64 protein-coding genes (2 of these 64 only partly in view) are annotated in these 52,234 nt (G+C 66.5%); 47 read left to right on the top strand and 17 right to left on the bottom strand.

All coding sequences use genetic code 11. The features are described from left to right. The 7 genes from ACWV14_RS29695 to ACWV14_RS29665 form a co-directional block, all read left to right on the top strand. Positions 1-796 carry the 3' portion of a branched-chain amino acid ABC transporter permease gene (locus ACWV14_RS29695; RefSeq protein ID WP_081270406.1) on the top strand. The gene continues 80 nt to the left of window position 1, outside the view, so the window shows 796 of its 876 coding nt (coding positions 81-876); the start codon falls outside the window, past its left edge; its stop codon occupies positions 794-796. Between the two features lie 95 nt (positions 797-891). After that, on the top strand, positions 892-1,968 hold the full coding sequence (locus tag ACWV14_RS29690; protein WP_454905315.1) for a branched-chain amino acid ABC transporter permease: 1,077 nt from the start codon (positions 892-894) through the stop codon (positions 1,966-1,968). Further along, complete coding sequence (locus ACWV14_RS29685) at positions 1,965-2,786, top strand: ABC transporter ATP-binding protein (RefSeq protein ID WP_454905313.1); 822 nt, start codon at positions 1,965-1,967, stop codon at positions 2,784-2,786. Before ACWV14_RS29690 ends, ACWV14_RS29685 begins: the two co-directional genes overlap by 4 nt. A gap of 340 nt (positions 2,787-3,126) precedes the next feature. Next, positions 3,127-3,900: an ABC transporter ATP-binding protein gene (locus ACWV14_RS29680; protein WP_081270403.1), complete on the top strand. Its 774-nt coding sequence runs from the start codon at positions 3,127-3,129 to the stop codon at positions 3,898-3,900. A 5-nt stretch (positions 3,901-3,905) separates the two neighbouring features. Next, entirely contained in the window at positions 3,906-5,762 is a 1,857-nt protein-coding gene (locus ACWV14_RS29675; RefSeq protein WP_454905311.1) for an AMP-dependent synthetase/ligase, read from the top strand. 34 nt (positions 5,763-5,796) lie between these two features. Further along, entirely contained in the window at positions 5,797-6,963 is a 1,167-nt protein-coding gene (locus tag ACWV14_RS29670) for an ABC transporter substrate-binding protein (protein ID WP_454905309.1), read from the top strand. A gap of 167 nt (positions 6,964-7,130) precedes the next feature. Beyond that, positions 7,131-7,592: an EVE domain-containing protein gene (locus tag ACWV14_RS29665; RefSeq protein ID WP_454905307.1), complete on the top strand. Its 462-nt coding sequence runs from the start codon at positions 7,131-7,133 to the stop codon at positions 7,590-7,592. A 4-nt stretch (positions 7,593-7,596) separates the two neighbouring features. Here the strand turns inward: ACWV14_RS29665 and ACWV14_RS29660 are convergent, their stop codons facing one another. Further along, positions 7,597-8,250, bottom strand: coding sequence for a MarC family protein (locus ACWV14_RS29660; protein ID WP_454905306.1), 654 nt, complete (start codon positions 8,248-8,250; stop codon positions 7,597-7,599). Between the two features lie 3 nt (positions 8,251-8,253). Further along, positions 8,254-9,000 (bottom strand): SDR family oxidoreductase, encoded by a 747-nt coding sequence (locus ACWV14_RS29655; protein ID WP_454905304.1) that lies wholly within the window; start codon positions 8,998-9,000, stop codon positions 8,254-8,256. 71 nt (positions 9,001-9,071) lie between these two features. Here ACWV14_RS29655 and ACWV14_RS29650 point away from each other — a divergent pair, with 71 nt between their 5' ends. Both ACWV14_RS29650 and ACWV14_RS29645 read left to right on the top strand, forming a co-directional pair. Further along, the gene (locus tag ACWV14_RS29650; protein WP_454905302.1) at positions 9,072-9,677 is read left to right on the top strand and encodes a DsbA family protein; all 606 of its coding nucleotides are present in this window, start codon (positions 9,072-9,074) and stop codon (positions 9,675-9,677) included. Positions 9,678-9,725: 48 nt separating this feature from the next. Next, the gene (locus ACWV14_RS29645) at positions 9,726-10,409 is read left to right on the top strand and encodes a dienelactone hydrolase family protein (RefSeq protein ID WP_422084687.1); all 684 of its coding nucleotides are present in this window, start codon (positions 9,726-9,728) and stop codon (positions 10,407-10,409) included. A 48-nt stretch (positions 10,410-10,457) separates the two neighbouring features. Here ACWV14_RS29645 and ACWV14_RS29640 read toward each other — a convergent pair whose 3' ends face one another. Then, a complete protein-coding gene (locus ACWV14_RS29640; RefSeq protein WP_422084688.1) occupies positions 10,458-11,372 on the bottom strand; it encodes a LysR family transcriptional regulator in 915 nt (304 codons plus the stop codon). 117 nt (positions 11,373-11,489) lie between these two features. On the opposite strand from ACWV14_RS29640, the gene ACWV14_RS29635 reads away from it, so the two are divergent. Continuing rightward, positions 11,490-11,816, top strand: a complete 327-nt coding sequence (locus ACWV14_RS29635) for an alpha/beta hydrolase (RefSeq protein ID WP_454905299.1) — start codon at positions 11,490-11,492, stop codon at positions 11,814-11,816. A gap of 220 nt (positions 11,817-12,036) precedes the next feature. Then, positions 12,037-12,405, top strand: coding sequence for a DUF4148 domain-containing protein (locus tag ACWV14_RS29630; RefSeq protein ID WP_422084690.1), 369 nt, complete (start codon positions 12,037-12,039; stop codon positions 12,403-12,405). A gap of 87 nt (positions 12,406-12,492) precedes the next feature. Here ACWV14_RS29630 and ACWV14_RS29625 read toward each other — a convergent pair whose 3' ends face one another. Beyond that, positions 12,493-13,623 carry a magnesium transporter CorA family protein gene (locus ACWV14_RS29625; protein ID WP_454905297.1) on the bottom strand — a complete coding sequence of 377 codons (1,131 nt, stop codon included), beginning with the start codon at positions 13,621-13,623 and terminating at the stop codon, positions 12,493-12,495. Between the two features lie 19 nt (positions 13,624-13,642). After that, positions 13,643-14,629 carry a porphobilinogen synthase gene (gene hemB, locus ACWV14_RS29620; protein WP_454906126.1) on the bottom strand — a complete coding sequence of 329 codons (987 nt, stop codon included), beginning with the start codon at positions 14,627-14,629 and terminating at the stop codon, positions 13,643-13,645. Between the two features lie 364 nt (positions 14,630-14,993). On the opposite strand from hemB, the gene ACWV14_RS29615 reads away from it, so the two are divergent. From ACWV14_RS29615 to ACWV14_RS29505, 23 genes are all read left to right on the top strand, one after another. Next, on the top strand, positions 14,994-15,422 hold the full coding sequence (locus tag ACWV14_RS29615; protein WP_106936575.1) for a CopD family protein: 429 nt from the start codon (positions 14,994-14,996) through the stop codon (positions 15,420-15,422). Between the two features lie 20 nt (positions 15,423-15,442). Next, positions 15,443-16,591 (top strand): VanZ family protein, encoded by a 1,149-nt coding sequence (locus ACWV14_RS29610; protein ID WP_454905295.1) that lies wholly within the window; start codon positions 15,443-15,445, stop codon positions 16,589-16,591. Between the two features lie 9 nt (positions 16,592-16,600). Next, the gene (locus ACWV14_RS29605) at positions 16,601-16,954 is read left to right on the top strand and encodes a (2Fe-2S) ferredoxin domain-containing protein (protein WP_422084694.1); all 354 of its coding nucleotides are present in this window, start codon (positions 16,601-16,603) and stop codon (positions 16,952-16,954) included. 36 nt (positions 16,955-16,990) lie between these two features. After that, positions 16,991-17,623, top strand: coding sequence for an alpha/beta hydrolase (locus ACWV14_RS29600; RefSeq protein WP_454905293.1), 633 nt, complete (start codon positions 16,991-16,993; stop codon positions 17,621-17,623). 40 nt (positions 17,624-17,663) lie between these two features. Then, the gene (locus ACWV14_RS29595; protein WP_454905291.1) at positions 17,664-18,833 is read left to right on the top strand and encodes a D-alanyl-D-alanine carboxypeptidase family protein; all 1,170 of its coding nucleotides are present in this window, start codon (positions 17,664-17,666) and stop codon (positions 18,831-18,833) included. Between the two features lie 211 nt (positions 18,834-19,044). After that, on the top strand, positions 19,045-19,422 hold the full coding sequence (rpsL, locus tag ACWV14_RS29590) for a 30S ribosomal protein S12 (RefSeq protein ID WP_013543948.1): 378 nt from the start codon (positions 19,045-19,047) through the stop codon (positions 19,420-19,422). Between the two features lie 149 nt (positions 19,423-19,571). Next, complete coding sequence (gene rpsG, locus ACWV14_RS29585) at positions 19,572-20,045, top strand: 30S ribosomal protein S7 (protein WP_101491328.1); 474 nt, start codon at positions 19,572-19,574, stop codon at positions 20,043-20,045. 96 nt (positions 20,046-20,141) lie between these two features. After that, positions 20,142-22,241 carry an elongation factor G gene (gene fusA, locus ACWV14_RS29580; RefSeq protein WP_422084697.1) on the top strand — a complete coding sequence of 700 codons (2,100 nt, stop codon included), beginning with the start codon at positions 20,142-20,144 and terminating at the stop codon, positions 22,239-22,241. 142 nt (positions 22,242-22,383) lie between these two features. Next, entirely contained in the window at positions 22,384-23,577 is a 1,194-nt protein-coding gene (tuf, locus tag ACWV14_RS29575; protein ID WP_093060175.1) for an elongation factor Tu, read from the top strand. Positions 23,578-23,598: 21 nt separating this feature from the next. Next, positions 23,599-23,913 carry a 30S ribosomal protein S10 gene (gene rpsJ, locus ACWV14_RS29570; protein ID WP_007838118.1) on the top strand — a complete coding sequence of 105 codons (315 nt, stop codon included), beginning with the start codon at positions 23,599-23,601 and terminating at the stop codon, positions 23,911-23,913. Between the two features lie 147 nt (positions 23,914-24,060). Then, complete coding sequence (locus ACWV14_RS29565; RefSeq protein ID WP_454905289.1) at positions 24,061-25,671, top strand: hypothetical protein; 1,611 nt, start codon at positions 24,061-24,063, stop codon at positions 25,669-25,671. 11 nt (positions 25,672-25,682) lie between these two features. Next, positions 25,683-26,207 (top strand): hypothetical protein, encoded by a 525-nt coding sequence (locus ACWV14_RS29560; RefSeq protein WP_454905287.1) that lies wholly within the window; start codon positions 25,683-25,685, stop codon positions 26,205-26,207. 225 nt (positions 26,208-26,432) lie between these two features. Continuing rightward, positions 26,433-27,113, top strand: a complete 681-nt coding sequence (gene rplC / locus ACWV14_RS29555; protein ID WP_422089115.1) for a 50S ribosomal protein L3 — start codon at positions 26,433-26,435, stop codon at positions 27,111-27,113. Further along, positions 27,113-27,733 (top strand): 50S ribosomal protein L4, encoded by a 621-nt coding sequence (rplD, locus tag ACWV14_RS29550; RefSeq protein WP_081266125.1) that lies wholly within the window; start codon positions 27,113-27,115, stop codon positions 27,731-27,733. The genes rplC and rplD overlap by 1 nt, the downstream gene beginning before the upstream one ends. Next, positions 27,730-28,065, top strand: coding sequence for a 50S ribosomal protein L23 (gene rplW, locus ACWV14_RS29545; RefSeq protein WP_007838129.1), 336 nt, complete (start codon positions 27,730-27,732; stop codon positions 28,063-28,065). The genes rplD and rplW overlap by 4 nt, the downstream gene beginning before the upstream one ends. A gap of 2 nt (positions 28,066-28,067) precedes the next feature. After that, positions 28,068-28,892 carry a 50S ribosomal protein L2 gene (gene rplB, locus ACWV14_RS29540; protein WP_015867666.1) on the top strand — a complete coding sequence of 275 codons (825 nt, stop codon included), beginning with the start codon at positions 28,068-28,070 and terminating at the stop codon, positions 28,890-28,892. A gap of 10 nt (positions 28,893-28,902) precedes the next feature. Further along, positions 28,903-29,181 carry a 30S ribosomal protein S19 gene (rpsS, locus tag ACWV14_RS29535; protein ID WP_007838132.1) on the top strand — a complete coding sequence of 93 codons (279 nt, stop codon included), beginning with the start codon at positions 28,903-28,905 and terminating at the stop codon, positions 29,179-29,181. 9 nt (positions 29,182-29,190) lie between these two features. Continuing rightward, a complete protein-coding gene (rplV, locus tag ACWV14_RS29530; RefSeq protein WP_007838134.1) occupies positions 29,191-29,523 on the top strand; it encodes a 50S ribosomal protein L22 in 333 nt (110 codons plus the stop codon). Between the two features lie 17 nt (positions 29,524-29,540). Then, positions 29,541-30,452 (top strand): 30S ribosomal protein S3, encoded by a 912-nt coding sequence (rpsC, locus tag ACWV14_RS29525; protein ID WP_454905283.1) that lies wholly within the window; start codon positions 29,541-29,543, stop codon positions 30,450-30,452. Positions 30,453-30,504: 52 nt separating this feature from the next. After that, the gene (gene rplP, locus ACWV14_RS29520) at positions 30,505-30,921 is read left to right on the top strand and encodes a 50S ribosomal protein L16 (protein ID WP_093136308.1); all 417 of its coding nucleotides are present in this window, start codon (positions 30,505-30,507) and stop codon (positions 30,919-30,921) included. 55 nt (positions 30,922-30,976) lie between these two features. After that, a complete protein-coding gene (gene rpmC, locus ACWV14_RS29515) occupies positions 30,977-31,186 on the top strand; it encodes a 50S ribosomal protein L29 (RefSeq protein WP_026284221.1) in 210 nt (69 codons plus the stop codon). A gap of 9 nt (positions 31,187-31,195) precedes the next feature. Next, a complete protein-coding gene (gene rpsQ, locus ACWV14_RS29510; protein ID WP_015867662.1) occupies positions 31,196-31,465 on the top strand; it encodes a 30S ribosomal protein S17 in 270 nt (89 codons plus the stop codon). Positions 31,466-31,547: 82 nt separating this feature from the next. Further along, entirely contained in the window at positions 31,548-32,054 is a 507-nt protein-coding gene (locus ACWV14_RS29505; protein ID WP_081266127.1) for a peroxiredoxin, read from the top strand. 5 nt (positions 32,055-32,059) lie between these two features. On the opposite strand, the gene ACWV14_RS29500 is transcribed toward ACWV14_RS29505, so the two are convergent. Continuing rightward, positions 32,060-32,647: a GNAT family N-acetyltransferase gene (locus tag ACWV14_RS29500; RefSeq protein ID WP_422084700.1), complete on the bottom strand. Its 588-nt coding sequence runs from the start codon at positions 32,645-32,647 to the stop codon at positions 32,060-32,062. Next, a complete protein-coding gene (locus ACWV14_RS29495) occupies positions 32,644-33,357 on the bottom strand; it encodes a cytochrome b/b6 domain-containing protein (protein ID WP_454905280.1) in 714 nt (237 codons plus the stop codon). The genes ACWV14_RS29500 and ACWV14_RS29495 overlap by 4 nt, the downstream gene beginning before the upstream one ends. Before the next feature lie 155 nt (positions 33,358-33,512). On the opposite strand from ACWV14_RS29495, the gene ACWV14_RS29490 reads away from it, so the two are divergent. Continuing rightward, positions 33,513-33,959 carry a c-type cytochrome gene (locus ACWV14_RS29490; RefSeq protein ID WP_454905278.1) on the top strand — a complete coding sequence of 149 codons (447 nt, stop codon included), beginning with the start codon at positions 33,513-33,515 and terminating at the stop codon, positions 33,957-33,959. Positions 33,960-34,029: 70 nt separating this feature from the next. On the opposite strand, the gene ACWV14_RS29485 is transcribed toward ACWV14_RS29490, so the two are convergent. Beyond that, on the bottom strand, positions 34,030-34,527 hold the full coding sequence (locus tag ACWV14_RS29485; protein WP_198087966.1) for a TlpA disulfide reductase family protein: 498 nt from the start codon (positions 34,525-34,527) through the stop codon (positions 34,030-34,032). Between the two features lie 98 nt (positions 34,528-34,625). Here ACWV14_RS29485 and ACWV14_RS29480 point away from each other — a divergent pair, with 98 nt between their 5' ends. The 12 genes from ACWV14_RS29480 (at position 34,626) to ACWV14_RS29425 (ending at position 43,952) form a co-directional block, all read left to right on the top strand. Further along, on the top strand, positions 34,626-35,159 hold the full coding sequence (locus ACWV14_RS29480; RefSeq protein ID WP_454905275.1) for a hypothetical protein: 534 nt from the start codon (positions 34,626-34,628) through the stop codon (positions 35,157-35,159). A 143-nt stretch (positions 35,160-35,302) separates the two neighbouring features. Then, positions 35,303-35,758: a PTS sugar transporter subunit IIA gene (locus ACWV14_RS29475; protein ID WP_237676424.1), complete on the top strand. Its 456-nt coding sequence runs from the start codon at positions 35,303-35,305 to the stop codon at positions 35,756-35,758. Next, positions 35,727-35,996 carry an HPr family phosphocarrier protein gene (locus ACWV14_RS29470; protein WP_081266134.1) on the top strand — a complete coding sequence of 90 codons (270 nt, stop codon included), beginning with the start codon at positions 35,727-35,729 and terminating at the stop codon, positions 35,994-35,996. Before ACWV14_RS29475 ends, ACWV14_RS29470 begins: the two co-directional genes overlap by 32 nt. A 109-nt stretch (positions 35,997-36,105) precedes the next feature. Beyond that, entirely contained in the window at positions 36,106-37,917 is a 1,812-nt protein-coding gene (ptsP, locus tag ACWV14_RS29465; protein WP_454905273.1) for a phosphoenolpyruvate--protein phosphotransferase, read from the top strand. Between the two features lie 49 nt (positions 37,918-37,966). Next, a complete protein-coding gene (locus tag ACWV14_RS29460) occupies positions 37,967-38,683 on the top strand; it encodes a YoaK family protein (protein ID WP_454905271.1) in 717 nt (238 codons plus the stop codon). Positions 38,684-38,789: 106 nt separating this feature from the next. Continuing rightward, complete coding sequence (locus ACWV14_RS29455) at positions 38,790-39,167, top strand: DUF4148 domain-containing protein (protein ID WP_454905269.1); 378 nt, start codon at positions 38,790-38,792, stop codon at positions 39,165-39,167. A gap of 132 nt (positions 39,168-39,299) precedes the next feature. Further along, positions 39,300-39,755 carry a Spy/CpxP family protein refolding chaperone gene (locus ACWV14_RS29450; protein WP_454905267.1) on the top strand — a complete coding sequence of 152 codons (456 nt, stop codon included), beginning with the start codon at positions 39,300-39,302 and terminating at the stop codon, positions 39,753-39,755. 2 nt (positions 39,756-39,757) lie between these two features. Next, positions 39,758-40,249 carry a DUF4260 domain-containing protein gene (locus ACWV14_RS29445; RefSeq protein ID WP_454905265.1) on the top strand — a complete coding sequence of 164 codons (492 nt, stop codon included), beginning with the start codon at positions 39,758-39,760 and terminating at the stop codon, positions 40,247-40,249. Next, positions 40,243-40,638 carry a hypothetical protein gene (locus tag ACWV14_RS29440; RefSeq protein ID WP_454905263.1) on the top strand — a complete coding sequence of 132 codons (396 nt, stop codon included), beginning with the start codon at positions 40,243-40,245 and terminating at the stop codon, positions 40,636-40,638. The genes ACWV14_RS29445 and ACWV14_RS29440 overlap by 7 nt, the downstream gene beginning before the upstream one ends. A gap of 50 nt (positions 40,639-40,688) precedes the next feature. After that, positions 40,689-41,381, top strand: a complete 693-nt coding sequence (locus ACWV14_RS29435; RefSeq protein ID WP_454905262.1) for a response regulator transcription factor — start codon at positions 40,689-40,691, stop codon at positions 41,379-41,381. Positions 41,382-41,407: 26 nt separating this feature from the next. Further along, positions 41,408-42,787 carry an ATP-binding protein gene (locus tag ACWV14_RS29430; protein WP_454906123.1) on the top strand — a complete coding sequence of 460 codons (1,380 nt, stop codon included), beginning with the start codon at positions 41,408-41,410 and terminating at the stop codon, positions 42,785-42,787. 121 nt (positions 42,788-42,908) lie between these two features. Further along, positions 42,909-43,952: an NADP-dependent oxidoreductase gene (locus ACWV14_RS29425; RefSeq protein WP_454905261.1), complete on the top strand. Its 1,044-nt coding sequence runs from the start codon at positions 42,909-42,911 to the stop codon at positions 43,950-43,952. A gap of 16 nt (positions 43,953-43,968) precedes the next feature. On the opposite strand, the gene ACWV14_RS29420 is transcribed toward ACWV14_RS29425, so the two are convergent. The 9 genes from ACWV14_RS29420 to ACWV14_RS29380 form a co-directional block, all read right to left on the bottom strand. After that, positions 43,969-44,286, bottom strand: coding sequence for a hypothetical protein (locus ACWV14_RS29420; RefSeq protein WP_422084711.1), 318 nt, complete (start codon positions 44,284-44,286; stop codon positions 43,969-43,971). A 73-nt stretch (positions 44,287-44,359) separates the two neighbouring features. Continuing rightward, on the bottom strand, positions 44,360-45,205 hold the full coding sequence (locus ACWV14_RS29415; RefSeq protein ID WP_454905260.1) for a DMT family transporter: 846 nt from the start codon (positions 45,203-45,205) through the stop codon (positions 44,360-44,362). 74 nt (positions 45,206-45,279) lie between these two features. Continuing rightward, positions 45,280-45,987, bottom strand: a complete 708-nt coding sequence (locus ACWV14_RS29410) for a helix-turn-helix domain-containing protein (protein ID WP_454905258.1) — start codon at positions 45,985-45,987, stop codon at positions 45,280-45,282. Positions 45,988-46,039: 52 nt separating this feature from the next. Continuing rightward, on the bottom strand, positions 46,040-46,594 hold the full coding sequence (locus tag ACWV14_RS29405) for a hypothetical protein (protein ID WP_454905256.1): 555 nt from the start codon (positions 46,592-46,594) through the stop codon (positions 46,040-46,042). A 42-nt stretch (positions 46,595-46,636) separates the two neighbouring features. Then, a complete protein-coding gene (locus tag ACWV14_RS29400; RefSeq protein ID WP_454905254.1) occupies positions 46,637-47,800 on the bottom strand; it encodes an SLC13 family permease in 1,164 nt (387 codons plus the stop codon). Beyond that, positions 47,797-49,065 (bottom strand): MFS transporter, encoded by a 1,269-nt coding sequence (locus ACWV14_RS29395; protein WP_454905252.1) that lies wholly within the window; start codon positions 49,063-49,065, stop codon positions 47,797-47,799. Before ACWV14_RS29395 ends, ACWV14_RS29400 begins: the two co-directional genes overlap by 4 nt. 19 nt (positions 49,066-49,084) lie before the next feature. Beyond that, positions 49,085-49,882: a hypothetical protein gene (locus ACWV14_RS29390; protein ID WP_454905250.1), complete on the bottom strand. Its 798-nt coding sequence runs from the start codon at positions 49,880-49,882 to the stop codon at positions 49,085-49,087. 150 nt (positions 49,883-50,032) lie between these two features. Then, positions 50,033-51,394, bottom strand: a complete 1,362-nt coding sequence (locus ACWV14_RS29385; protein ID WP_454905249.1) for a sigma-54-dependent transcriptional regulator — start codon at positions 51,392-51,394, stop codon at positions 50,033-50,035. Further along, positions 51,379-52,234: the 3' portion of a sensor histidine kinase gene (locus ACWV14_RS29380; protein ID WP_454905247.1), read on the bottom strand. Its footprint extends 605 nt past the window's final position; the window shows 856 of its 1,461 coding nt (coding positions 606-1,461); its start codon lies off the right edge, out of view; the stop codon is at positions 51,379-51,381. Before ACWV14_RS29380 ends, ACWV14_RS29385 begins: the two co-directional genes overlap by 16 nt.

Raw genomic sequence — 52,234 nt, 5'->3', positions numbered from 1 at the left:
CTACAAGGCAACGGAGACGGTGAGCTTCGCGCAGGGCGACCTGATGATGCTCGGCGCCTTCGGTGCGTTCGCGGGCATGTCGCTGTTCGGCATGCCGTTCTGGCTCGCGGCCATCCTCGCGGTTGTGGCGATGGCGGCCTTCGGCGTGCTGCTGGAGCTGGTGGTGATCCGGCCCATCCTGGGGCAGCCGCAGTTCTCCATCGTCATGCTGACCATCGGCATCGCCTACGTGGCGCGCGGCGTCATCACCATGGTGCCGGGCATCGGCACCGAGACACACACGCTGGCCGTGCCCTACAAGGATCAGATCTGGAAGCTGGGCGAACTGGTGGTCAACCTGGAGCAGCTGGCGATCATCATCGCCACCGCCGTGCTGTGCGGGCTGCTGTTCGCGATGTTCCGCTACAGCAAGCTCGGCATCGCGATGCAGGCCTCGTCGCAGAACCAGCTGGCGGCCTACTACATGGGCATTCCGGTGAAGCGGCTCAACGGACTGGTGTGGGGGCTTGCGGCGGCGGTCGCGGCCATCGCGGGCATGCTGCTCGCGCCCATCACCTTCGTGCACGCCAACATGGGCTTCATCGGGCTCAAGGCCTTTCCGGCGGCGGTGGTGGGCGGCTTCGGCAGCCTGCCGGGAGCGATCGTCGGCGGGCTGGTCATCGGCATCGTCGAGTCGTTCGCGGGCTTCTACCTGCCCGACGGTTTCAAGGACACGGCGCCGTACATCGTGGTGCTGCTGATGCTGATGATCAAGCCCAACGGCCTGTTCGGCGAAAAGCTCCGCAAGAAGGTCTAAAAGAAATGCGCCCCCACGCTCGTCACTTCGTGTACTCGCTGCCCCCCGAGGGGGGGCAGGTCCGCCTTGGGGCGGCCCGGCGGCGGACCTGAACCATGCGCTTCATCTTCAAAACGAGTTACGACCAGGACATCCGCCTTGCGCGGCACGGCGGCCATGTGTTCTGGTACGGCCTGCTCGTTGCGTTCCTCATCGCCGCGCCGTGGGTCATCGACGAGTACTGGCTCGCGCAGCTGACCTTCGTGCTGATCTACGGCATCGTCGGCCTGGGGCTGATGCTGCTGGCCGGGTTCACGGGGCAGTTCTCCATCGGGCATGCGGCGTTCCTGGGCGCTGGGGCCTACACGCAGGGCGTGCTGACGAACCTGGGCGTACCGTTTCCGCTGGCGCTGGTGGCTGCCGCAGGGCTGTCGGCGGCCGTGGGCGTCGTGGTCGCGTTGCCGGCGTTGCGCGTGAAGGGCATCTACCTGGGCATCGCGACGCTGTCCTTCGGCTTCATCGTGGAAGAAGTGTTCGCGCGGTGGGAGAGCGTGACGGGCGGCAACGCGGGGCTGCACGTGAAGTCGCCGCAGCTCTTCGGCTGGTCGCTGGGCTCGGGCGACGGTTTCTACTTTCTGTGCCTGGTGGTGGCGGTGCTGGCCACGCTCGGCATCCTGAACCTGCTGCGCTCGCCGACGGGCCGTGCCTTCGTCGCCATCCGCGATTCGGAAATTTCGGCGCAGAGCATGGGCATTCACCTGGCGCGCTACAAGACGATGTCGTTCGCGATCTCGGCCGCGCTCGCGGGGCTGGGCGGCGCGCTGTATGCGCACAAGCTGAGCTTCATTTCGCCCGACCAGTTCAGCATCCTGCAGTCGATCGACCTGCTGTTGATGGTGGTGATCGGCGGGCTCGGCTCGGTGCACGGCGCGTTCCTGGGCGCGATCTTCCTGATAGCGATGCCTCAGCTGATTTCGATCGGCAAGGACTGGCTGCCCGAAGCCATCGGGCAGGCGCCTGGCTTGCAGGGACTGGTTTACGGCGTGGTGCTGATCGCCTTCGTGCTGTTCGAGCCGCTGGGGCTGTACGGGCGCTGGCTCAAGGTGCGCACATGGCTGCAGCTCTTTCCGTTCTACCGCAAGGGGTTGTTCAAGCGGCAGAAGTCGTTCACCAAGTCGGACCGATTGAGATGAGCAGCGGCGACATTCTTCTTTCCGCAAAGGACCTGAGCGTGCGCTTCGGCGGCGTGCTGGCGGTCAACAAGGTGAGCTTCGACGTGCGGCGCGGCGAGGTGTTCACGCTGATCGGCCCGAACGGTGCGGGCAAGACGACGGTGTTCAACCTGATCAGCCGCATCTACACGCCGACCACGGGCGAGATCACGTGGCATGGCGAGGCGGGCGGCTCGTTGGCGCTGACGCAGCAGGCGCCGCATGCGATTGCGGCGCTGGGCATTGCGCGTACCTTCCAGAACATCGAGCTGTTCGAGCATGCGACGGTGTTGCACAACCTGCTGATCGGCCGTCACACGCACCGGCAGACGGGGTTCTGGAGCGAGGTGTTCTTCACGCCCGCGACGCGGCGTGCGGAGATTGCCGCGCGCGAGAAGGCAGAGCAGGTGATCGAGCTGCTGGACCTGCAGCACCATCGCGATTCGATGGTGGCGGGGTTGCCCTATGGCGTTCGCAAGGTCGTCGAGCTTGCGCGTGCCTTGTGCACGGAGCCCAAGCTGCTGCTGCTCGACGAGCCGTCGTCGGGTCTCAATGTGGAAGAGACGGCGGACATGGCGTTCTGGATCCAGGACATCCAGCATGAGCTGGGTGTGTCGGTGCTGATGGTCGAGCACGACATGTCGCTTGTTTCCAAAGTGTCCGACCGGGTGCTTGCGATGAACCAAGGGGAGGTGCTGGCTACAGGAACTCCCGGTGAGGTGCAGGCGGATCCGCGTGTTGTCGAGGCTTACCTTGGGACTGTGGATGACGTGAGCAGCTTGAGGAGGGTGGCGGCGTGAATGCTTCGTTCGTTGCCTCTTTGGGGACGCCCGGTATGCGGTGCGGGGCGGGCGCCCCCACTATGCCGGCCCTTCGGGCTCCCTTCCGGTGCTCGCTTTCCGCGGGGTCCCGCCCAAACTCGCTTCGCTCAAACAAGGGCGGGTCCTTATCCGCGGAAAGCTGCGCTCCTCAGCGGCACAGAGGGGGCGCCCGCCCCGCACCGCACACCGGGCTTGGCCGGGGTTGGAAACTACTCGAGCGTGTGCACGGCGTTGGGGCCCCAGTCCCGCGCGGGCCGGTGACGTCGGCCCGCGCGGGACAGGGGCTCCAACGCCGCTCCCCGAACGAAAGCGCAAAAAAATGAGCGACGCCGTCCTCCAGCTCCTCAATGTAGAGAGCGCCTACGGCCCCATCAAGGCCATCCGGGGCGTGAGCCTGAAAGTAAGGCAGGGAGAAATCGCGACGGTCCTGGGCTCGAACGGCGCAGGCAAGACAACCATCCTGAAGACCATCTCCGGAATCATCGACCCGAGAAAAGGCAGCATCGAGTTCCAGGGCAAGGACATCACAGCCAAGGACCCGGCCTACATCGTCCAGCAGGGCCTGAGCCACGTGCCCGAAGGCCGCGAAGTGTTCCCGCTGCTGTCGGTGAAGGACAACCTGCTGATGGGCGCCTACACCCGCAAGGACCGCGACGGCGTGGCGCGTGACATGGAGACCGTCTACGCCTACTTCCCCATCCTGCGCGAACGCGCGACACAGGACGCTGGCCTTCTTTCAGGCGGGCAGCAGCAGATGCTGGCCATCTCGCGCGCCATCATGGCCGCGCCGCATCTCATTCTTCTGGATGAACCCAGCCTCGGCCTGAGCCCCAAGCTGACGAAGGAAATTTTCGAGATCGTGGTGCGCATCAACCGCGAGCGCGGCACCACCATCTTGCTGGTCGAGCAGAACGCCAACATGGCGCTCAATGCGGCTGACCATGGCTACGTGCTCGAGAACGGCCGCATCGTGATGGAAGACTCCTGCGAACGCCTGAGGGAAAAGGAAGACATCAAGGAGTTCTACCTCGGCGTGAAAGACGACGGCGTGCGCGGCGAGCGGCGCTGGAAAAAGAAGAAGACCTGGAGATAGCCACCATGAAAGGACTCTGGGAACTCGACACCTTCGAACCCCGCCTCGACGTCGTCGTGCCCGGCGACACCATTCCCGCGATGTTCTGGAATGCCGTGAAGCAGCGCGGCGACACCGTGTGGATGCGGCAGAAGGAGCTGGGCATCTGGCGCAGCTGGAGCTGGCACCAGACCGCAGACGCGGTGCGCGAGATCGCGGCCGGGCTCATGGCCATCGGCTTCGCGCCCGGCGAGTGCGCGTCCATCCTGTCCAACACCGTCATCGAATGGGTGCTGGCAGACCTGGCCGTGCTCAGTTGCGGCGGCGTGTCCAACGGCATCTACCCGACCGACGCCGCCTCGCAGGTGCACTACCTGTGCGAAGACTCGCGCACCACCGTGCTCTTCGTGGAAGACGACGAGCAGCTCGACAAGGCGCTGGAAGTGCGCGCCGGGCTGCCTGGCCTGCGCCGCGTGATCGTGTTCGACATGGAAGGCTTGCGCGACCTCGACGATCCCGGCGTCATGAGCCTGGAGGCACTGCGCGAGCTCGGCCGCACGCATCTTGCGGGCGATCCGCAGGCCGTCGAGCGCCGCGTGGCCGCCTGCCGGCCCGAAGACCTCGCCATCCTCGTCTATACGTCGGGCACCACCGGCAAGCCCAAGGGCGCGATGCACAGCCACGCGGGGCTGGTTTACACCGCGCGCGGCTACAACACGCTCATCGCGCAGGACGAGAAAGACGAGCGCATGTGCTTCCTGCCGCTGTGCCACATCGCCGAGCGCATGGGCGGCGAGTACTTCGCGATGTACACCGGCTCCATCCTCAACTTCGTCGAGAACCCGGAGACCGTGCCGGAGAACGTGCGCGAGATCGCACCCACCGTGTTCACCGCCGTGCCGCGCGTGTGGGAGAAGTTCTATTCGGGCGTGATGATCGCGCTGAAGGAAGCGAGCCCGCTGCAGCAGGCCGCCTACAAGTGGAGCATCGGCGTGGGCGAAGCCATCGCGGCGAAAGTGCTGGCCGGCGAGCCCGTCGGCGCGGGGCTCAAGCTCAAGTTCAGGCTCGCGCGGCTGCTGGCGCTGGACAACGCGCGCAAGCTCATCGGCATCCATCGCTCGCGCTTTCTCGTGACGGGCGCGGCGCCCATTTCGCCCGAGCTGGTCAAGTGGTACCTGGCGCTCGGTGTGCCGATGCTCGAGGTGTGGGGCATGACGGAGTCGTGCGGCGCCTCCACCGCGGTGCCGGCCACGCGCATCAAGCCAGGCTCCATCGGGCCGGCCACGGGCTACAACGAAGTGCGCATCGACCCCGCCACCGGCGAGATCCTGGTGCGCGGCCCCAATGTCTTCATGGGTTATCTCAACCTGCCCGACAAGACCGCCGAGACCATCGACGCCGAAGGCTGGCTGCACACCGGCGACGTCGGCGTGATGGACGAGGACGGGTATTTCCGCATCACCGACCGGATGAAAGACATCATCATCACGGCAGGTGGCAAGAACGTCACGCCGAGCGAGCTGGAGAACGAACTCAAGTTCAGCCTCTACATCACCGATGCCGTGGTGATCGGCGACAAGAAGCCCTACCTCACGGTGATCGTCATGATCGACCAGGAGAACGTCGAGAAGTTTGCGCAGGACAACGACGTGCCGTTCAGCAACTACGAAAGCCTGACGCGCACGAAGGAAGTGCTGGACCTGATCCAGGGCGAGATCGACCGTGTCAACGCCAAGTTCGCGCGCGTGGAGCAGATCAAGAAATTCTTCCTGCTCGAGACGCAGCTCAGCGCCGAGGACGAGGAGCTCACGCCCACGATGAAGCTCAAGCGCAAGCTGGTGCAGACCAAGTACGCGGCGCGCATCGAGGCCATGTACAGCTGATCCGTGTTTTTCGTTAACCCGAGGAGACAACCGCATGAAGCTCAAGACACTGACGACGCTGGCCGTGCTGGGCCTGACCGCGACGCTTGCGTCCGCGCAACAGCAGCAGGGCGTGAGCAAGGACGAGATCCGCATCGGCACCATCCAGGACCTGTCGGGCCCGCTGGCGGGCTTCGGCAAGCAGGCGCGCAACGGCATGCAGCTGCGCGTGGACGAACTCAACGAGCAGGGCAACGTCAACGGACGCAAGCTCAAGCTGTTCGTGGAAGATTCGGGCTACGACCCGAAGAAGGCCGTGCTGGCCGCGCAGAAGCTGGTGAACCAGGAAAAGATCTTCATCATGGCCGGCCACATCGGCACGGCGCAGAACATGGCGGCGATGCCGGTGCAGTTCGACAAGAACATCATCAACTACATGCCCATCACCGCGGCGCGCGAAATGTACGAGCCGCTGAACCGGCTGAAGTATTCGTTCGCCGCCACCTACTACGACCAGATCCGCCTGGCCCTGCCGAAGATGATCAAGGACAAGGGTGCCAAGAAGGTCTGCACCATCTACCAGGACGACGAGTTCGGGCTCGAGGTGCAGCGCGGCGCCGAGGCGGGCCTGAAGGCCGCGGGCATGGAGCTGGCCGAGAAAACATCGTTCAAGCGCGGCGCCACCGACTTCAGCTCGCAGGTCGCGAAGATGAAAGCCGCCAACTGCGACCTCGTGGTGCTCGGCACCATCATCCGCGAGACCATCGGCACCGTGGGCGAGGCGCGCAAGACCGGCTTCAACCCGACCTTCCTGGGCTCCAGCGCGGCCTACACCGACCTGATCCACAAGCTCGGCGGCAAGGCGATGGACGGCGTCTACGCCACCATGACGGTGCAGAACCCCTACACCGACGAGCAGTCGCAGCCGCTGCGCTTCTGGGCCAACAAGTACAAGACCAAGTTCAACGAAGACCCGACCGTGTTCTCGGTGTACGGCTACGTGATCATCGATTCGTTCATCAAGGCCGCGACCAAGGCCGGCCCGAACCTCACGACCGACAGCTTCATCAAGGCGATGGACAGCATCACCTTCGAGCCCGACATGTTCGGCAGCCCCAAGAGCACCTACACCGCCACCAAGCGCCTGGGCAACGACCAGTCGCGGCTGTCGCAGATCAAGGACGGCAAGTGGGTCGTGGTGTCGGACTATGTGACACCGTAATACGGCACTCCCCCATGCTTCGCGCACTTCGTGTCGCGGCGCACACCCCCTCGCCGGGGGCAACACCTGCGGCCCGGCAAAGCCGGTTCCGCGGTGTTCCACGACAAAGACGCACAGGCTGAGGCGGGTTTATATTCGCGGCGAACTCCGCTGGTGAAGAGACCGCAATGCCACAGTACTGGTTGATGAAATCCGAGCCCGACGAGGTCTCTATCGACGATGCGCTCGCCGCGCCCCACGCCACCGTGGCGTGGACCGGCGTGCGCAACTATCAGGCACGCAACTTCATGCGCGACGGCATGAAGGTCGGCGACGGCGTGCTCTTCTATCACTCGAGCTGCCCGGAGCCGGGCATTGCCGGCATCGCGCGGGTGGCCTCGGGCATCAAGCCCGACCCGACGCAGTTCGACCCGAAATCGCCCTACTACGACGCGGGCGCCAAGCCGGAAGATCCGCGCTGGCTGCTGGTGGACGTGCAGGCGCTGCGCAAGACACGGCTGCTGGCCCTGCCCGAGCTGCGCGCCAGGCCCGAGCTGGCCGACCTGGTGGTGCTGCGCAAGGGAAACCGGCTGTCGATCACGCCGGTGGAGCCGGCGCACTGGAAGATCATCGAGAAGATGCTGGCCTGATGGCTCAGCCGATCTTGTTCAGGATCGGGAACAGCTTGCCGAGGCCATCCGCCATCACCTCGACCGCGAGCGCCGCGAGGATCAACCCCATCAGCCGCGTCATGATGTTGATGCCGGTCTTGCCGAGCACCCGCGCGATCGGCTGCGCGAGCGAAAAAGCCAGGGCGGTTGCCAGCGCCACCACCACGCCGTAGCCCACCAGGATGGCAAGTTCCCACAGGTGCTGCGCCTTGTCGGCGTAGATCACCACGGTGGAAATGGTGGCCGGCCCGGTGAGCAGCGGAATGGTGAGCGGCACCACCGCGATCGACGCGCCCATCGACGCCTTGACCTCGGTGGCGCGCAGCTCTTCCATGTTGGTCTTGCTCTCGGCCGGCTTGGCGTTGAGCATCGACAGCGAACTCATGAGCAGCAGCAGCCCGCCGCCGACCTGGAAGCTCGCGATCGATATGCCGAAGAACGACAGCAGCTGCAGCCCGAGCAGCGCACTCACGGCGATCACCACGAAGGCGCTGAAGGCCGACATGCGCACGGTGTGGCGGCGCTGCGCGTCGCTGTAGCCCTGCGTGTAGTGGATGAAGAAGGGCACGATGGCCAGCGGGTTGACGATGGCCACCAGCGTGACCAGCGGCTTGATCAGGTCCATCGATGTGCTCATGGCTCAGCGGCCTCCGGTGACGTCGAGCAATGCCATGGTGGTGTAGCTGGCCTCTGCCGAGAGCAGCCAGAGGATGGCGCCGGCAATCTCCTCGGCGGTGCCGGCGCGTTTCATCGGGATCTGCGGGCCGAGCGCGGCGGCGCGGTCGGGCAGGCCGCCGGAGGCGTGGATCTCGGTGTCGATCACGCCGGGGCGCACCGCGTTCACGCGGATGCCTTCGTCCGCCACTTCCTTGGCCAGGCCGACGGTGAAGGTGTCGATGGCGCCCTTGCTGGCGGCGTAGTCGACGTACTGGCCCGGCGAGCCCAGCCGCGAGGCGCCACTGGAAACGTTGACGATGGCCCCGCCCGTGCCGCCGTGCTTCGTGCTCATGCGGCGCACGGCCTCGCGCGCGCACAGGAAGCTGCCGATCACGTTGATGCGGAACATGCGCTCGAGCCGCGCCACGCTCATTTCGTCGACGCGCGCCGTCACGTCGACGATGCCCGCGTTGTTCACCAGCGCGGTGAGGCGGCCCAGCCTGGCGTCGACCTGCTCGAACATGGCGAGCACCTGGGCCTCGTCGCCCACGTCGGCCCGCACCGCCATGGCCGTGCCGCCGCCCGCGCGGATGGTGCGCACCAATTCGTCGGCGGCCAGCGAATTGCTGGCGTAGTTGACGGCGACCGCATAGCCGCGCTGCGCGGCGAGCAGCGCGGTGGCAGCGCCGATGCCGCGTCCGCCGCCCGTGATCAAGAGCACCTGGTCCAAAACCTACCTCCTGCAGAGAAACTGCGCGTCAGTTAAAACCGTCGGCTGATTACATCACCGGGGGCATGCGAATGAGCACGAGCAAGACGATCGACTATTACTTTCCTCCGCAGAGCCCGTGGACGTATCTGGGACATTCCCGCTTCGTGGCGATTGCCAAGGCCGCAGGCGCCACGGTGCGGGTGCGGCCGATCGACATGGGCAGCGTGTTCCCGGTGTCGGGCGGGCTGCCGCTGGGCAAGCGCGCACCGCAGCGGCAGGCCTACCGGCTGGTCGAACTCGCGCGCTTCTCGCGCCACCTCGGGCTGCCGCTGAACCCGAAGCCGAAGTTCTTCCCGGTCGCGGGGGACGACGCAGCCCGGCTGATCATCGCGGTCGACCTGCACGACGGCACCGATGTCGCCATGCGCATGTGCGCGGCGGTGTTCGAGGCGGTGTGGGTGCAGGAGCGGAACATCGGCGACCCGAACGTGCTCGAAGCGCTGGTCGCCGAGTGCGGCCTGCCGGCCAAGCGCGCCGAACAGTCGCAGAGCCAGGCGGTGCAGGAGCGCTACGAGGCCTACACGCAGGAGGCCATCGACATCCAGGTGTTCGGCGCGCCGAGCTACGTGATCGATGGCGAAATATTCTGGGGGCAAGATCGCCTCGACTTCGTCGAACGGGCGCTGCGCGCCTAGCCCGGCATTCATTCATCTATTCGATTCACCATCTAGGAGTACCAGGACATGGGTCAATTCATCGATCTCACCGCCAAGGACGGCTTCACTTTTCCCGCCTACGTGGCCGAGCCCGCGGGCAAGCCGCGCGGCGCGGTGGTCGTGGTGCAGGAAATCTTCGGCGTGAACTCGCACATCCGCTCGGTGGCCGACGGCTATGCGGCCGAAGGCTATCTGGCCGTGGCGCCGGCCACCTTCCACCGCGTCAAGCCGGGCGTGGAGCTGGGCTATTCGGACGACGACATGAAGAACGGCTTCGGCCTGAAGACGGCGGTCGAGGCGCTGCCGGCGCCCGGCGTGCTGCAGGACATCGAGGCATCCATCGCCTATGCGTCGAAGGCCGGCAAGGTCGGCATCGTCGGCTACTGCTGGGGCGGCCTGCTGGTGTGGCGCTCGGCCGCGCTCCTGCCGGGCCTGTCGGCGGCAGCGCCGTATTACGGCGGCGGCATGACCACGCCGGAAGAAACCGCCCGCCAGCCCAAGGTGCCGGTGCTCGCGCACTTCGGCAACCAGGACCACTGGATCCCGCTGGACACCATCGAGACCTTCAAGAAGGCGCACCCCGAAGTGGAAGTGCATGTGTACCCGGTCGGCCACGGCTTCAACTGCGACCAGCGCGGCTCGTACGACGCGGACGCTGCCAAGCTGGCGCGCGAGCGCACGCTGGCGTTCTTCGCCAAGCATCTCGGCTGAGCCTGACGTCCGTTCTCCAATAAAAAAACCCGGCAGCGCCGGGTTTTTTCATGAGTGGCTCGGCTTGCGCGTCGTGCTGCCGGGACCCACGCGGGTCTGCAGGAAATCGAGCAGCGCGCGCAGCGCGGCGCTGTTGTGGCGCCGCTGCAGGTAGGCGGCCGAAAGCCACATGTCCTTGCGGGCGTAGTCCTGCAGCACCGGCACCAGTTCGCCGTGGTCCAGGTGCGACTGCACCAGGATCGACGGCAGGTAGATCACGCCGAAGCCGTGCATGGCCACGCGGATGAGCGGCGCGCCTTCGGTGCAGTCCATGCGGCTCTTCACCGGCACGTCGATCGGCGTGCCGTTGTCGTCGAAGCGCCAGACCGGCTGCTGGCCCTGCAGAGAGAAGGTGAGCGCCTCGTGGCTGGAGAGGTCGCGCGGGTGCTCGGGCTTGCCGTGCTTCTTCCAGTAGACCGGCGAGGCGCAAACCACCATGTTCATGAGCCGCAGCTTGCGCACGATGAGGTTGGCGTCTTCGACCGGACCGCTGCGCAGCTCGACGTCGATGCCTTCCTCGGCCAGGTCGACGGTGCGGTTGGTCAGCTGCAGGCTGATCGTCACGTCGGGGTAGTAGCGCATGAAGTCGGCCAGCAGGTTCGGAAATTCGCCGCTGCCCATGCCGTGCGGCGCCGAAATGCGCAGCCGCCCGCCGGGCTGGCTGGCGCGGTCCTGCAGCTCCGACTGGGTGAGCTCGACCATCTCGAGCATCGGGGTGCTGCGCTCCAGCAGCAGCTGGCCGGCGTCGGTGAGGCTCACGGAGCGCGTGGAGCGGTTGAGAAGGCGCACGCCGAAGCGGGTTTCCAGCTCGGCCACATACTTGCTGACGGTGGCCTTCGACATGTCCAGCCTCTTGGCTGCCTGGGAAAAGCTGCCGTGGGAGGCGACTTCCCGGAAGGTTCTGATCAGATCGAGACTGTCCATGTGAGTGAGCCCATTGTTTCCGTTTTGGGAACGCGATGGTTCGATTCTCCCGGGTTTTTCCTAACCAGATTGGGCGACACTTCGGTTACACGCCGCCGCTTGCCGGAAGGAACTGACATGAAGACCTCGAACATCATTGCCGCAGCAGCCCTGTCGATGCTGGCCGCCGCCGGTGTGCAGGCCCAGGGCTATGCGCCGGTGCAGCCGCTTCAGGCCACGACCAGCCGGGCCGACGTGGTGGCGGGGGCGGATGCCGCGGCGCGCGCCGGCAACATATATGGCGACGTGGTGCCGGAGCCCCTGACCTCGCGGCCCAGCGTGCGGGACCGGGCGTCGGTTCGTGCCGAAGCCGTGGCCACCGCCCATGCGCCGAACCAGAACCTGGACCGCCGCGCCTTCTTCAACAGCGAAGTGCCGCCGCAGCTCGGCACCGGGCGTCAGTAGCCCCTGGCGACGCGCCATTTGCGAGAGGCCGGCCCGGTGCGAACCGGGCCGGCTTTTTTACTTGCATGCCTTCATGTCGCCATTGTTTCAATAGAGGAAACACGGTGTCTCTGATCGGCGTGTTTCGGCCATGTGATTCGCCCCGAAACTCGCTGCACAGGCAAGCGACCATGCAAGCCTGGTGGACAACCGGTCCAACGAACATCCAGGAGAAATGAATATGAAGACCTCGCAAATCCTCGCAGTTGCCGCCCTGACCCTGTTCGCCGCCGCTGGCGCGCAAGCAGAAACCTACGAAGGCGTGAACACCGCCGTCTCGACCAAGAGCCGTGCAGACGTGAACGCCGAAGCCGTGCGCACCGCATCGGCTCCGAACCAGAACGTGACCCGCGGTTCGCGCGGCCCGGAAACGGTCGCTGTGTCGAAGGACCGCGCAATCGTCGAAGCCGAAGCCGTTCGCACCGCCTACGCTCCCGACCAGAACGTGACCTCGGGTTCGCGCGTGAACAGCAAGGTCATCTCGACCATGCAACACCCGATGGACGTTCGCGTTCAAGCCCAGCAAGGTGCTGGCGCAACCGCCAAGTAAGCCAGACAAGACGGCCGCCATTCGGGGCCGCCGGATTGAAAAAGGGGCCACGCGAGCAGCGTGGCCCCTTTTTTCATGGGCCGGCGATCAGCGCGTGCGGGCGAGGTAGCGCTTGCGCCAGAAAATCAGCACCAGCAGCACGGCGATGACCAGCATCGACGTCATCGCGATCCAGAAGCCGTCCGCCTTGTGTACCAGCGGGATGAACTCGAAGTTCATGCCGAAGATGCCCGCGATCAGGTTCAGCGGCAGGAACACGGCGGTCAGCACCGTCAGCACCCGCATGATGTCGTTGGCGCGGTGGCCCTGGACGCTGAAATGCATCTGCACCGCCGTCTCGGCGTTCTGCTCGAGCCGGTGCACGTGGTGCACCACCCGTTCGATGTGCTCGAGCACGTCGCGGCTGCGGATCATGATGAGTTCGCGCTCGCGCTGCTCGGCTTCGCCCTTGGGCAAGGGAAGGGTCTCGAGCGAGTCGATCCAGTCCTGCATGGCGGCGCGCTGGTCTTCGCAGATCTCGTCCAGGTGGTGCAGCGACTGGCGTGCCTCCATCAGCGCGCTCCAGTTGGTGAAGCGGCTGCGCGGGTCGATCAGCTCGGTCTGCCAGTGGTCCAGCTGTTTGGTGAGTTCGCGCCGCAAATCCAGGTAGCCGTCGACGATCTGGTTGATGACGCGCAGCATCAGGTCCGAGGGGCTCGTCGGCAGCCGGGCCGAGGTGGCGCGCACGTCGAGCGCGGGGGCGCCCTGGCCGTCGGGCGAGGCGGCGGCCAGCAGCCGGGCGGCGAAGGCGTCGCGCACCGCGCCGTCTTCCGGGTGTACCGACAGCAGCACGCGGTCGAACACCGCAAAGCCGACCGGGCGGGTGTCGACCCGGCGCAGCACGGGCGGGCCGCTGCGGGGCGCAGGCGGCGCCTCGGTCCCCTTGCCGTTGCCGTTGCCGTTGGCCAGGCGTCGGAACACCAGCACGTCGTACTTCGAGGTGTAGTCGTAGTGCGAGGGCAACTGCTCGTTGAGCAGGTCGGCCACGTGCAGGTCGACCAGCTGCGTCAGGCAGAGGGTCTGAAGGATCTGCTGCACTTCGGCCAGCGAGGCCTTGAATTCCTCGCGTGTGAGCGAGATCCAGAGATAGCCGCCGGCGCCGCACGTGCCCGGCACGGCCAGCGGCGCCAGCGCCGCGTGTTCACTGACCCGCGAACGGTCGATTTCGAAAATACGCATGCCCGATGCCGGCGGGCCGTTACTTCTTCAGGAGGCGCGCGGCGTCGAGCGCGAAGTACGTGAGCACGCCGTCGGCGCCGGCGCGCTTGAAGGCCAGCAGGCTTTCGAGCACCACGGCGTCGTGGTCGAGCCAGCCGTTCTGGGCAGCGGCCTTGAGCATGGCGTATTCGCCGCTCACCTGGTAGGCGAAGGTCGGCACGCGGAACTCGTCTTTCACGCGGCGCACGATGTCGAGGTACGGCATGCCGGGCTTCACCATCACCATGTCGGCGCCTTCGGCGATGTCGAGCGCCACTTCGCGCAGAGCTTCGTCGCTGTTGCCGGGGTCCATCTGGTAGACCTTCTTGTTGCTCTTGCCGAGCGTCGAGGCCGAGCCGACGGCGTCGCGGAAGGGGCCGTAGAAGGCGCTGGCGTACTTGGCGCTGTAGGCCATGATGCGCGTGTGAATGTCGCCCCGGGCTTCGAGCGCCTGGCGGACGGCGCCGATGCGGCCGTCCATCATGTCGCTGGGAGCAACGATGTCCACGCCGGCTTGCGATTGTGTGAGTGCCTGCTTCACCAGGATTTCAACGGTTTCCTCGTTGAGGATGTAGCCGGTGTCGTCGAGCACGCCGTCCTGGCCGTGGCTGGTGTAGGGGTCGAGGGCGACGTCGGTCATCACGCCCAGTTCCGGGAAGCGCGCCTTGAGGGCGGCGACAACGCGGGGAATGAGCCCGTCGGGGTTGAAAGCCTCGCTGCCGTCGGGCGTCTTGAGGCTGGCGTCGATCACCGGGAACAGCGCCATCACCGGAATGCCTGCCTCGACGCATTGCTCGGCCACCGGCAGCAGCAGGTCGAGGCTCAGGCGATCCACGCCGGGCATCGACGGCACCGCCTCGCGCTGCTTCTCGCCTTCCTGCACGAACACCGGGTAAATGAGGTCATTGACCGTCAATGCATGTTCGCGCACCAGATTGCGGGTGAATGCGTCGCGGCGCAGGCGGCGTGGCCGGCCGGCGGGGAACATGGCCAAAGGTAAATTTGATGACGTCATATGGTCAAAATTGTGCCTGAAGCGACATTTCGCAGTACTGGCATTGCGGGGTCGGTTGTCTGACAACTACGGTAAATCGTAGGCCTAAGGTTCTCAAATTTTTGGTTTAAATGTCAAAGAAAGTGCCTCAGTCGCTTGAAACCTTGTTTCGTCTTTGTTAAATTCTGAAGCGGGCGGCTTGCCGCTCCCCGCTTTTCCTCCCTGAGCGGGTGCCTTGATGTGTGACAGCAAAAGGGCTTCCCAGCCCGACGTGAAGACGTCGGGCTTTTTTTTGCCCGAAGGTCTTCCAGAGCCCTGTTTCAGAGGGGCACAAGAGGTGCGCCACTAAACTGCCGCCATGCTCTGGGTCAAATCTCTCCACATCGTTTTCATCGCAAGCTGGTTCGCCGGGTTGTTCTACCTGCCGCGTATCTTTGTTAATTTGGCGATGGTGCCGCCCGAGTCGAAGGCCGAGCGCGATCGGCTTCTGCTGATGGCCCGCAAGCTCTTGCGATTCACGACCTTCCTGGCGGTTCCGGCGCTCGGCTTCGGCCTTTGGCTCTGGCTGGGCTACGGCATCGGGCGCGGCCCGGGCAACGGCTGGATGCATGCCAAGCTGGCGCTGGTGCTGGTGGCCATCGGCTATCACCACGGTTGCGGCGTGCTGCTGCGCCGCTTCGTGGCTGGAGAGAACCGGCGCAACGACCGCTGGTTCCGCTGGTTCAACGAACTGCCGGTGCTGCTGCTGCTGGGCATCGTGATCCTGGTGGTGGTCAAGCCGTTCTGACACCGGCAGGCATGGTGGCCATGGTGGAGAAGCCGCACAAGTCCGCCGCGTTGCCCCTGGCGCTCGCTTATGCGGCGCTGATCGTCTACGCCAGCCTGTACCCGTTCGCCGACTGGCGCGACCAGGGCATTGCCCCGTGGGCCTACCTGTGGGCGCCTTGGCCCAAGTACTGGACGGGCTTCGACTTGGCGATCAACGTCGTGGGCTACGTGCCCTTCGGGTTCCTGTGCGCGCTGGCGGTGCTTCGAACGCGCCGCAGCGCCAGCGCGTGGCGGGTGGTGCTGCGCGCCACCGTGGCCGGCGCGGCCATCGCCTTTTCCATGGAGACGCTGCAGAGTTATTTGCCGGTGCGCATTCCCTCGAACGTGGACCTGGCCCTGAACACGGCGGGCACGATCATCGGCGCCGTGCTGGCTGCGGGGCTGGAGCGGCTCGGGGCCATTGCGCACTGGAGCCGCGCGCGGTCGCAGTGGTTCGTCGAGGAATCCCGTGGCGGGCTGGTGCTGCTGGCGCTCTGGCCGTTTGCGCTGCTGTTCCCGGCGGCCGTCACTTTCGGGCTCGGGCAGGTGTTCGAGCGGCTGGAGGTCGCGATCTCCGAATGGCTGCTCGACACGCCCTTCATCGACTGGCTGCCGCTGCGCCAGTTCGAGCTCGAGCCTCTGGTGCCCGCGGTGGAACTGCTGTGCGTGATGCTCGGGGCGCTGGTGCCATGCCTGCTGGGCTACCTGGTGGCGCGCTCCGTCGTGCAGCGCGCGATCATGCTGCCGCTGATCCTGCTGACGGGCGTGGCGGCCTCGGCTTTGTCGGCGGCGCTGAGCTACGGGCCCACGCACGCCTGGGCGTGGCTGGACCTGCCGGTGCAGGTCGGCATGGCGGCCGCGCTCTTTGCCGGCATGCTGCTGCTGCTGGCGCCGCGCCGGCTGTGCGCGGCCTTGCTGCTGGTGGGGCTGGTGCTGCAGCTCAGCTTGCTCAACCAGGCGCCCGAGAGTGCGTATTTCGCGCAGACCCTGGCCACTTGGGAGCAGGGGCGCTTCATTCGTTTCCACGGATTGGCCCAGTGGCTGGGCTGGGTATGGCCCTTCGCCGTGCTGGCCTATGTGGTGGTGGCGCTGTCGCGGCGCGGGCGCGGCGGCGGCGATGGCAGTCTGGCCGCAAGGGGCGGTCACTAAAATCGGCCGATGCCCAACTCCTCCCCCGCCGCGCCGTCCGGCTATTACGGCCGCCACATCTTCTTCTGCCTCAACGAGCGAAAGAACGGCGAGGACTCCTGTGCCTTGCACAACGCACAGGAAGGCTTCGACCGGTGCAAGGCCAAGGTCAAGGAAGCGGGGCTTTCCGGGCCGGGCAAGGTGCGCGTGAACAAGGCCGGTTGCCTCGACCGCTGCGCGGGCGGGCCGGTCGCGGTGGTGTACCCGGAGGCCGTCTGGTACACCTTCGTCGATGGCGACGACATCGACGAGATCGTCGAATCCCACCTGAAGAACGGCGAAGTCGTCGAGCGGCTGCTGCTGCCGCCCGACATCGGGCGCTGAACTTTCCGCCGCTCCCTTTGCTCGTACTTTGCGCCAATGAATTCCCAGACAGAAAAGATCACCCTCCAGGGCGCCGCCGGCCGCATCGAAGTGCAGCGCGACCAGCCCGCTGAAGCGCCGCGCGGCGTTGCCGTCATCGCCCATCCCCATCCGCTGTTCAGCGGCACCATGGACAACAAGGTGGTGCAGACGCTGGCACGGGCTTTCGTCGCCAGCGGCTGGACGTCGGTGCGCTTCAATTTTCGCGGCGTGGGTGCCAGCGAGGGCGTGCATGACGAGGGGCGCGGCGAGCTGGAAGACATGCTGAATGTCGTCGGCCAGCTGGCGCCCGAAGGCCCCTTGGCGATTGCCGGTTTCTCGTTCGGGGCCTTCGTCGCGAGCGGCGCCGTCGCCAGGCTCTGGGCCGAGCGCGACGTGCGGCAGATCGTGCTGGTCGGCACCGCCGCCGCGCGCAATGTCGTGGCTCCGCTGCCGGTCGAGGCGCACGAGCGCGCGCTGGTCATCCATGGCGAGGCCGATGACACCGTGGCCCTGTCCGCCGTGATGGATTGGGCGCGGCCGCAGTCACTTCCCGTCACAGTCATCCCCGGGGGTGGCCATTTCTTTCACGGACAATTGCCGCTGCTCAAAAGTCTTGTTGCCCGCCATCTCCGCGCGGGCGCTGCGTGAAGGCCTTGCAGGCCTGTTTTCGTCTCTTGCCAAACTCCCGATGAATCGTTTTCTTGGTGCGCTCCGCGCGCTGGTCATTACCGCCGCCGCATCCATCAGCCTGATTGCCGCCGCCCAGGTGCCGGCCCCGCCCGAAATTGCCGCCCGCAGCTACCTGCTGCTCGACGTGACCGCGAACCAGATCCTGGCGCAGAAGGACGTCGACAGCCCGATAGAGCCGGCGTCACTGACCAAGCTGATGACGGCCTATGTCGTGTTCGACGCGCTGCGCGCCAAGAAGATCTCGCTGACGCAGACGCTGCCGGTCAGCCTGCGCGCCTGGAAGATGCCCGGCTCGCGCATGTTCATCGACCCCAAGATGCAGGTGCCCGTGGAAGACCTGATCAAGGGACTGATCGTGCAGTCGGGCAACGACGCCACCGTGGCGCTGGCCGAAGGCGTGGGTGGCACCGTGGAGCACTTCGTCGAGATGATGAATGCCCAGGCCAAGGTGCTGGGCATGAAGAACACGGTCTACAAGAACCCCGAAGGCCTGACGACGCCCGGCCACACCACCACGGCCCGCGACCTGAGCATCCTGGCCACCCGCCTGGTGCGCGACTTCCCCGAGGAAGCCAAGTACTACGCCATCAAGAAGTACCGCTACCCGGGTACGCCGTCGACCAACGACACCAATCGCAACATGCTGTTGTTCCGCGACCCCACCGTCGACGGCCTGAAGACCGGCCATACCGAGGCGGCGGGCTACTGCATGATCGCCACCGCCAGGCGCGACTTCCCCAACCTGACCGGCGGCCGCCGCCTGCTGTCGATCGTGCTGGGCACCACGAGCGAGGCCGTGCGCGCCAACGAGTCGCAGAAGCTGCTGAACTGGGGCTACACGGCCTACGACGCCGTCCGCCTGTTCGATGCCGGCCAGCCGGCGGCCACCCCCGCCGTCTGGAAGGGCAAGGACAACACCCTGAAGCTGGGCCGTCCGGAAGCCATAGTCGTGGCGGTGCCGGCAGGCAGTGCCAGCAAGATCAGGACGCAGGTGTCGCGGCCCGATCCGCTGGTTGCGCCTTTCACCAAGTTCCAGCCTGTCGGCTCGCTCAAGGTGACGCTGGACGACCAGCCTGTGGCCGACGTGCCGCTGGTGGCCCTGGAGGCGGTCGAGCAGGCCGGCGTCTTCGGCCGCGCCTGGGACGCGCTGCGGCTCTGGATCAAGTAAGCCGCATTTATATGTAAGAGAAGGTCAAGACAGGGCGGCTGGCGGGGTGTCCGCGGCGCCTGAACTTGCCGTTTCAAGCTCGTTTGCTATACTCGTGGGCTTTTCGGAATTTTCCGAAGGGTTTCACGTTTTCGTTATTCCCGGCTCCTTTGTGTCACGAACAAGGGTGGTTTCACAGCCAAGGCCGGGTCGTTTTGGGACTAATTCATTCATGCCAACCATCAATCAACTGGTGCGTCAGGGTCGAACGGTCGAGAAGATCAATTCGAAGAGCCCTGCCATGCAGAACTCGCCGCAACGTCGCGGTGTCTGCACCCGCGTCTACACCACGACGCCCAAGAAGCCCAACTCGGCGCTTCGTAAAGTTGCCAAGGTCCGTCTGACCAATGGCTTCGAAGTCATCTCCTACATCGGCGGCGAAGGCCACAACCTCCAGGAACACAGCGTCGTGCTGGTCCGCGGCGGTCGTGTCAAGGACTTGCCCGGTGTGCGTTACCACATCGTGCGCGGTTCGCTCGACCTGCAAGGCGTGAAAGACCGCAAGCAGTCGCGTTCCAAGTACGGCGCGAAGCGTCCCAAGAAGGCTTAAGCCTTCCTGTCGTCAAAAACAAACGGTGTTCGGTTACCTTGGCGGGTACATCGAACGAAGTGACCCAATGTCGGGTCGAGTAAGTGAGAGTTCCAGCTGGCTCTCGCGGTACCGGAAACGGTGCCAACTGAAGCAAAGAGGTTAAGAAAATGCCACGTCGTCGCGAAGTCCCCAAACGTGAAATCCTGCCGGATCCCAAGTACGGCAATGTCGAGCTGTCGAAGTTCATGAACGTGATCATGGAAGGCGGCAAGAAGGCTGTTGCCGAGCGTATCATCTACGGTGCACTCGAATTCATCGAAAAGAAGAACCCGGACAAGGACCCTCTCGAAGCGTTCACCGTTGCCATCAACAACGTGAAGCCGATGGTCGAAGTGAAGTCGCGCCGCGTTGGCGGTGCGAACTATCAAGTGCCGGTCGAAGTCCGTCCCGTCCGCCGCCTCGCCCTGTCGATGCGCTGGATCAAGGAAGCCGCCCGCAAGCGCGGTGAAAAGTCGATGGCCCTGCGTCTGGCCAACGAACTGATGGAAGCCACGGAAGGCCGTGGCGGTGCCATGAAGAAGCGCGACGAAGTGCACCGCATGGCAGAAGCCAACCGGGCTTTCAGCCACTTCCGCTTCTAAAAATCAAACTTCGCTTGGGCGTTGGGTGTCGGGTTTCGGGCGTTGTGCCCGTGCCCGGGGCCCAGCGCTCAACGCATTTCAACCCGAAAGTAAATCATGTCCCGCAAGACCCCCATCGAGCGCTACCGCAACATCGGCATCTCCGCGCACATCGACGCTGGCAAGACCACGACGACCGAACGTATCCTGTTCTACACCGGTGTGAACCACAAGATCGGTGAAGTGCACGACGGTGCCGCCACGATGGACTGGATGGAGCAAGAGCAAGAGCGCGGTATCACGATCACGTCCGCCGCCACCACCTGCTTCTGGAAGGGCATGGCTGGCAAGTTCGACGAACACCGCATCAACATCATCGACACCCCCGGCCACGTGGACTTCACCATTGAAGTCGAGCGCTCGATGCGCGTGCTGGACGGCGCCGTGATGGTGTACGACGCCGTCGGCGGCGTGCAGCCCCAGTCGGAAACCGTCTGGCGCCAGGCCAACAAGTACAAGGTGCCCCGTCTCGCGTTCGTCAACAAGATGGACCGTACCGGCGCCGACTTCCTGCGCGTTCGCCAGATGATGGTCGACCGCCTGAAGGCAAACCCCGTCGTGATCCAGATCCCGATCGGTGCCGAAGAGCACTTCCAGGGCATCGTCGACCTCGTGAAGATGAAGGCGATCATCTGGGACGAAGACAAGGGCGTGACCTTCCAGTACGGCGAGATCCCCGCCAACCTGGTCGACGTCTGCAACGAATACCGCGAAAAGCTCGTCGAAGCGGCTGCCGAAGCCAGCGAAGAGCTGATGAACAAGTACCTCGAAGGCGGCGAACTGAGCGAGGAAGAAATCAAGAAGGCCATCCGTCAGCGCACCATCGCCGGCGAAATCCAGCCGATGCTGTGCGGCTCGGCCTTCAAGAACAAGGGCGTGCAGGCCATGCTCGACGCCGTCGTCGAATACATGCCCGCGCCGACGGACATTCCTCCGGTCAGCGGCCTGGACGAAGACGAAGCGCCTGTCGTTCGCAAGGCTGACGACAACGAGAAGTTCTCCGCCCTCGCATTCAAGCTGATGACCGACCCGTTCGTGGGCCAGCTGACCTTCGTGCGCGTCTATTCGGGCGTGCTCTCGAAGGGCGACAGCGTCTACAACCCGGTGCGCGGCAAGAAGGAGCGTATCGGCCGTATCGTGCAGATGCACGCGAACAACCGCGAAGAAGTCAGCGAAATCCGCGCCGGCGACATCGCCGCGTGCGTGGGCCTGAAGGAAGTGACCACTGGCGAAACGCTGTGCGATCCTGAAGCCATCGTCACGCTCGAGCGCATGGTGTTCCCGGAATCGGTGATCTCGCAGGCCGTCGAGCCGAAGACCAAGGCCGACCAGGAAAAGATGGGCATCGCCCTGCAGCGCCTGGCTCAGGAAGATCCTTCGTTCCGCGTGAAGACCGATGAAGAATCGGGCCAGACCATCATCGCCGGCATGGGCGAGCTCCACCTTGAAATCATCGTGGACCGCATGAAGCGCGAATTCGGCGTGGAAGCCAACGTGGGCAAGCCGCAAGTGGCCTACCGCGAAACGATCCGCAAGACCGTCGAAGAAGCCGAAGGCAAGTTCGTTCGCCAGTCGGGCGGCAAGGGCCAGTACGGTCACGTGGTCCTGAAGCTCGAGCCGCAGGAAGCCGGCAAGGGCTTCGAGTTCGTCGACGCCATCAAGGGCGGTGTGGTTCCTCGCGAATACATCCCCGCGGTGGAAAAGGGCGTCGTGGAAGCGCTGACGCAAGGCGTGCTGGCGGGCTACCCCGTCGTCGACGTCAAGGTCACGCTGCACTTCGGTTCGTACCACGACGTGGACTCGAACGAAATGGCGTTCAAGATGGCCGCGATCTTCGGTTTCAAGGAAGGTGCCCGCAAGGCCAGCCCCGTGATCCTCGAGCCGATGATGGCCGTGGAAGTCGAAACGCCTGAAGACTACGCCGGCAACGTGATGGGTGACCTCTCGTCCCGCCGTGGCATGGTGCAGGGCATGGACGACATGGTCGGTGGCGGCAAGGCCATCAAGGCAGAAGTGCCGCTGTCGGAAATGTTCGGCTACTCGACCACGCTGCGCTCGATGTCGCAAGGCCGTGCCACGTACACGATGGAGTTCAAGCACTACGCGGAAGCTCCGCGTAACGTTGCCGAAGCCATCGTGGCCGCTCGCGCCAAGTAAGTTTTCAAGAATGCGGGGCCGCGCAGTGCGCGGCCCTCGTTGTCTGCGATCCGGTGCCGCCGCGTTCCCGTGCGAGGCGAACCAGCAATCGGGTGCAGACATAAAACCAATACACGGGAACTGCTCTTTCAAGGATTGAAAAATGGCAAAAGGTAAATTCACCCGCACCAAGCCTCACGTCAACGTGGGCACGATCGGTCACGTCGACCACGGCAAGACCACGCTGACGGCTGCGATCGCAACGGTGCTGTCGGCCAAGTTCGGCGGCGAAGCCAAGGCCTACGACCAGATCGACGCTGCGCCTGAAGAAAAGGCCCGCGGCATCACGATCAACACCGCGCACGTCGAGTACGAAACGGCCAACCGCCACTACGCACACGTCGACTGCCCCGGCCACGCCGACTACGTGAAGAACATGATCACCGGCGCTGCCCAGATGGACGGCGCGATTCTGGTGTGCTCGGCCGCCGACGGCCCGATGCCCCAGACCCGTGAACACATCCTGCTGGCTCGCCAGGTGGGCGTGGGCTACATCATCGTGTTCCTGAACAAGTGCGACATGGTCGACGACAAGGAACTGCTCGAGCTGGTCGAAATGGAAGTTCGCGAACTCCTCGACAAGTACGAATTCCCCGGCGACGACACCCCCATCATCCATGGCTCGGCCAAGCTCGCCCTGGAAGGCGACAAGGGCGAACTGGGCGAAGGCGCCATCATGAAGCTGGCAGAAGCCCTGGACACGTACATCCCGACGCCCGAGCGCGCCGTGGACGGCACGTTCCTGATGCCCGTGGAAGACGTGTTCTCGATCTCGGGTCGCGGCACCGTGGTGACCGGCGCCGTCGAGCGCGGCGTGATCAAGGTCGGTGAAGAAATCGAAATCGTGGGCATCCGCCCGACGGTCAAGACCACCTGCACCGGCGTGGAAATGTTCCGCAAGCTGCTGGACCAAGGCCAGGCCGGCGACAACGTGGGCGTGCTGCTGCGCGGCACGAAGCGCGAAGAAGTCGAGCGCGGCCAAGTGCTGTGCAAGCCCGGCTCGATCAAGCCGCACACGCACTTCACCGCCGAGGTGTATGTCCTGTCGAAGGACGAAGGCGGCCGTCACACGCCGTTCTTCAACAACTACCGTCCGCAGTTCTACTTCCGCACGACGGACGTGACCGGCGCGATCGAGCTGCCCAAGGACAAGGAAATGGTCATGCCCGGCGACAACGTCAGCATCACCGTGAAGCTGATCAACCCGATCGCGATGGAAGAAGGCCTGCGCTTCGCCATCCGTGAAGGCGGCCGCACCGTGGGTTCGGGCGTCGTTGCCAAGATCCTCGACATCTAAGCCGGACGCAAAGGAATCACCATGGCAACCAAGCAAAAAATCCGCATCCGCCTGAAGGCGTTCGATTACAAGCTGATCGACCAATCGGCAGCCGAAATCGTTGACACCGCCAAGCGTACCGGCGCGATCGTCAAGGGCCCCGTGCCCCTGCCGACCCGCATGAAGCGTTTCGACATCCTGCGTTCGCCGCACGTCAACAAGACGTCGCGCGACCAGCTGGAAATCCGTACGCACCAGCGCCTGATGGACATCGTCGACCCGACCGACAAGACCGTGGACGCGCTGATGAAGCTCGACCTGCCGGCCGGCGTGGACGTCGAGATCAAGCTGCAGTAAACAGAAACACGACACCCGTCGCGTTTTAGCAAGGCCCGCCCGCAGAAATGCAGGCGGGCTTTGTGCTTTTCTGCCCGGATATGGCATCCTCGCGCGGCGGCAACTCCGGCGTGTCGACCGGAGGCTGAAACGAGGGCAGCACCAGTCATGAACTACAAGTTCTCTTTTGCGTTTGCGTCGGCATGCGCTGCAACGGCGTTGCTGGCTGGCTGTGGCGGTGGCGGGGGAGGAGGAGGCGGTGGTTGGGGCGGGTTGCCCTTTCTTCTGCCGGTGAGCGCGGGGCCGGTCACCCTGACGGGCACGGCTACTTATGAATCCGTTCCGAATCCGAACGGCAGCCTGGTGTATGCATCCACGTCGGTCAAGCCTGTGCGAGGCGCGTCGCTGGAGGTGGTCGATGCCGCTACTTCTGCTCAACTCGCGGTCGCCACGACCGACGACAACGGTGCCTATTCGGTAAGCGTGCCGGCGAATGCAACGGTGATCGTTCGCGTGAGAGCCCAGTTGGCTCGCACCGCGCCTGGTGCGACCTGGGATGTCAGCGTACGCGACAACACCCAGGGCAATGCCTTGTATTCGATGCAGACGGCGGCGTTTTCGTCGGGCACTGCGGCATCGACCCGCGATCTGCGGGCGGCGACCGGCTGGGACGGTTCCAGGTACGCTTCCCAGCGTGTGGCGGCACCCTTTGCGATTCTCGACACGGTCTACACCGCAATGCAGAAGGTGCTGTCGGTCGCGCCTGCCACGTCTTTTCCGTCATTGCGCGTGTACTGGAGTCCCAACAATGCGCCGTCGCCCGGCAATCCAGCGCTGGGGCAGATCACTACCACCTACTTCGTCAACAAGAGCACCGGCCGCGAGATCTACGTGTTGGGCAAGGAAGGCGTCGACACCGACGAATTCGACTCGCCGGTGATCGCGCACGAATGGGGTCACTACTACCAGTCGTCGTTCAGCCGAGACGACTCGCCGGGTGGGGAGCACTCGGGCAGTGATCGTGTCGACCGCCGGCTGGCGTTCTCGGAAGGATGGGGCAATGCCTGGTCGGGCATTGCGCTTGACCGGAGCACCTACGTGGATTCCCGTGGTCCCGGCCAGGTGACCGACTCCATATTGGTGGACTTGAGGTCCGGACCATCGACCAACCCCGGCTGGTACCGGGAGGTTTCGATCCAGTCCATTCTCTGGAACCTGAACCAGCAGGTCGGATTCAAGCCGATCAACGACGCGATGACGAGCTTCCAGTTCCGCAGTGCGACACCCGTCACGTCGATCCATCTGTTCTCCTCGGTGTTCAATGCGGTCGCGCCGGGGAGCGCGCCGGCGTTGAAAACCCTGCTCACGGGGCAGGGCATCACGTCCACCGATGCTTATGGCGTCGGGGAAACGAGCAATGACAGTGCGGCTGCCACGCCGGTTCCCGATGTGCTGCCGCTGTACACGCCCGTGACGGTCGGCGTTCTGGCATCTAACGTTGCCTGCATTTCCAATGTGGCGGGGACCGTCAACAAGCTCGGAAATATTTCGTACCTCGCCTTCAACGTTAGCCCATCTGCGAGCCGCGACTACACGATCCTGCTCACCGGAGGGAGTGGCGCACCGAACTTCGACCTCTTCAAGGCCGGATTGATCGCAAGAAGCGGCAACAAGGTCAGCCTGGGCGCCGGTGACTACGTTCTTGCGGTGCGGGACGATGCCCCGGTGTCTGGCGCGAACAATCTGCCGCCAAGATGTTTCTCCGTTCTCGTTCAATAGGAAGGCTTGCCATGAACATCCGCACCCATTCGACGATGGCGCTGGCATGGCTTGCGCTGGCCGCGATGTCGGCGCCGGCCCTGGCCGATGGCATGCCGGGCTCCCGTGGCGCCAGGCAGTCGGCGGCCCAGCCCGTGGTCACAGCATCCAGAAAGTCCAACGACTCCGGCGTTACGTTGCAGTACCAATTCAGCGGCAACCCCCAGGTGGGCAAGCCGACGGCCATTACCCTGCAGTTCGACGGCGTCACCAGCCCTGACGGTGCGACCGTGCGCCTGAGCCCGGACGCCGGGCTGACGTTGTCTGGCAGCAACACGCTGGCTCTGTCGCCAGGCGCACGTACCAGCGCCACGGTCACGGTGGTGAGCGACCGCGAAGGCCTTGCCTACCTGAATGTCTTCATTGCCCAGGGCACGGCGCGCAGCGCCATCTCCATCCCGGTGCAGACTGGCTCGGACGTGCCGTCCATGAAGCCGACGGGCGAGGTGAAGGCCATGCCCGGCGGCGAAAAGATCATTTCGCTGCCCGCCAAATAAGCGGGAAACCTGCGCTCAGGGCCCTGAAACAAGGTCCCTGAGCGGTCACTTGCATGGCCTGCGCATCGCGGGCTATAATCGCTGGCTCTGCCCTTGTTGCGTCCGCAAGGTGCCATGCGGGCAGAGATTTATCAACCTTCTTCCGTAGCCGGAGAAATCTGGCAAACGCTGTTGCCAATTGAAGTGGCAGTGGCGGAAGAGGATTTCCATTTTTGGAGAAAACATATGAGTCTGAGCAACTCCCTCGGGTTGCTGGGCCGCAAGGTGGGGATGATGCGTCTCTTCACCGATGACGGGGACGCAGTTCCTGTCACGGTGGTGGATGTGTCCAACAACCGTGTGACCCAGATCAAGTCCCAAGAGACCGATGGCTACGTCGCCCTGCAAGTGACGTTCGGTTCGCGCAAAGCATCGCGCGTGACCAAGCCCGAAGCCGGCCACCTCGCCAAGGCAGGTGTCGAAGCAGGCGAAATCATCCAGGAATTCCGCGTTACCGCAGATACCGCAGGTCAGCACAAGGCTGGCGGCGTGATCTCCGTGAACAGCGTTTTCACCGTGGGCCAGAAGGTGGACGTGCAAGGCACTTCCATCGGCAAGGGCTACGCTGGCACGATCAAGCGTCACAACATGAGCTCGCAACGCGCGTCGCACGGTAACAGCCGTTCGCACAACGTTCCCGGCTCGATCGGTATGGCACAAGACCCCGGTCGCGTGTTCCCCGGCAAGCGCATGACGGGCCACCTCGGCGACGTCACCCGCACGACGCAAAACCTCGACGTGTTCCGCATCGACGAAGCACGCCAACTGCTGCTCATCAAGGGCGCGATCCCGGGTTCGAAGGGTGGCTTCGTCACCGTGCGTCCCGCCATCAAGGCCAAGCCGCAAGCGGCTGAAGGAGCGAAGTAATGCAACTCGAACTCCTGAACGAACAAGGCCAGGCCGCGTCGAAGTACGACGCCCCCGAGACCGTGTTCGGCCGTGACTACAACGAAGACCTGGTCCACCAGATCGTCGTTGCATTCCAGGCCAACGCCCGTCAAGGCACGCGCGCCCAGAAGGACCGCGAACAGGTCAAGCACTCGACCAAGAAGCCTTTCAAGCAAAAGGGAACGGGCCGCGCCCGCGCCGGTATGACGTCCTCGCCGCTGTGGCGCGGGGGTGGTCGTATCTTCCCGAACATGCCTGACGAAAACTTCTCGCAGAAGATCAACAAGAAGATGTACCGCGCCGGCATGGCGTCCATCTTCTCGCAACTCGCTCGCGAAGGCCGTCTGGCCGTGGTCGACTCGATCAAGGTCGACTCGCCCAAGACCAAGCCGCTGGCTGCCCGTTTCAAGGCGATGAATCTCGAGTCCGTGCTCGTGATCGCCGAAGAAGTCGACGAAAACCTGTACCTTGCCTCGCGCAATCTGGTGAACGTTCTCGTGGTCGAACCCCGCTACGCCGACCCGGTGTCGCTGGTTCACTACAAGAAGGTGCTGGTCACCAAGGGTGCCGTCGACAAGCTCAAGGAGATGTTCGCATGAGCCGCGTGAACCCTACCGCCGCTGAACGTACGTTCGAAGAAGGCCGCCTGATGGCGGTGCTGGTCGCCCCGATCGTGTCCGAAAAGGCCACGATGGTCGGCGAGAAGTCGAACGCTGTCACTTTCAAGGTGCTGCAAGACGCCACCAAGCCCGAGATCAAGGCCGCTGTCGAACTGATGTTCAAGGTCGAAGTCCAGGGCGTGTCGGTGCTCAACACCAAGGGCAAGACCAAGCGCTTTGGCAAGTCCATCGGCCGCCGCGACAACGTGCGCAAGGCCTATGTGACCCTGAAGCCGGGTCAAGAGCTCAACCTCGTCGGGGAAGGCGCTTAATCATGGCCGTCATCAAGATGAAACCCACTTCGCCGGGCCAACGCGGCGCGGTGAAGATCTCGCGTGACCACCTGTTCAAGGGTGCTCCTCACGCTCCCCTGCTGGAACCCCAGTTCCAGAAGGCCGGCCGTAACAACAACGGTCACATCACGATCCGTCATCGTGGCGGCGGTGCCAAGCACCACTACCGCGTCGTCGACTTCGTGCGCAACAAGGACGGCATCCCGGCCAAGGTCGAACGCATCGAATACGACCCGAACCGCACCGCCCACATCGCTCTGGTCTGCTACGCCGACGGCGAGCGCCGCTACATCATCGCCCCGCGCGGTCTGGAAGCCGGTGCAACGCTGCTGTCGGGCTCCGAAGCGCCGATCCGCGCCGGCAACACCCTGCCGATCCGCAACATCCCGGTCGGCTCGACGATCCACTGCATCGAACTGCAACCCGGCAAGGGCGCGCAGATCGCTCGTTCGGCCGGTACGTCGGCCACGCTGCTGGCCCGTGAAGGCGTCTACGCCCAGGTCCGCATGCGTTCGGGCGAAGTTCGCCGCATTCACATCGAATGCCGCGCGACCATCGGTGAAGTTGCCAACGAAGAACACAGCCTGCGCCAACTCGGCAAGGCCGGTGTGAAGCGTCACATGGGTATTCGCCCGACCGTTCGCGGCGTGGTGATGAACCCGGTCGACCACCCGCACGGTGGTGGCGAAGGCAAGACTGGCGAAGGCCGCCATCCTGTCGACCCATGGGGCAACCTGACCAAGGGCTATCGCACCCGTAACAACAAGCGCACGCAGGTCTTCATCGTGTCGCGTCGCAAGAAGTAAGGGATAGCCAATGACTCGCTCTCTCAAAAAGGGTCCGTTCGTCGACCACCACCTCGTGGCCAAGGCCGACAAGGCCGTGACGACCAAGGACAAGAAGCCGATCAAGACCTGGTCGCGCCGCTCGATGGTTCTGCCCGAGTTCATCGGTCTGACCATCGCTGTGCACAACGGCAAGCAACACGTGCCCGTGTACATCACCGACCAGATGGTCGGCCACAAGCTCGGCGAATTTGCGCTCACGCGTACGTTCAAGGGGCACCCCGCGGACAAAAAAGTCCAGAAGAAGTAAGGAACGACCATGTCTGAAACACGTGCAGTCCTCCGCGGTGTCCGCCTGTCGGTCGACAAGGGCCGTCTGGTCGCTGACCTGATCCGCGGCAAGAAGGTCGATCAAGCGCTCAACGTTCTGCAATTCACGCAGAAGAAGGCCGCTGTGATCATCAAGAAGGTGCTGGAGTCGGCTATTGCCAACGCCGAGCACAACGACGGTGCCGACATCGACGAGCTGAAGGTCAAGACCATCTACGTCGAGCAAGGTGCAACGCTCAAGCGCTTCACCGCGCGGGCCAAGGGTCGCGGCAATCGCATCAGCAAGCCCACGTGCCATGTGTACGTGACGGTTGGCAACTAAGAAGGCCTGGAAGAAATATGGGACAGAAAATCCACCCAACCGGGTTCCGCCTTGCGGTTACCCGTAACTGGTCCAGCCGCTGGTACGCAAGCGACCGCGATTTCGCGGGCATGCTGGCCGAAGACATCAAGGTTCGCGAATACCTGAAGAAGAAGCTGAAGAACGCTTCGGTTTCGCGCGTCATGATCGAACGTCCCGCCAAGAACGCACGCATCACGATCTACTCGGCACGTCCGGGCGTCGTGATCGGCAAGAAGGGCGAAGACATCGAGAACCTCAAGCGCGAACTGGGCAAGCAGCTCGGCGTGCCGGTTGCGGTCAACATCGAAGAAGTGCGCAAGCCCGAAATCGATGCGCAGCTGATCGCCGACAGCATCACGCAGCAGCTCGAAAAGCGGATCATGTTCCGCCGCGCCATGAAGCGCGCCATGCAGAACGCCATGCGTCTGGGTGCCCTGGGCATCAAGATCATGTCGGCTGGCCGCCTGAACGGCATCGAAATCGCTCGTACCGAGTGGTACCGCGAAGGCCGCGTGCCGCTGCATACCCTGCGCGCCGACATCGACTACGGCACCTCGGAAGCCAAGACCACCTACGGCGTCATCGGCGTCAAGGTCTGGGTCTACAAGGGCGACACGCTGGGTCGTAACGACCTGCCGGCCGTCGAAACGCCGCGTCCTGAAGAAGAGCGTCGTCCGCGTGGTCCCCGCCGTGATGGCCGCCCTGGCGACCGTTCTGGTGGCGACCGTCGTGGTCCCGGCCCCCGTGCCGGTGGCCGTGGCCCGATCGGTGGCAACACCGCGCCGGCCGATGGCAGCGACAAGCCCGCAGAAGCAACCGGCGGTGCCGGTGCAGACTCGAAACCCGCCGTTAAGCGCGTCCGCAAAGCCGCGCCCGCTGCAGCAGCGGACGGTGCCAAGACCGAGTAATCGGTCGCTCCCGGGCACGCAAGTGCCTGGGGCCCTCACGGAGTAATAAAACATGCTGCAACCTGCACGCAGAAAGTTCCGCAAGGAACAAAAGGGCCGCAACACCGGCGTCGCAACCACGGGTAACTCGGTTGCGTTCGGTGACTTCGGTCTCAAATGCACCGACCGCGGCCGCCTCACGGCGCGCCAGATCGAAGCCGCTCGTCGCGCGATTTCGCGTCACGTGAAGCGCGGTGGCCGTATCTGGATCCGCGTGTTCCCGGACAAGCCAATCTCGACCAAGCCCGCAGAAGTGCGGATGGGTAACGGTAAGGGCAACCCCGAGTACTACGTCGCTGAAATTCAGCCTGGCAAGATCGTGTTCGAGATCGTCGGCGTGCCCGAAGAACTCGCCCGCGAAGCGTTCCGCCTGGCCGCCGCCAAGCTTCCGCTGCGTACGACTTTCGTCGCTCGCCAGCTCGGCGCCTGAGAGGAGAACACTTATGGCAACCCGTAAGAAGAAAGAAACCGCGGCTCCGGCCAAGGTGACGAAGGCCGCAACCCTGCGCACGAAGGACGTCGCAGGCCTGCAAGCCGAAATCAAGGATCTGCAGAAGGCCCATTTCGGCCTGCGTATGCAGAAAGCCACGCAACAGCTGTCGAACACCTCGACGCTGCGCGTGACGCGTCGCGACATCGCACGCGCCAAGACCATTCTTGCGCAGAAGCAGCAAGAAACCCAAGCCGCCAAGTAAGGAGTGAACATGACGGAAGCTAAAAAATCCCTCAAGCGCACCTTGATCGGCAAGGTGGTCAGCGACAAGCGTGCCAAGACCGTGACCGTGCTGGTCGAGCGCCGTGTGAAGCACGAGCTCTACGGCAAGATCGTGGCCAAGACGAGCAAGTACCACGCCCATGACGAAAAGGGCGAGTACAAGCTGGGCGACACCATCGAGATCACGGAAAGCCGTCCGATCTCGAAGACCAAGAACTGGGTCGTGACCCGTCTGGTCGAGAAGGCCGTCCTGGTCTGATCAATCATTGGAGCCCCCCGGGGCACCCAATCCGGAAACGGCCCACAATGTGGGCCGTTTTTCTTTTTCTGGAGCACATCGAATGATCAAAGTCGGCGACACCCTTCCCGCGGCCACCCTGCAGGAGTATTCAGAAGTCGAGGGCGAGGGCTGCAGCATCGGCCCTAACGCCGTGGACGTAGCCAAGGCTTCGGCCGGCAAGACCATCGCGCTGTTCGCGCTGCCTGGCGCTTTCACGCCCACCTGCTCGGCAAAGCACGTGCCGGGCTACGTGCAGCACTTCGACGACTTCAAGGCCGCCGGCGTGGACGAGATCTGGTGCGTGAGCGTGAACGACGCCTTCGTGATGGGCGCCTGGGCACGCGACCAGAAGACCGGCGCCAAGGTGCGCATGCTGGCCGACGGCAGCGCCGATTTCGCCAAGGCGACCGGCCTCACGCTCGACCTGACCGGCCGCGGCATGGGTCTGCGCAGCAACCGTTATTCGATGCTGGTGAAGGACGGCAAGGTCGCGACGCTCAACGTCGAAGCGCCGGGCAAGTTCGAAGTGAGCAACGCCGAGACGCTGCTGGCGCAAGCCCGCGGCTGATCCGGCTAGAGATCCACCTTCAGGTAGTGGGCCCCGGCAACGGGGTTGTGATAGTAGGGCGGCACCTCCGCGAAGCCCAGGTCTTCGTAGAGGGCCCGCGCCGACTCCATGTCGTCGAGGGTGTCGAGCAGCACGCAGCCGTAGCCCGAGCTGCGCGCGGCATCGAGGATCGCCTCCGCCAATTGCCGGCCCAGGCCCAGCCCTCGGAAACCGGGGCGCACGTACAGGCGCTTCATCTCGGCCGCGTTGGCATAGTCCGCGCTGTCCAGCGGGCGCAGTGCGCAGCAGCCCGCCACATGCGCCAGCGTGCCGTCGGCGCGCTTCAAGGTCGGCGCCTCGCGGCCGGCGTCTTCCTTCACGTTGACCGGATCGACCAGCGCAAGCAGCAGCGTGCCGCGCGGCTCGGCGTATTCGCCCGGCAGGCCGGCCAGTTCGCCTTCGAAATCCTGGAAGTCGAGGTCGATGCCGAGCGAGTTCGCATAGTCGCGGAAGATCGCGCGTACGGCGTCGATCTCGTGCGCCTCCTCGGGCGTCAGAAGCACGACGGCCGGCATGGCCGACAGCGGCAGGGGGCGTGAAACGGAAAAGCTCATATGCGCAACGACGAGATCCAGTAAGCCACGCCCGCGCAAAGCGCGAACACCACGAGCGCCAACACGCGCGAGGCCGCATCGTCGCGGCTCGATGCGACGTTGCCTCCGGAGCTGGCGGCGATCAGCTTGTCGCCCGTCACCATCGGACGCACCAGCCGGTGCCGCTTGACGAATGCATAGAACAGCACGGCCAGCACGTGCAGGCTCACGAGCGCGATCACGATCCACTTGCCCCGCGCCTTGTGCCAGCTCGTGGCCAGGCTCACCGTCTCGCTCGAGACAAAGCGCGTGAGCGGCCCGGAGGCCGAAATCTCGTCGTCCGCCGTCAGGCCGGTTGCCACCTGCAGCGCGAGGATCGCCAGCACGGCGAACACCGACAGCGCACCCAGCGGGTTGTGCCCGATCAGATGATCCGGATGCGCCTTCCCGCGCACGTAGGCAACCACGGAGCCCGGCCCGTAGACAAAAGCCCCGAAGCGCGACCAGCGCCCGCCGACGAAGCCCCAGACCAGCCGGAACAGCAGCAGCGCGAGCACCGCGTAGCCCAGGCGGAAGTGCCATTCCATGATGCCGTTCAGGCCTGTGCCGATCAGGCCGATCACGGCAATGGCCAGCGCCCAGTGGAACAGGCGCGTCGGCAGGTCCCAGACCCGGATGGCTGTGCCGTTGCCGGAGGCCGCTCGAGGGGCGGCCACGGAGGAGTCGGTCATCGAAGAAGGCGCGGGAGGCGCAATGCTGCGGAAGGCGCAGATTAGCAAAGTCCGGACCCTCGTCCGCTTCGGGTTGTTGCTATGAACCCGACATCGGCGCCACCTACACTCGCGCGGCGCCGCGCCAGACGGCGTTTTCCAAACGAGGAGCCCCGATGACCCGATTTGCTTCGTTCGCCCTCGCAGCCGCCTGCGCTGCGATGTCCCTGCCTGCCGCGGCCCAGTTCGCCAAGCCCGAGGACGCCATCAAGTACCGCCAGAGCGGGTTGTTCGTGATGAGCCAGCATTTCAGCCGTCTCGGCGCCATGGCCAACGGCCGCGCCCCCTATGACGCCGCCGCGGCCGCCGCCAACGCCGAAGTGGTCGCCGACATGGCCAGGTTGCCTTGGGCCGCATTCGGCCCCGGCGCCGAGGGCGGCAAGGCCAGGCCCGAGGTTTGGAAGGAAGACGCCAAGTTCAAGGAGCGGCAGCAGAAGCTGATCGACGAGACCGGCAAGCTGCTGGTGGCCGCCAAGGCCGGCAACATCGACGCGCTGAAGGCGCAGTTCGGCCCGACTGCCGCGAGCTGCAAGGCGTGCCACGACAGCTTCCGCAATCAATAGAAGGCCGCTTCGCCGCAAAAGCAAAAAGGCGCTCGGTCGGAGCGCCTTTTTATTGCCGGGAGCCGAAGGATCAGGCTTCGGCCAGGAGCTTTTCGATCAGCTTGTGCAACTCGGCGAAATCGGGCTCGCCCACATAGCGCTTCACGATCTCGCCGCGCTTGTTGACCAGGTAGGTGGTCGGCGTGAGCTTCACGTCGCCCCAGGCCTGCGCCACGCTGCCGGTGTTGTCGATTGCCACCTTGAACGGCAGCTTGCGCGTTTCGGCGAAGTTGACGACGTAGCTCGGCGGGTCGTAGCTCATGGCCACCGCCAGCGTGTCGTAGCCCTGGGCCTTGTACTTGTCGTAAGTCGCGATGACCTTGGGCATTTCGCCGACGCAGGTCACGCAGCTCGTGGCCCAGAAGTTGACAAGAGTGACCTTGCCCTTCAGGTCGGCCGTGCTCTTTTGCGTGCCGTCTAGCAGCACGAAGGTCGAAGCCGGGGCGGCGGTGGCACCGGAGCCGAGGTACACGCCCACGCCGGTGGCCAATGCGATGACGACGGCGGCAGCGGCGATGTATTTTTTCATGGCAGCGTAGAGAGAAGGGCGGCGCGATTTTAGTTCCGCCCGCCGGATCGTGCTTGCGACGCCCCGCCAGCCCCGGGCGGCTCGATAATCGCTCCCCCATGCCGTCGCCCCTCCCATCTTCCTGGCTTGCGCTGATCGCGGCGGCTTTGCTTGCCGCCTGCAGCCCCACCTTCAACTGGCGCGACGTGCCGGTCGGCGACTCCGGGCTGATCGCGATGCTGCCGTGCAAGGCCGACAAGGCGAACCGTGCCGTGCCGCTCGGCGCCGATTCGGTGCAGGTCGACATGACGGGCTGTGAAGCCGGCGGCGCGACCTTCGCCATCGCACACGCCTCGGCCAGCGGACCGGCGCAGGCCGAGGCCTGGCTCAATGCGTGGCGCGCCGCCACGCGCGGCCAGCTCGGCGACATGCAGGTCACCGAAGCCAGCGCCAGCGTGCAGCGCGCGACCGCCATGCCGCCGCCGCTTCGGCTCGACGCCCGACCGGCGCAAGCCGGCGCCCCCGTGCAGGTGCTGTGGTTCGCCCAATCGCAGAAAGACGGCACCGTGGCGCTTTACCAGGCCACCGTGCTGGGCAAGCCGTCCGCGGCCGATGCCTCGCAGACTTTCTTCGAAGGCCTGCGCCTCCCGTGAGACGAGATTGCTATCGTTTTGATAGCCGTCCAGGCGGCTCGCACTGGGGCGGCACTGTCCGGTTTGCCGGGCTGCCGCGTTGTGTCATATATCTACATCCACTGGGCGCCCCCGCATAATCGGCGCGTCGTCCTCCGTCCCGCATGAACAGCATCCTCATCATCGCCCACTCACCGTTCGCACATGCGCTGCGGCAGTGCGCGCTGCATGTGTTCCCAGATTGCGAGCAGGCCATCGTCGCGCTCGACGTGTTGCCCAACGTGTCGCCCGAAGAAACGCTGGCCGCCGCGCGCATCACGCTCGCTCAGCAGCTGCACACCCCGCGCACGCAAGTGCTGGTGCTGGCCGACGTGTTCGGCGCCACGCCCTGCAACGTGGCGCAGAAGCTGGTGGACGGCGTCCGGTCGCGGCTGGTGGCGGGGGTCAACCTTCCGATGCTGCTGCGTGCCGTCACCTACCGGCACGAACCGCTGGAGACTCTGGTGCAACGGGCCCTGGCCGGCGGCACCGCGGGTGTCATGCAGGTGGCGGCGGCCGCTCCCCAGAACCAGGCGAAGAGAAAGCACAGTGATCAAGAAATCCGTGACCATCAGCAATAAGCTGGGCCTGCACGCACGCGCATCGGCCAAGTTGACCAAGCTCGCAGGCAGCTTTCCCTGCGAGGTCTGGCTCTCGCGCGGCGACCGCCGCATCAATGCCAAGAGCATCATGGGCGTCATGATGCTGGCCGCCGGGCTCGGCTCCACCGTGGAGCTCGAAACCAACGGCCCGCAGGAAGAAGAAGCGATGAACGCCATCGTCCATCTCATGGACGACAAGTTCGGCGAAGGCGAATGAAATGGCCCACCCCCAAGCTTCTTCACTTCGTGTAAACGCCAACCCCCTTCCAGGGGGCGATGCCGGGTGCCCGGCAAAGCCGGTTCGACGGCATCTCACAAGGTAGGTCATGACCTTCGCAGTCCACGGCCTCCCTGTCGCCCGTGGCATTGCCATCGGGCGCGCTGTGCTGGTGGTGTCGAGCCGCATCGACGTGGCCCACTACTTCATCAAGCCTGAAGAGATCGAAACCGAGATCGACCGCGTGCGCACCGCGCGCAACGCGGTGGCCGACGAGCTCACCAAGCTGCAGGCCAACGTGGCCCAGATGGGCCCCAACGACGCGCCGCACGAACTCGCCGCGCTGCTCGAGGTGCACCAGATGCTGCTGCAGGACGAAGCCCTCAGCGGCGGCGTCAAGCACTGGATCAGCGAGCGGCTCTATAACGCCGAATGGGCGCTGACCACGCAGCTCGAGATCATCGCGCGCCAGTTCGACGAGATGGAAGACGCCTACCTGCGCGAGCGCAAGGCCGACCTCGAGCAGGTGGTCGAGCGCCTGCTGCACCGCATGAAGGGCACGGCCGCAGTGCTCGCGCCGAGCCCGCCGCGCCGCAAGCGCGCCGCCGCGCCGGTCGACGACAACGACGAGCACGACGACCCCACCGCGGGCGACGGCATCGACGTGCCGCTGGTGCTGATTGCGCACGACCTGTCGCCGGCCGACATGCTGCAGTTCAAGAAAAGCGTGTTCGCCGGCTTCGTGACCGACGTGGGCGGGCGCACCTCGCACACCGCCATCGTCGCGCGCAGCATGGACATCCCGGCCGTGGTCGGCGCGCGTACCGCGAGCCAGCTGGTGCGCCAGGACGACTGGGTCATCATCGACGGCGATGCCGGCGTGGTCATCGTCGACCCCTCGCCGATCATCCTGGCCGAGTACGGCTTCAAGCAGCGCCAGGGCGACCTCGAGCGCGGGCGCCTCGCGCGCCTGCGCCACAAGCCGGCCGTCACGCTCGACGGCCAGCGCGTCGAGCTGCTGGCCAACATCGAGATGCCCGAGGACACCGTGGGCGCCGTCAAGGCCGGCGCGGTGGGCGTCGGGCTGTTCCGCAGCGAATTCCTCTTCATGGGCCGCGAATCGTCGGCGCGCCAGACGCGCCTGCCCGACGAGGAAGAGCAGTACCAGGCCTACAAGCGCGCGGTCGAGGGCATGCAGGGCATGCCGGTCACCATCCGCACCATCGACGTGGGCGCCGACAAGCCGCTGGACAGCAAGTCGGCCAACAAGCAGGAGCACCTGAACCCCGCGCTCGGCCTGCGCGCCATCCGCTGGAGCCTGGCCGACCCGGCGATGTTCCTCACGCAGCTGCGCGCCATCCTGCGGGCCGCCGCGCACGGCGAGATCCACCTGCTGATTCCCATGCTCGCGCACGCCAGCGAGATCCGCCAGACCATGTCGCTGATCGACTTCGCGCGGGCCGAGCTCGACAACCGCGGCGCGGTGTACGGCCCGGTCAAGCTCGGCGCCATGATCGAGATACCGGCCGCGGCGCTCACGCTGCGCATCTTCCTGAAGCACTTTGACTTCCTGTCGATCGGCACCAACGACCTGATCCAGTACACGCTGGCCATCGACCGCGCCGACGAGTCGGTGGCGCACCTCTACGACCCGGCGCACCCGGCCGTGCTCAAGCTCGTGGCCGACACCATCGCCGAGTGCCGACGGCAGGGCAAGGGCGTGTCGGTGTGCGGCGAGATGGCGGGCGACGTGGCGTTCACGCGGCTGCTGCTCGGGCTGGGCCTTCGCAGCTTCTCGATGCATCCCTCGCGCATCCTCGCGGTCAAGCAGGAAGTGCTGCGTGCCGACACCAGCAAGCTCGAGGCGTGGGCCAAGGGCGTGCTCGAATCCGACGACCCGGCCGCCGCGCTCGCGGGCTGAGTCTTTTCGTGGGGCGCGGCGCCGCGCATTGCCAAGGGACATCGCTCGCATGACTTCGCCTTCGTCCACGCTCGCCGCGCACGCCGCCGACCCGGCGCCTGTCGATCCTCCCGGCCACGGCATGCTGCTCGCCTTCACCGGCGGCTTCGTCGACACGCTCGGCTTCGTCGCGCTGTTCGGCCTCTTCACCGCGCACGTCACCGGCAACTTCGTGCTGATCGGCGCGGCGATGGCGGGCGACGGCCATGCGGAAGTGGTCGGCAAGCTGCTGGCGCTGCCCACCTTCGTCATCGGCGTCGCGGCCACGCGCCTGTTCCAGCTGCGGCGCGAACGGCAAGGGCGCGACACCGCGGCGCCGCTGGTCGCCATCCAGCTCGCGGGCCTGGTGGCTTTCATGCTCGCGGGCGTGTGGGCCGGGCCGTTCGCACACGGCGGCGGCATGCAGGCCATCGGCGTCGGGCTGATGGGCGTGCTGGCGATGTCGGTGCAGAACACCGCCGCGCGCAGCGTGTTCTCGCGCCTCACGCCCAGCACCGTGATGACCGGCAACGTCACGCAGCTGGTGATGGACCTGGTCGACATTGCGACGCGCGCGCCCGGCATGGCGGCGGCCGGTGCCCGCGTGCACAAGGCCTGGCCGCCGGTGGCCGCATTCGCTACCGGCTCGCTGGCGGGCGGGCTGGGCTATGCGCATGCCGGCTTCTGGGCGCTGCTCGCGCCCTGCATTGCGCTCGCGGTGTTGCTGCGGCTACTGCGAAAGCAATAGCGTCGCAATAAAACGAAACACGCCGAAACTGCGGCGAAAGGACTTGCGGCGGCCCCGCAAGCACGATCAGGCCTTCTCTTCCAACCCTGAAAGAAAGGCCTGCCAAATGAAGCAATCTCTCTCCCTGACCCAGATCATCGCCGTCGGTTCGTTCGCCATGCTCGCGGCGGCCGGTGCGAAGGCTGAAAGCTACGAGGGCGTGCTGCCCGCCGTGTCGGCCAAGAGCCGCGCAGAAGTCGGCGCCGAAGCCGTGCGCACCGCATCCGCGCCCAACCAGAACGTGGTGCGCGGCTCGCGCGGTCCGGAGACCGTGGCCGTGTCGACCGAGCGCGCCCGTGTCGTCGCCGAAGCAGTGCGCACCGCGGCGGCGCCCGACCAGAACGTGTCTTCGGGCTCGCGCGTGAACAGCCAGGTCATCTCGACCATGCAGAACCCCGTGGACGCACGCGCCTCGGCGGCCAACGCCAAGAGCAGCCGCCTGTAATCCCTCCAATCAACGATGCCCCTTTTTCAGGGACACCGTGGAACCGGCTTTGCCGGGCCATGGGTGTCGCCCCCGGTAGGGGGTTGGCGGCCACACGAAGTGGGCAAGCCTGGGGGCGAGCAAGGAACAATCATGAAGCACTGGATCAAACGTACTCTCTTCGGTTTTGCCGGCCTGGCAGTGGTGGCCGGCAGCATTGCCGGCTGTGCAGGCCAACGCCACGGCTGGGGCGGCAACAGCGCCGAGTTCCGCGCCAAGATGGTCGAACGCGTGGGCAGCAAGCTCGAGCTCGACGCCAACCAGAAACAGAAGCTCACCGTGCTGGCCGAGAAGCTGCAGGCGCAGCGCGAAGCCATGCGCGGCGCAGGCGGCTCGGGCGACCCGCGGTCGCAGTTCAAGGCGCTGTTCGCCGGCAACAAGCTCGACCAGGCCGGCGCCGCACGACTCGTCGACGAGAAGACCGCCGCCGTGCGCGCCGGCAGCCCCGAGATCATCGCGGCCGCCGCCGACTTCTACGACAACCTGAACGCCGCGCAGCAACAGAAGGTGCGCGACTTCATGGAGCGCGGCGGCCGCCGCTGGAGCTGAGCATGGGCTCGCCCCCAGGCGTTGCGCACTTCGTGTCGCTTCGCCTTCCCCCTCTCCGGGGGCGATACCTGCGGGCCGGCGAAGCCGGTTCCGCGGTATCCCGCGAACAGGCCTCGGGCGCCGCGGGTGGCGTGCGTGCGCTGCTGCGCCTCGAAGGCGCGGTGGTGCTTGGCGTGGCGCTCGCCGCGTACGCCCAGTACGGCGCGGGCTGGGGCGTGTTCGCGCTCTGGCTGCTGGCGCCCGACCTCGCGATGCTCGGCTACCTTGCCGGGCCGCGCGTGGGCGCGGCGCTCTACAACGCGACGCACTCGTACGTCGGCCCCGCACTGTTGCTCGCGTTCGGCGTGCTCGCGGCCACGCCGTGGGCGGTGGCCGGCGGGTTGATCTGGTTCGCCCACGTCGGCTTCGATCGCGCACTCGGCTACGGGCTCAAGTACGCCGCCGGTTTCGGTCTCACGCATCTCGGCGGCATCGGCCGGGCCGATCCATGGTGAGCGCCGCTGCCGCCGTTGTGGCCCCCGTCATGCGCCCGCGCATCGCGCGCGCATGGATGCTGGCCGAGGCACTCACGCTCGGTGTCGCGTCGACGGTGCATGCCGGCTACCTCGTGCCGGGCCATGCGCACGCACATGCGCGCATCGCCGAGGCGGTGATCGCGACGGTGCTGGTGCTGGCTTCGGTCGAGACCTGGCTGCGCCCCGCGCATGCGCGGCGCGCCGCGATCTTCGGCCAGGGCTTTGCGCTGCTGGGCACGCTGGTCGGGCTGGGCACCATCGTGGCCGGCATCGGCCCCGGCTCCACAGGCGACGTGGTCTACCACGCGCTGCTGCTCGCAATTCTGGTTGCGGGCCTGACCTGGGCGGTGCGATGCCGGCGGGTCTGATGGTGAGCGAAGTCATCCGCCACATGCTTGCCAGGAGGCACAATCCCGCCATGCCGCGCATCCTGCTGATCGACGACGACGAACACCTCGCCGCGCCGCTGACCACCTACTTCGCACGCTTCGGCTGCACGCTCGAAAGCGCCGTGCGCCCGAGCGAAGGCCTTGCCAAGCTGCGCGCCGGCCAATACGACGCCGCCATCCTCGACGTCATGCTGCCCGAGATGGACGGCTTCGAGCTTTGCCGCGAGATCCGCAAGGAAAGCGACATCCCCATCGTGATGCTCACCGCGCGCGGCGAAGTGATGGACCGCGTGGTCGGCCTCGAGCTGGGCGCCGACGACTACGTGCCCAAGCCCTTCGAGCCGCGCGAACTGGTGGCTCGCGTGCAGACGATCCTGCGCCGCCAGCGCAGCGCGCCGCCGGCCGCGGGCAGCACGCAGCAGCGCGTGTTCGACGGCCTGTCGATCGACCTCGACCGCCGCCAGGTGCTGCGCCACGGCGAGCGCGTGGAACTCACCGGCACCGAGTTCGAACTGCTCGCGCTGCTGGCCGGCGAACCCGGCAAGGTCTTCAGCCGCGACGACATCCTCAATCGCCTGCGCGGCCACGAGGCCGAGCTTTACACGCGCGCGGTCGACATCGTGGTGAGCCGCCTGCGCAAGAAGCTGGAGCCGCTGGACTGCATCAAGACGCTGCGCAATGCCGGCTACGCGCTGGCCGTGGCGCGCAGCGAGACTGCATGAGCTTCAACCGCAGGTTCCCCCGCGAGATGCGGCGGCGCATGGAATGCCGCGACGAAGAATGGCGCCAGGAGTGGCACAAGCAGTGGCATGCGCGCTGGAACGAGAAGGTGCAGGGCAAGCGCCGCTGGCGCCGTTCGCTGCGGGTGCGGCTGGTGCTGATGTTCGTGCTGCTGGCCATGGTGATGGCGGTGGTCTTCATGAGCGGCATGAAGCGGGCCTTTTCCACCGGCTGGGCCGAGGCCGCGAGGCCGATGCTGACCGACTACACCGACCGCCTGGTCGCCGACATCGGCACGCCGCCCGACGTGGCGCGCGCGCAGGCGCTGGTGGCGCGTCTTCCCATCACCATCCGCATCGTCGGCCCCAAGGTCAACTGGGATTCCAACCCCGGCGGCGCGAACAGCCCCGGCGGCTGGATGCACGACCGCGACGACATGCCCGGCGGCGACAAGTGGTTCATCCGCTCCACCGCCGATGGGCACCGCGTGATCTTCGGCTGGTCGCCCAAGCTCTGGGAGCTGGCGCCGCGCATCATCGGTTGGGCGACGCTCGGCGTGCTGCTGTCGTGCGTGCTGCTGGCCTATGCCTACGTGAGCCGGCTGCTGCGGCCGCTGATCGACATACGCGAAGGCGCGCAGCGCTTCGGGCGCGGCGAGTTCTCGCAGCCCATTCCGATCCGCCGCAACGACGACCTCGGCGATCTCGCGCAGCGCGTCAACACCATGGCCGACGACATCCAGGCCATGCTCGACGCCAAGCGCGGCCTGCTGCTCGCGCTGAGCCACGAGCTGCGCTCGCCGCTCACCCGCGCCCGGCTCAATGCCGAGCTGCTGCCGGCAACGCCCGAAGGCCAGGCCGAGCGCGAGGCGCTGCTGCGCGACCTGAACGAGATGCGCGACCTCATCAGCGACCTGCTCGAAAGCGAACGCCTGGCCAGCCCGCACGTGGCGCTGCAGCGCGAGCCGGTCGACCTTGCCGTGCTGATCCGCGAGACCGTGGCCGAGATGCCCGGCGCGCAGCAGGTGTACCTGGACCTGGCCGACGGACTGCCGCCCCATGCCGTCGACCGCATGCGCATCCGCCTGCTGGTGCGCAACCTGCTGGACAACGCGCTGCGCTACAGCAACGAAGCGCCGCGCCCGCCCTGCGTGTCGCTGCGCGCTGTGCTCGACGGCAAGAAGCAGGGCATCGAGATCGAGGTGCGCGACCACGGCCCCGGCGTCGACGATGCACAGCTGGAGCGGCTCACCGAGCCCTTCTACCGCACCGACGGCGCCCGGGCGCGGGCCACCGGCGGCGTCGGCCTGGGCATGTACCTGTGCCGGCTGATCGCCGAGGCGCACGGCGGCGAACTCATGGTGCGCAACGCCTCGCCGGGGCTGCAGATCATCGTCCGGCTGGTGTAGCGCGCGGCGGCGCCGGGCTGTCGCCTGCGCTACAGGCGGCGCTACGGAGGGCGCGGGGTGCGCGGCTACGATGCGCCTCCGTGCCCACGCCGGCGCCCGGCCCGTCATTCAAGGAGACACCATGAGCAGCCCCCTCACCAATCACCAGGTCCGCCTTGCCAAGCGCCCCGAAGGCGCCGCCACCCGCGAAAACTGGAAATTCACCACCGAGCCCGTCGGCGAGCCGGCCGAGGGCGGCGTGCTGGTCAAGACGCTGTCGCTGTCGCTCGACCCGGCCATGCGCGGCTGGCTCAACGACGCCAAGAGCTACATCCCGCCCGTGGCCATCGACGAGGTGATGCGCGCCGGCGGCGTCGGCCGCGTGGTGGCCTCTAAGAACCCGAAATTCGCGGTCGGCGACACGGTGTACGGCACGCTCGGCGTGCAGGAATACATCCTCATCGCGCAGGACGACCTCAAGCGCAACGGCCTGGTGAAGATCGACCTGAACGTCGGCAGCATCACCCAATGGCTCAACGTGCTGGGCATGCCCGGCATGACCGGCTACTTCGGACTGATGGACGTGGGCCAGCCGAAGCCGGGCGAGACGGTGGTGGTCTCCGGCGCGGCGGGCGCCGTGGGCCAGACCGTGGGCCAGCTGGCCAAGATCAAGGGCTGCCGCGTGGTCGGCATCGCCGGCGGCGCCGCCAAGTGCGACTGGGTGGTGAAAGAGCTGGGCTTCGACGCCTGCATCGACTACAAGGCCGGCGCGGGCGCGGTGCGCGAAGGCCTCAAGACGCATTGCCCGAAGGGCGTGGACGTCTACTTCGACAACGTCGGCGGCGAGATCCTCGACATGGTGCTGGCGCGGCTCGCGCGCAAGGCCCGCATCATCATCTGCGGCGCCATCAGCCAGTACAACAACGCCAACAGCATGCCCTCGGCCGGCCCGAAGAACTACCTGAGCCTGCTGGTGAACCGCGCGCGCATGGAAGGCATCGTGGTGTTCGACTACGCCGACCGCTATCACATCGCCATCGCCGAGATGGCTGGCTACCTGAAGGACGGCCGCATGAAGAGCAAGGAAGACATCGTCAAGGGGCTGGACACCTTCCCGGAGTCGCTCAACAAGCTCTTTGCCGGCGAGAACTTCGGCAAGCTGGTGCTGCAGGTCGCCGAAGCCTGAAGGGCGGCGGGGCGCTTCAGTCGTCCTCGGGGCGCATGGGAATGTCGCCCATCGCCTCGTCGTCTCGCAGGCCGCGCGCGGCCTTCAGCAGCTCGATAGACAGGCCGTCGCCCCGGCCCGCGAAGCCCTTGGCGATGCCTTCGAGCACCGTCGACAGGCCTGCTTCGCCGTCGTCGCGGGCATCCATGCTGATGTTCAGAACGCGGGCCGCCATCTGGCGGTAGGTGACGGCGCCCGCGGCTTCCAGCGCGGCGACCAGGTCGAGGTACAGCGCAAGGTTCATGTCGAACACGAGCTTGGGCGTGATCTCGAAATCCCCGTTCTTTTCGTTCATGCGTGGCTCCTTTGTTCCTGAGTCGCCACTCTGCCAGAAAACGCGCGGCCTGCCCCGTCGGACGCGGACGCATTCAGCGCGCGCGGGTGCCCATCAGCGCGGCCGAGATGATCAGGATCGCCGCGAGCGCGATGCTCCACGTCAGCGGCCGGCCGGTCACGGCGAGCAGCAGCGCGGTCGAGGCCAGCGGCGTGATGTAGCTCAGGATGCCGATCTGCCGCGCGTCGCCGCGCTTGAGCGCCATGTCCCACAGGAAGAAAGCCGCACCCAGCGGGCCGAGGCCGCACAGCACCAGCAGCATCCAGTCGCGGCCCGACAACACGGCCGGTGTTTCCAGCACGGCGTGGCAGGCCAGCGCCAGCAGGCCCGAGACCAGCCCGAACAGGCCGATGGCGGAAGTAGGGAAGGCGGGCACGCGCTTCGTCCACAGCGAGTAGCTGGCCCAGATCACGGCCGACGCCAGCGCGGGCAGGAAGCCCCAGTACGTGGTTGCCGGCCCGGAGGCCACGGCCCCCTGTGCCCCGAGGATCGCCGCCGCCGCGCCTGCGAACCCGAGCAGCGCCGCCACCACGTGCACCGGCCGCAGCGACATGCCCGTCAGCAGCACCGGCGCCAGCACCACCATGAGCAGCGGCCACAGATAGTTGACGAGGTTGGCCTCCACCGGCGGCGCGATCCGCAGCGCCATGAACAGCAGGAAGTGATAGCCGAACAGGCCGTAGATGCCCAGCGCCAGTGTGAGCGGCGGCACCTTCCATGCGCTGCGGTCGCGCAGCACCAGCGGCCAGCTCGGCACGCTGCCGACGATCAGCGCGATGCCGGTCGTGAGGAACGGGGGCAGGTGCGACAGCGAGGTGCCCAGCGAGGCGAGCGTCGCCCAGAGCGCAATGGCGAGCAGGGCAAAGAAAGTGGACGGCATGGCCGGCGAGGCTACGCGATGCGCCCGTCGCGCAATGCCGGACTGTCGTCGCGCAACGACGGTTTGCGGCGCGATCAGCGGCGCAGCGCGGCGGTCAGCGCCGACGGCGAGCGGTAGCCCGTGCGGCGCGCCGTCTCGGCCACGCCCATGCCGCCGAGCCGCAGCTCGCGCGCATGCGCCAGCCGCAGCGAGCGCAGCCAGTGCATCGGGCTCGTGCCCTGCTCTTCGCGGCAGCGCTGCGCGAACTGGCTCGGGCTCAGGCAGACGACATCGGCCAGGTCGGCCACGCCCAGCGGTTCGTGCCAGCGGGCCCGGGCCCATTCGGCGAGCAGGGGCCAGTCGATGCGCCGGCGACGCGAATCCGAAGAAGCCGGCGCGGGGCTCCAGGCCTCCAGCAGCAGTGCGGGGCCGTGCAACAGGGCCAGGGCCGAGGCCTGCGGCTGGCTGATGCATTGCGCCAGGTAGCGCGCCAGCGTGTGCAGTTGCGGCGCGCCGGGCGGTGCGCGCTCGGTGCAGCGCGCCCATGCCGGCTGCGTGGTGTCGAGCACCAGGCACAGGCTGCCGTGCTTGCGCGCGTTGAAGTCGTGCCGCTCGCCCGGGGCGATCACCTGCGCTTCGCCTGCGCCGATGCCGCAGCCGCGGCCTTCCACTTCGATCTCGAGCACGCCGTCCAGGCCGATCAGTACCTGGAAGTGGTCGTGCGCGTGGCTGCCGTGCGAGTGGCCATAGTCGCGCAGGGCGAGTTCATGGCGGGGCGGCGGGGAGGAAGCGGGGGCATGCATGGGCTGCAGCGGATTGTCCGCGCAGCCCCGGCCGTGCTACAAGCAGGATCGATCAGCCCTCGTCGGCGTCGTCCCGCACGGCCTGTCCGTTGACCCGCACGGCCTCGACCACGCGCCCATTGCCGGTTGCCAGCGGCTGCGTGCGGCCCTCGGCCCGCACCTTGTCGCCGACCTTCAGGGCCAGCCGCGCCAGGCCGTCGGGCTTGGTGTGGACGAAGTCGCCGGTGTCCAGCACCACGCCGTTGGCCTCTCCGTGGCGCGCGTAGTTGAAGCGCACCACCTTGCCGTCGATGCTTCCGGCGGTGTCCACCTGGCGCGGCGCCTTGCCGTCGACCGAGGCCAGCCGTTCGAAGCGGTAGACCGTGTGTTCGGCATCGCCCTTGGGCGAGGGGCCTTCCTCGATGCCTTCGAGCACCAGCGCCTGGCCGGACTTCAGGCCGGCGAACGCGGCCGCGGCGTCTTCGTCGTGGCGCTCGAAGACGAACTGCGTGGGCACGCCGTCGGTGTCGATCAGCACGCCTTCGATGCGGCCCTTGGGGCTGTAGATCAGATGCTGGAAACGGCCTTCGACCGACCAGACGTCGAGGGTGTCGTGAGGATGTGGCATGGAATGTCCTTTTTGAGTGTGGTTGTGAAACGGAAAACGCGATCAACCGAGCCGCAGCAGCACCGCCGATGCCGCGCACACGATCAGGAAGGGAATGCTGATGCGATGGAACTCGCGAAGCCCGTGCGGCACCTTGGCCAGCCGCAGGGCGATGAGGTTGGCCAGCGAGCCCAGCACGCAGCCGAAGCCGCCCACGCTCACGCCCGCCGCCAGCGCGGGCAGGTCGTGCACGTAGCGGTCCAGCAGGATGGTGGCCGGCACGTTGCTGATGAACTGCGAGGTGACGATGGCCGCGAGGTACGCGCGCCAGCCCTCGGCAATCGGCCACTGGCCGACCAGCGAAGCCACCGCCGGCAGTTCGGCGAGCTGTCGCAGGTCGACGAACATCAGCGCGATGATGGCGAGCAGCGCCCAGTCGACGCCCAGCAGCACGCGGCGCTGGCACAGCAGGTAGGCGACGAACACCACCGCCAGGCCAGCCAGCAGCCAGTGCCGGTCGAGCGCGACGACGAAGCCCACGAACAGCACGCCCGACAGCGCCAGCAGCCTCGGCTGCACCGGTGCGGCCTCGGCCGCCGGCTTGAGCGCGATGGCCGTGCGCGGCACCAGCAGCCACACGGCCACGAACAGCCAGAAAAGCATGACCAGCACGGTGGGCGCCATCATCAGCATGAAGCCGCCGAAGCTTTCGCCGGTGCGATGCCACAGGTACAGGTTCTGAGGATTGCCGATGGGCGTGAGCGCCGATCCCGCGTTCACCGCCAGCGCCTGGAGCACCACCAGCCGCGCCAGCGGCAGGTGCGCCTGTGTGGCCAGCACGCGGGTGAGCGGCACCAGCAGGAACAGGCTCACGTCGTTGGTGACCAGCGCCGAGAGTACGGCGGCCGTGGCGGTCAGCAGCAGCGCCAGCTGGCGCAGATCGGTGGTCCGCGCCAGCAGTCGCTGGGCGGCCGACTGGAGCATGCCGCTCTTCTCTACGCCCTGCGTGATGGCGAGCAGCCCGGCCAGGGCGCCCACGGTCTGCCAGTCGACCAGCTTGAGCCAGTCCATCGGCGCGCGCGGGCGCAAGAAGGCGAACAGCACCGCCACCGCCACCAGCACCCAGAGCAGGCCGTTGCCGCCGCCTTCGTGGGTTGCGGGAGCGTCGGCGGGGGAAGCGGCGGACGAGGAGGGAGATGCCAGGGTCGGCGCGGTGTCTTTGGTCATGGAGCGGCGGTGGTCAGTGCGGAGGCGGCCGGCGCGTTCGCCATCGAACGGCGCCTGTCGCGAGTTTCCGGCATTGCGAGCGCGAACAGCGTCAGCGCAGCGGCCGCGATACCCGCCAGCATCACGAAGGCCGTGCCGTAGCCGGCCAGGTGCGCGACCGTGCCCGCCACCAGGTTGCTGAGCGCCGCGCCCAGTCCCACGCAGGCCGCGCCGATGCCCAGCGCGAAGTTGAAGTGGCCGCTGCCGCGCGTGAGGTCGCCGATCATCAGGGTCAGCATCACGCCGAAGATGCCCGCGCCGATGCCGTCCAGCACCTGCAGCGACAGCAGCGCGGCCGGGCTGTCGGCCAGCAGGTACAGCAGCCCGCGCACCGGCAGCACCGCGAAGCCGGCCAGGAAGATCGGCTTGCGCGCCAGCCGCGGCGCCCAGCGTCCGACCGCCAGGGCGATCGGAATGGTGACCAGCTGCGTGACGATGACGCCGCCCGACAGCCACAGCGTGGCCGACGTGCCGGCCTGCGTGCCGACCTTCTGCGCCACCAGCGTGAGCATGGCGGCGTTGGCCAGGTGGAACAGGAAGGCGCAGACCAGCAGCACGATGAAGCGGCGGTCGTACCAGCGTGCGTTGGAACGCGGCGCGTCGGCCTCCTCGTGATCGGCATCGGCATCGGCGCCGCGCGCCAGCTTTGGATCGACGTCGCGCTTGCGGATCAGCATGGCCGCAGCGATGGTCGGCAGCGCCATCGCCACCGCATAGAAGAACATGGCATGCGGGCCGAACGCGTGGCCTACCCAGCCGGTGCCCAGCGCCCACAGCACCGTGCCCGCCGCGGTGATCGCGGCGTTGCGGCCGACGCGCGCATCTAGCCCGGCGCGGCCCACCATGCCCAGGCTGACGGCCGCGATGGCAGGCGCCACCAGCGTGCCCGCCGCGCCGATGAGCGACTGGCCCGCCAGGATCACGCCGTAGCCCGGCCAGTTCGCCATGACCACCAGGCACACCGCGATGAGCGAAATGGCGCCGGCGATCCAGCGCGGCTTGTGCCGCGCGCTGTCGATCAGCGCGCCGGCCGGCGCCTGCACCAGCAGCCCCACGAGCGCCGAGACGAACATCACGGTGCCGATGCGCTGCGGGTCCCAGGCCAGCGTGCCGGCCATGAAGACGATCAGGAACGGGCCGACGCCGCCCTGGATGTCGGGCGCGAAGAAGGCCAGTGCGTCGAGTGCGCGCAGGCTGCGGCGCGAGGGTGCGGCGGTAGTGGTCATGGCGGGTCGGACAGGAAGATCAGGAGGCCGGCACCGGGGCCGGCGGGGCCATCAGCGGCGCGGGCGGCGTGGGGCCCGCGCCCCTCGGACCGCGAGGACCGCCGGGGCCGCGCGGCGCGGGTTCCAGGCCCGGTCCGCCGAAGATCTCGCGCACAGTGTCTGCGCTCGTGCCCAGGCTGGTGGCTTCCAGCGCCGTGCCCTGCGCGCCGCGCGTACCCCAGCCGCGCGCATGGAGCTGCGCACCGGGCTTCAGTTGCGCGCCGTACATGGCGCCGATGTGCGGGGGGAAGCGCACGGTGGTCTTGTCCGCGAGCAGCACGCCGCGCACGTCGCCGCGGTCGGTGTAGAGCAGTCGTTCGATGCGCCCTCCCGCCGACAGGGCGACGAGCGCGCCCGGATCGCGCGGCTGCGGCGGGGCCATGCCGGGCGCCGGAGGCTGGTCGGTCAGGCTGCGGCCGTTGGCGACGATGGCCTGCATGCGCACCACCGGCGCGTTGGGCGCGCGCCAGCCGCTGACCTGCACCGTGTCGCCGGGCTTGAGCATCTGCATCACCGCGGCCGAGAGATGCGGCGGAAATGCGACCTGCGTGCCGTCGCTCAGCAGCAGGCCGTCGGCCTCGCCGTTCGGGTTGATCAGCCATTGCTGCACGCGGCCGCTGGCGACGGTGCCCGCTTCCGGCGCGGCGGGCGGCAGTGGCGCGGTGGCGCCGAGCGGCGGCGGGGGCACCGGGCCGCCGGGAGGCGGCGGTACCTGGGCGAAGGCGGCGCTGCTCGCCAGCAGGCAGGCAGCGGCGAGGAAGGTGATGCGATGTGTCATGGATGGCTCCTTGAGGGGTGGATGCCCAAAGACATCTCACACAACGTGCCAGCCCACGAATCCTTTTAAATCAACGACTTGCGTGTGTCTGGCAGCTTGCCATCGCATGATCCGGAGACACCGGGTGTCCGGTTTGCGGACACCCGCGGCTCATTCGAGCCCGTACTGCGCCAGCTTTCGATACAGCAGCTGCCGGTGGATGCCCAGCCGGCGAGCCGTTTCGGCGCGGTTGCCCTGCGTCTGCGCCAGCGCGTGCGCGATCAGCAGGCGCTCGAGCCTCTCGACGGCGGCTGGCAGTTCGCCCTCGAGCCAGTCGGCGGGCAGCGTGGCGGGTGCTTCGCCGGGAGCCGCGGCACCGAGCGCGAGGTCCAGGTCCGCGCCGCCGATCACGCGGTGCCGCACCAGCGCATGGCAGCGTTCCATCACGTTGCGCAGCTCCCGCACGTTGCCCGGCCACGGGTGGCTCAGCAGCCGCTGCGCCGCCTCGGCCGACAGCGCCTTGGACACGGCATCGGGCGCGCCCTGCAGAGCGGCGCGTCGCAGGAAGTGCTCCGCCAGCGGAATGATGTCCGCCAGCCGCTCGCGCAGCGGCGGCATGCGGATCGACAGCACGTCGAGCCGGTACAGCAGGTCTTCCCGGAAGCGCCCTTCGCGCACGGCGGCGGCCAGGTCACGGTGCGTTGCCGCGACCACGCGCACGTCGACCTTCACCGTCTTGTGGCTGCCCAGCGGCGTGACCTCGCCCTCCTGCAGGGCACGCAGGATCTTGGCCTGCACGTCCAGCGCCATGTCGCCGATCTCGTCGAGCAGAAGCACGCCGCCGTCGGCCGCGCGAAAGCAGCCGGGCCGCTCGCCGGTGGCACCCGTGAAGGCGCCGCGCACATGGCCGAAGAGCTCGCTTTCGAGCAGTTCCTTCGGAATGGCCGAGCAGTTGACGGCCACGAACGGCTGGCCGGCGCGGGCCGAATGGCGGTGCAGGGCGCGCGCCACCATTTCCTTGCCGGTGCCCGTTTCGCCGAGCACCAGCACCGGCATCGAATTGGCGGCGGCCAGGCCGATGCGCTTGTGCACCTCGCGCATGGCCTGGCTCGGGCCGATCAGGTCGCTGTCGTCGTCCCCTGCCGTGGTGGCGGACGGCGAGGCCGCCGTGTGCTGTTGCAGCGCGCGTTCCAGCACCTCGCGCACCGCCTCGCGGCTGATCGGCTTGGCCAGGTGGTCGAAGGCGCCCAGGCGCATCGCCTCGATGGTGTTGCCCGCGCTCGAAAAAGCCGTGAGCACAATCACCGGCGGCAGCCGCGCCAAGCGCGCCTGCAGGGCGGCGAGCGTCTGCAGGCCGTCCATGCCGGGCATGCGGTGGTCGAGGAACACGGCGTCGAAGCGTTCGCGCGACGCCGTCTCGATCGCCTCGGCGCCACTCGCGACTGCAACTGTTTCGTGGCCCAGGCCCTCCAGCGTCTCGGCCAGCGTGTCGCGGAAGGCGTCGTCGTCGTCGACGATCAGGAGATGCGCCATGGAAGCTCCAGTTCGAATCGTGCACCCGGCGTCAGCGGCAAGTGATGCAGATCGCCGCCGTGCGCCAGCGCCACCTCGCGCGCCAGCGCCAGGCCCAGCCCGGTGCCGTCGGCGCGCCCGGTGGCGAAGGGCTCGAACAGGCTGGCCTGCAGCGATTCGGGCACGCCGGGGCCGTCGTCGTCCACGCGGATGGCCAGCGTGCGTGGGTCGGGCTGCAGGGCCGATAGCACCACGTGGCCGCCGCGCGGCGCATGGCGAACGGCGTTGTCGAGCAGGTTGTCGACCGCGCGCGCCAGGTGCACCGGATCGAACATGGCGCTGGTGGGCATGTCGTGATGCAGCGTGACCTGCACGCCGGCGGCATCGGCCTTGGGCGCCACGGCGGCCACGCGCTCGTCGAGCCAGCGGTGCAGCACCACTTCCACCGGCGCCAGTGCCACCGGTTGCACCAGCGCGAGCAGGCTCTGCACCAGGCCGTCGAGCCGGTCGATCTGCCCGACGATGGCCTGCAGCGCTGCGCCCTGCCGTTCGGGCGTGGCGGCCAGCGCGTTCTCGGCCTTCAGCCGCATGGTGGCGATGGGGTTGCGGATCTCGTGCGCGATGCCGCCCGTCATGCGGCCCAGCGCGGCCAGGCGCTGGTCGCGGCTGCGCTGCTGGGCGGCCGCGCGCAGATGCGTGCGGGCCTCTTCGAAGCGCAGCCGGTAGTGGTTGAAGCCGTCGACGATTCGGTCGAGCTCGCGCACGCCGGTGCGGGGAAGTTCGGGCACGGCGCCGCCGTCGGCGTCGGCCTGGATCAGCTGGTTTTCCAGGCGCTGCACATGGCGCAGTCCGCGCAGCAGG

It is taken from the genome of Variovorax durovernensis, from assembly GCF_977011995.1.
The sequence above is the reverse complement of the archived record's forward strand: the minus strand, read 5'-3'. Positions and strand labels throughout refer to the sequence as shown.

What these genes read in the sequence shown, in the direction of transcription:
- ACWV14_RS29690 (WP_454905315.1), top strand. Translation starts at nt 892, where the DNA reads ATGCGCTTCATCTTCAAAACGAGTTACGACCAGGACATCCGCCTTGCG.
- ACWV14_RS29685 (WP_454905313.1), top strand. Translation starts at nt 1,965, where the DNA reads ATGAGCAGCGGCGACATTCTTCTTTCCGCAAAGGACCTGAGCGTGCGC.
- ACWV14_RS29680 (WP_081270403.1), top strand. Translation starts at nt 3,127, where the DNA reads ATGAGCGACGCCGTCCTCCAGCTCCTCAATGTAGAGAGCGCCTACGGC.
- ACWV14_RS29675 (WP_454905311.1), top strand. Translation starts at nt 3,906, where the DNA reads ATGAAAGGACTCTGGGAACTCGACACCTTCGAACCCCGCCTCGACGTC.
- ACWV14_RS29670 (WP_454905309.1), top strand. Translation starts at nt 5,797, where the DNA reads ATGAAGCTCAAGACACTGACGACGCTGGCCGTGCTGGGCCTGACCGCG.
- ACWV14_RS29665 (WP_454905307.1), top strand. Translation starts at nt 7,131, where the DNA reads ATGCCACAGTACTGGTTGATGAAATCCGAGCCCGACGAGGTCTCTATC.
- ACWV14_RS29660 (WP_454905306.1), bottom strand. Translation starts at nt 8,250, where the DNA reads ATGAGCACATCGATGGACCTGATCAAGCCGCTGGTCACGCTGGTGGCC.
- ACWV14_RS29650 (WP_454905302.1), top strand. Translation starts at nt 9,072, where the DNA reads ATGAGCACGAGCAAGACGATCGACTATTACTTTCCTCCGCAGAGCCCG.
- ACWV14_RS29645 (WP_422084687.1), top strand. Translation starts at nt 9,726, where the DNA reads ATGGGTCAATTCATCGATCTCACCGCCAAGGACGGCTTCACTTTTCCC.
- ACWV14_RS29640 (WP_422084688.1), bottom strand. Translation starts at nt 11,372, where the DNA reads ATGGACAGTCTCGATCTGATCAGAACCTTCCGGGAAGTCGCCTCCCAC.
- ACWV14_RS29635 (WP_454905299.1), top strand. Translation starts at nt 11,490, where the DNA reads ATGAAGACCTCGAACATCATTGCCGCAGCAGCCCTGTCGATGCTGGCC.
- ACWV14_RS29630 (WP_422084690.1), top strand. Translation starts at nt 12,037, where the DNA reads ATGAAGACCTCGCAAATCCTCGCAGTTGCCGCCCTGACCCTGTTCGCC.
- ACWV14_RS29625 (WP_454905297.1), bottom strand. Translation starts at nt 13,623, where the DNA reads ATGCGTATTTTCGAAATCGACCGTTCGCGGGTCAGTGAACACGCGGCG.
- hemB (WP_454906126.1), bottom strand. Translation starts at nt 14,629, where the DNA reads ATGTTCCCCGCCGGCCGGCCACGCCGCCTGCGCCGCGACGCATTCACC.
- ACWV14_RS29615 (WP_106936575.1), top strand. Translation starts at nt 14,994, where the DNA reads ATGCTCTGGGTCAAATCTCTCCACATCGTTTTCATCGCAAGCTGGTTC.
- ACWV14_RS29610 (WP_454905295.1), top strand. Translation starts at nt 15,443, where the DNA reads ATGGTGGAGAAGCCGCACAAGTCCGCCGCGTTGCCCCTGGCGCTCGCT.
- ACWV14_RS29605 (WP_422084694.1), top strand. Translation starts at nt 16,601, where the DNA reads ATGCCCAACTCCTCCCCCGCCGCGCCGTCCGGCTATTACGGCCGCCAC.
- ACWV14_RS29600 (WP_454905293.1), top strand. Translation starts at nt 16,991, where the DNA reads ATGAATTCCCAGACAGAAAAGATCACCCTCCAGGGCGCCGCCGGCCGC.
- ACWV14_RS29595 (WP_454905291.1), top strand. Translation starts at nt 17,664, where the DNA reads ATGAATCGTTTTCTTGGTGCGCTCCGCGCGCTGGTCATTACCGCCGCC.
- rpsL (WP_013543948.1), top strand. Translation starts at nt 19,045, where the DNA reads ATGCCAACCATCAATCAACTGGTGCGTCAGGGTCGAACGGTCGAGAAG.
- rpsG (WP_101491328.1), top strand. Translation starts at nt 19,572, where the DNA reads ATGCCACGTCGTCGCGAAGTCCCCAAACGTGAAATCCTGCCGGATCCC.
- fusA (WP_422084697.1), top strand. Translation starts at nt 20,142, where the DNA reads ATGTCCCGCAAGACCCCCATCGAGCGCTACCGCAACATCGGCATCTCC.
- tuf (WP_093060175.1), top strand. Translation starts at nt 22,384, where the DNA reads ATGGCAAAAGGTAAATTCACCCGCACCAAGCCTCACGTCAACGTGGGC.
- rpsJ (WP_007838118.1), top strand. Translation starts at nt 23,599, where the DNA reads ATGGCAACCAAGCAAAAAATCCGCATCCGCCTGAAGGCGTTCGATTAC.
- ACWV14_RS29565 (WP_454905289.1), top strand. Translation starts at nt 24,061, where the DNA reads ATGAACTACAAGTTCTCTTTTGCGTTTGCGTCGGCATGCGCTGCAACG.
- ACWV14_RS29560 (WP_454905287.1), top strand. Translation starts at nt 25,683, where the DNA reads ATGAACATCCGCACCCATTCGACGATGGCGCTGGCATGGCTTGCGCTG.
- rplC (WP_422089115.1), top strand. Translation starts at nt 26,433, where the DNA reads ATGAGTCTGAGCAACTCCCTCGGGTTGCTGGGCCGCAAGGTGGGGATG.
- rplD (WP_081266125.1), top strand. Translation starts at nt 27,113, where the DNA reads ATGCAACTCGAACTCCTGAACGAACAAGGCCAGGCCGCGTCGAAGTAC.
- rplW (WP_007838129.1), top strand. Translation starts at nt 27,730, where the DNA reads ATGAGCCGCGTGAACCCTACCGCCGCTGAACGTACGTTCGAAGAAGGC.
- rplB (WP_015867666.1), top strand. Translation starts at nt 28,068, where the DNA reads ATGGCCGTCATCAAGATGAAACCCACTTCGCCGGGCCAACGCGGCGCG.
- rpsS (WP_007838132.1), top strand. Translation starts at nt 28,903, where the DNA reads ATGACTCGCTCTCTCAAAAAGGGTCCGTTCGTCGACCACCACCTCGTG.
- rplV (WP_007838134.1), top strand. Translation starts at nt 29,191, where the DNA reads ATGTCTGAAACACGTGCAGTCCTCCGCGGTGTCCGCCTGTCGGTCGAC.
- rpsC (WP_454905283.1), top strand. Translation starts at nt 29,541, where the DNA reads ATGGGACAGAAAATCCACCCAACCGGGTTCCGCCTTGCGGTTACCCGT.
- rplP (WP_093136308.1), top strand. Translation starts at nt 30,505, where the DNA reads ATGCTGCAACCTGCACGCAGAAAGTTCCGCAAGGAACAAAAGGGCCGC.
- rpsQ (WP_015867662.1), top strand. Translation starts at nt 31,196, where the DNA reads ATGACGGAAGCTAAAAAATCCCTCAAGCGCACCTTGATCGGCAAGGTG.
- ACWV14_RS29505 (WP_081266127.1), top strand. Translation starts at nt 31,548, where the DNA reads ATGATCAAAGTCGGCGACACCCTTCCCGCGGCCACCCTGCAGGAGTAT.
- ACWV14_RS29500 (WP_422084700.1), bottom strand. Translation starts at nt 32,647, where the DNA reads ATGAGCTTTTCCGTTTCACGCCCCCTGCCGCTGTCGGCCATGCCGGCC.
- ACWV14_RS29495 (WP_454905280.1), bottom strand. Translation starts at nt 33,357, where the DNA reads ATGACCGACTCCTCCGTGGCCGCCCCTCGAGCGGCCTCCGGCAACGGC.
- ACWV14_RS29490 (WP_454905278.1), top strand. Translation starts at nt 33,513, where the DNA reads ATGACCCGATTTGCTTCGTTCGCCCTCGCAGCCGCCTGCGCTGCGATG.
- ACWV14_RS29485 (WP_198087966.1), bottom strand. Translation starts at nt 34,527, where the DNA reads ATGAAAAAATACATCGCCGCTGCCGCCGTCGTCATCGCATTGGCCACC.
- ACWV14_RS29480 (WP_454905275.1), top strand. Translation starts at nt 34,626, where the DNA reads ATGCCGTCGCCCCTCCCATCTTCCTGGCTTGCGCTGATCGCGGCGGCT.
- ACWV14_RS29475 (WP_237676424.1), top strand. Translation starts at nt 35,303, where the DNA reads ATGAACAGCATCCTCATCATCGCCCACTCACCGTTCGCACATGCGCTG.
- ptsP (WP_454905273.1), top strand. Translation starts at nt 36,106, where the DNA reads ATGACCTTCGCAGTCCACGGCCTCCCTGTCGCCCGTGGCATTGCCATC.
- ACWV14_RS29460 (WP_454905271.1), top strand. Translation starts at nt 37,967, where the DNA reads ATGACTTCGCCTTCGTCCACGCTCGCCGCGCACGCCGCCGACCCGGCG.
- ACWV14_RS29455 (WP_454905269.1), top strand. Translation starts at nt 38,790, where the DNA reads ATGAAGCAATCTCTCTCCCTGACCCAGATCATCGCCGTCGGTTCGTTC.
- ACWV14_RS29450 (WP_454905267.1), top strand. Translation starts at nt 39,300, where the DNA reads ATGAAGCACTGGATCAAACGTACTCTCTTCGGTTTTGCCGGCCTGGCA.
- ACWV14_RS29445 (WP_454905265.1), top strand. Translation starts at nt 39,758, where the DNA reads ATGGGCTCGCCCCCAGGCGTTGCGCACTTCGTGTCGCTTCGCCTTCCC.
- ACWV14_RS29440 (WP_454905263.1), top strand. Translation starts at nt 40,243, where the DNA reads ATGGTGAGCGCCGCTGCCGCCGTTGTGGCCCCCGTCATGCGCCCGCGC.
- ACWV14_RS29435 (WP_454905262.1), top strand. Translation starts at nt 40,689, where the DNA reads ATGCCGCGCATCCTGCTGATCGACGACGACGAACACCTCGCCGCGCCG.
- ACWV14_RS29430 (WP_454906123.1), top strand. Translation starts at nt 41,408, where the DNA reads ATGCGGCGGCGCATGGAATGCCGCGACGAAGAATGGCGCCAGGAGTGG.
- ACWV14_RS29425 (WP_454905261.1), top strand. Translation starts at nt 42,909, where the DNA reads ATGAGCAGCCCCCTCACCAATCACCAGGTCCGCCTTGCCAAGCGCCCC.
- ACWV14_RS29420 (WP_422084711.1), bottom strand. Translation starts at nt 44,286, where the DNA reads ATGAACGAAAAGAACGGGGATTTCGAGATCACGCCCAAGCTCGTGTTC.
- ACWV14_RS29415 (WP_454905260.1), bottom strand. Translation starts at nt 45,205, where the DNA reads ATGCCGTCCACTTTCTTTGCCCTGCTCGCCATTGCGCTCTGGGCGACG.
- ACWV14_RS29410 (WP_454905258.1), bottom strand. Translation starts at nt 45,987, where the DNA reads ATGCATGCCCCCGCTTCCTCCCCGCCGCCCCGCCATGAACTCGCCCTG.
- ACWV14_RS29405 (WP_454905256.1), bottom strand. Translation starts at nt 46,594, where the DNA reads ATGCCACATCCTCACGACACCCTCGACGTCTGGTCGGTCGAAGGCCGT.
- ACWV14_RS29400 (WP_454905254.1), bottom strand. Translation starts at nt 47,800, where the DNA reads ATGACCAAAGACACCGCGCCGACCCTGGCATCTCCCTCCTCGTCCGCC.
- ACWV14_RS29395 (WP_454905252.1), bottom strand. Translation starts at nt 49,065, where the DNA reads ATGACCACTACCGCCGCACCCTCGCGCCGCAGCCTGCGCGCACTCGAC.
- ACWV14_RS29390 (WP_454905250.1), bottom strand. Translation starts at nt 49,882, where the DNA reads ATGACACATCGCATCACCTTCCTCGCCGCTGCCTGCCTGCTGGCGAGC.
- ACWV14_RS29385 (WP_454905249.1), bottom strand. Translation starts at nt 51,394, where the DNA reads ATGGCGCATCTCCTGATCGTCGACGACGACGACGCCTTCCGCGACACG.